The following is a 57,671-nucleotide window of genomic DNA, read 5'->3' on the forward strand; positions in this document are numbered from 1 at the left end:
CCGTTAACCGAAAGGGGACCCAACATATTGGGTCCCCTTTCGTGCGTTGTATGAGAGGAATGACTGTGTCGGAGAATGGCGACGAGCGTCGGTCCTTCCGTGGGGGAGGAGCGCCTCGATCAGGTGGCCCCCGTCGTGACAACGACGGGCGTGGATCACGCGGCGCTGCAGGCGGAGACCGCCGCGGTGGTGCCGGAGACAACAACCGTGGCGGTGCTGGAAACAGTAACCGCGGCGGCGGATTCAACGGCGGACAGCGTCGCGGCGGCGAGGGTGGGTTCACCCCTCGTGGACGCGACGGCGACCGCAACCGTCAGCAAGCACGACCTGACGAACCGGATTTGCCCGACAACGTAGAGCCCACGGAGTTGGACCCGGCCGTTCGTCGGGATCTGCTCAGCCTCGACAAGGACAACGCCAACACGGTTGCGCGTCACCTCGTCATGGCGGGCAAGCTCGTCGACGAAGATCCGGAACTCGCACTGCTCCACGCTCGCGCTGCCCGTCAGCGCGCCGGCCGAATTGCGGTCGTTCGTGAAGCCGCCGGAATCACCGCGTACCACGCCGGTGAATGGGCTGAAGCTCTCTCCGAGCTTCGTGCTGCCCGTCGAATGGCTGGCGGACCGGGTCTGATCGCTGTCATGGCCGACTGCGAACGCGGTTTGGGTCGACCCGAACGCGCGATCGAGCTCGGCCGTAGCGACGAGGCTGCCCTGCTTTCGGGCGACGAGGCGTCTGAGTTGAGGATCGTCGTCGCGGGCGCCCGCATGGATCTCGGTCAGTTCGACCAGGCAGTTGTCACACTGCAGACCAAGGATCTGGACGCAGCGCGTACCGGTGAAGCTGCGGCTCGGCTGTTCTACGCCTACGCCGATGCCCTCGTTGCAGCTGGTCGTGTCGAAGACGGACTGAAATGGTTCCTCAACGCTGCAGCTGCTGACCTCGAGGGTGACACGGATGCTGAAGAACGGGTGGCCGAGTTGACCGGAGAAGATCAGTGACCGTGCTTCGTACTCAGTACGACGTACTTTTGCTCGATCTCGATGGCACTCTGTACGCCGGAGCTCATGCGATTCCCGGCACCCAGGCCGCTCTCGGTCAGGGCACGCAGGCCTTGTACTACGTGACCAACAATGCGAGTCGCTCGCCTTCGGCAGTGTCGGCGCATCTGACCGAACTCGGTTTCGATTCCGAAGACGATCGTGTCGTCACCAGTTCTCAGACGGCAGTGCGTCTGCTGTCGGAGCGTCTCGAACCCGGTGCCGCTGTGCTCGTCGTCGGTACCGACGCATTGGCCGACGAGGTGACGCGCGTCGGGTTGCTTCCGGTGCGCGAATTCGCGGATTCTCCGGTTGCTGTCGTTCAAGGACATTCGACGGAGACCAACTGGTCGATCCTTGCCGAGGCGTGCTTGGCGATCCGGGCCGGTGCGCTGTGGGTAGCGGCAAACCTGGACACAACACTGCCGTCGGAGCGGGGTTTGGTGCTGGGCAACGGCTCGATGGTGGCAGCTCTACGCGCTGCGACCAAGCAGGAACCGTTGGTGGCAGGTAAGCCTGCTGCACCGCTGATGGAGGACGCGCTCGCTCGCAGCGGGTGCTCGCGTCCACTGGTGGTCGGTGATCGTTTGGACACCGATATCGAAGGCGCACAAGCTGTTTCGATCGACTCGTTGTTGGTTCTCACCGGTGTGAGCACGCCGGGTGACGTACTGCGGGCTCCGGTTGAGCAGCGCCCCACCTACATTGCAGCAACTCTGGATTCGCTCAATCAGCCGGCCGTCGAATCGCTGGTCGGTGCGGACTCCAAGTGGTCTGTCTCCGTGAACGGGTCGGCGCTGGTTGTCGACGGCCCGGTTGTCGGGGACGAGATGTCGCTTCTACGCGCGGTTGCGCCTGTCGCATGGGCTAATCCGTCGTTCCGGACCCTGGAAGCGTCGGATGCCGGCGTGGCGGATCTGTTTGCATCCTGGCTCGTCTGATCTCTCGCAAATGTGTTCGACTCGCGGGGGTGCGGGTGTATGCGTAACCGAGAGTCATGCACTAACGTTGTGCCCGATGAGCACGCCGACACCGCACCCCGGAAACACGAGTAACGGATCTCCGTTGCCCGGGCCACGCCCTTCCGTCGATCCGGAACGCATACGTTCTGACGTCGACGGTTTGCTGGCGCGCCTGGGCGGCATCGAACAGGATCCGAACGATCAGCACGGAGCAGGTGTGATTCCGCAGAAGGCACATATTTTGGAACAGGCACACGAGGTGCTCGTCCAGGCACTCGCCTCTGTGGACAGGGCTTGACGTGGCACGTAGAGCACGGGTGGACGCCGAACTTGTCCGTCGCGGACTCGCACGGTCACGAGATCATGCGCAAGAACTGATTTCCGCCGGGCGAGTTCTCATCTCGGGAGCCGTTGCGACCAAGCCTGCGACGGCGATCGAAGCCGGAACGCCACTTCGGGTCGTCGAGGTGGAGCAGGAAGTTTCGTGGGCGTCGCGAGGTGCTCACAAACTGATCGGCGCACTCGACGCCTTCGGTGCCGAAGGATTGACGGTCGAAGGTCGCCGTTGCCTCGACGCCGGCGCATCCACCGGTGGGTTCACCGATGTTCTGCTGACGCGTGGTGCGAAGGAAGTTGTCGCAGTCGACGTCGGCTACGGACAACTGGTGTGGCGCCTGCAGTCCGATGACCGGGTGCACGTCATCGACCGAACCAATGTTCGTGCAATTGATGCAGAGACCATCGGCGGAACTGTCGATCTCGTTGTCGCGGACTTGTCGTTCATTTCTCTCAAACTTGTACTCGGGGCGTTTGTCGCCTGTACTGCTGACGGCGCGGACCTGGTTCCGATGGTCAAGCCTCAGTTCGAGGTGGGCAAGGACCGCGTCGGTGCCGGTGGCGTCGTACGAGATCCGGAATTGCGAATCTCGGCTGTGCTCGACGTGTCGGAGGCTGCTGCAAAGGTAGGTCTGCGGACGTTAGGTGTCGTGGCCAGCCCATTGCCCGGTCCGTCGGGAAATGTCGAGTATTTCCTGTGGCTTCGAAAGACAGGTTCGCCCGGTGATCACGAGCCGGACACCGAGGGAATTCCTTCGGTGGAGGACATGATTCGCAAGGCTGTAGAGGAAGGGCCCCAGTGAACGCGGTCACGAACGGCGAGTCGCGCGAGATCCTTCTTGTCGCACACCCTGGTCGACGTGACATCACGGAAACCGCCAAACGAGTCGGGAAGATTTTCGAACGGGCGGGAATCGGGCTGCGAGTCCTCGTCGACGAAGCAGACAGCTCGCGCATCGAAGCAATGACGGAACCCGCGGGCTTCTCTGCGCCGGGTCTCGACGTCACGGTTGTTCATCCCGGCCCTGATGCTGCCGTCGGATGCGAGTTAGTTCTGGTTCTCGGTGGTGACGGCACATTTCTGCGCGCCGCCGAACTCGCTCAAGAAGCGTCCATTCCGGTACTGGGCATCAACCTCGGACGGATCGGATTTCTGGCAGAGACCGAGGCCGAGCATCTCGACGAGGCGCTCGCACAGGTAGTTCGCAAGGAATATCGTGTCGAGTCCCGTATGACACTCGACGTCGTGATTCGGGTGGACGACGAGATCATCGATCGCGGGTGGGCGCTCAACGAGGCCAGTATCGAGAATCGTTCGCGTCTGGGAGTTCTCGAAGTTGTCCTCGAAGTCGACGGCCGACCGGTGTCTGCCTTCGGTTGCGACGGTGTTCTCGTGTCCACTCCTACAGGCTCGACCGCTTACGCATTTTCCGCAGGCGGCCCTGTCGTGTGGCCCGAACTCGAAGCTTTGCTCGTCGTACCCAGCAACGCGCATGCGCTGTTCGCGCGGCCGTTGGTCACCAGCCCGAATTCGATCATCGCGGTGGAGACCGTCGCCGGTAGCCACGACGGCCTGGTCTTCTGCGACGGTCGTCGTACGTTGGAACTGCCTGCCGGCGCTCGCGTCGAGATCGTTCGCGGCGCCACTCCCGTCAAGTGGGTCCGGTTGGACTCTGCGCCCTTCGCTGATCGGATGGTTCGCAAGTTCGAGCTTCCGGTTACCGGATGGCGAGGAAGGAAGCCTTAATCGTGCTCGCAGAGATCCGTATCGACAGTCTTGGTGTGATCTCCGAGGCCAGCGCCCAGTTCCACGAGGGCCTGACCGTCCTGACCGGTGAAACCGGCGCAGGTAAAACGATGGTCGTCACCAGCTTGCACCTCCTCAGCGGAGCGCGAGCCGATGCCGGGCGGGTGCGGTTGGGCGCGTCGCGAACCGTCGTCGAAGGACGATTCATCGCCGACGACGTCTCACCGGCCACCGAGCGTGAGATCGTCCGAATCCTGGAATCGTCCGGCGCCGAGCGCGACGAGGACGGGACCATCATCGCCGTCCGGACAGTCGGCAGCGACGGCCGCTCACGGGCTCATCTCGGCGGACGAAGCGTGCCGGCGGGAGTTCTCTCCGAATTCACGGACCCACTTCTGACTGTCCACGGACAGAACGATCAGCTGCGATTGCTTCGTCCCGACCAGCAACGCAATGCGCTGGACCGCTTCGGGGACAAGGCAATCGGAACGCTGCTGACGAGGTACCGCAAACACCGTCGTGAATGGCTCGATGCTCGTTCGGAGTTGATCGAACGCACGTCGAAGGCTCGTGAACTGGCGCAAGAAGCAGATCAGTTGACCTTCGCGCTCAACGAAATCGACGGCGTGGCACCCGAGCCAGGCGAGGACACGGCGATAGTTGCCGAAGTTCGACGACTCAGTGAACTCGATTCGCTCCGCTCGGCTGCGGAAGAGGCGCACGCTGCGCTCGCCGGTAGTGACGACATGGCAAGCGGCGACGTCGGGGTCATGCCGGCGCTAGACCTGATGTCCGAAGCGCGGGCGCGTATCGAGTCGGTCACCGACGCAGATCTGGACGGCCTCGGTTCCCGGTTGGCCGACGCTATTGCCGTCGTCACCGATGTTGCCGGTGACCTGAACACCTATCTGTCCGGGCTGCCCGCAGACCCGGGTGCTCTGGACTCGCTGCTGTCGCGGCAATCGGAACTGAAGACTCTGACTCGCAAGTACGCCGCCGATGTCGACGGTGTTCTCGAATGGGCAGATACCGCTCGCGCTCGTCTGTCCAAACTCGACGTGTCGTCGGATGCGTTGTCGCTGTTGGCCAAGCAGGTCGAGGAGACGGCTGGCCTCACCGCGGAAGCCGCCACAAAGCTGAGCGCCGCGCGAGTCAAGGCAGCGGCAAAGCTCGCCAAAGCCGTCAGCGCGGAACTCGCCGGTCTGGCGATGGGACGTGCGGGTCTCGAGGTGACTGTGCGTTCGCAGCCTGCCGGCCCGCAGGACTCGGCGCCGCTCAGCGTCGGGGGAGTAGACCTTCATGCCGGGTCTGCCGGCGTCGACGAGGTGGAATTCCGTCTGTCTGCGCACAGCGGGGCACCGTCACTTCCGATCAGCAAGAGCGCTTCCGGTGGCGAGCTGTCACGCGTCATGCTGGCGCTCGAGGTTGTTCTCGCTGGTAGCGACACCGGCGCGACGATGGTTTTCGACGAAGTGGACGCGGGGGTCGGTGGTCGCGCTGCTGTCGAGATCGGCCGCCGATTGGCGAAACTTGCTCGTACGCATCAGGTTATCGTCGTCACCCACCTTCCGCAGGTTGCTGCGTTTGCCGACACCCACCTCGTGGTGGACAAGGTCGACGACAAAGGCGGCGTGGTGAGCAGTGGCGTGCGGACCTTGTCGGATTCGGATCGGGTGGTCGAATTGGCTCGTATGTTGGCAGGGCTGGACGACACCGAGACCGGTCGTGCGCACGCCGAAGAACTGCTCGAGATCGCGAATGCGGCCCGCGTCACAGATTGAAGGTTCTGTGGTGTTGGTGTGACTGATGTGGTAGTTGTCGGCGCGCCTCCACCGGTCAACGCGGTTTCAGGTTCATCATCGAAGCCATGAAGATGCCCGGATTGCTCTCACGTAACACCGAATCCTTGCCTGGGATCAGTGGCATCGCCAGGGCCGATCGGAACACGGCGAAGCTTCTACGCCGCGTCGGTCCTGGAGACATCGTGATCCTCGACGAAGTCGACATCGATCGCCGGACCGCCGATGCTCTGGTGAAAGCCGGAGTCATGGCCGTGGTCAACGCGTCGCCGTCGATTTCGGGGCGGTACCCCAACCTCGGACCGGAAGTGATCGTCGCCAACGACATCGTTCTGATCGATGCCGTAGACGGTGACGTCTTCAAGAACGTCAAGGACGGCAGCAAGATCCGCCTGCACGAGGGCGAGATCTTCAACGGCGAGAAGAGCCTCGTCAAGGGCGAAGAGCAGACCGAGGCCGAGATCTCCGATCGGATGATCGAGGCCAAGACCGGCCTGGTCGATCACCTGGAAGCGTTCTCGGGTAACACCATCGAGTTCATCCGCACCGAAAGTCCTTTGCTGATCGACGGAATCGGTGTTCCGGACATCGACATCGACTTGAAGGATCGCCACGTCGTGGTCGTCTCCGACGGACCCGAACACGAGGCCGATCTGAAGAACCTCAAGCCCTTCATCAAGGAGTATTCGCCGATCCTGATCGGTGTCGGTGCAGGTGCGGACGTGTTGAGCAAGGCCGGATACCGCCCCGATCTGATCGTGGGCGACCCGGAAGAGATCACCAGTTCCACCCTCAAGTCCGGCGCGGAAGTTGTTCTGCCCGCAGACCAGGACGGTCATGCGGCGGGGCTTTCCCGAATCCAGGATCTCGGGATCGGGGCGATGACGTTCCCGGCGACCTGCTCACCGACCGACCTTGCGTTGCTGCTCGCCGATCACCACGGAGCTTCACTGATCGTGACGGTCGGCAACGTGGTGTCCTTGGACGAGTTCTTCGACCGTGGGCGTCGTGAAAGCAATCCGTCGGCGTTCATGACACGGCTCAAGGTGGGACCGAAGCTGGTCGACGCCAAGGCTGTGGCAACGCTGTATCGAAGTCGAGTGTCCGGCGGCGCGATCGCGCTCCTGGTGCTCGCCGCCCTGGTGGCAGTGATCGTCGCCCTGGTCGTGTCCAATGCCGGTAGTGAAGTTCTCGACTGGGCAATCGCAACGTGGAACAGCTTCGCGCTGTGGGTTCAGGGGCTCTTCAAGTGATTTCGATGCGTCAACATGCAATTTCCATAGCGGCAATCTTCCTGGCACTCGCGATCGGCGTGGTGCTCGGTTCCGGAATGCTGTCCAGTGGATTGCTTTCGGGTCTGCGCGACGACAAGGCGGACCTGCAGAACGAGATCGAAGACCTCAATCAACAGTCCAATCAGCTTCAGCAGCAACTCAATTCCGCGGACGGCTTCGATGCCGCTGTCGGCGGTCGCGTCGTGCGTGACAGTCTCGCTGGTCGCACCGTCGTCGTCATCACGGCACCGGACGCGGATCCCAGTGATCTCGACGGTGTCAACCGACTCGTCACTGCCGCCGGCGGTGCCGTGACCGGACGCGTCTCGCTCACCGATTCGTTTGTCGACGCCACCGGTGGTGACCGCTTGCGGACCGTCGTCACCAATGTCATCCCTGCGGGGATCACCCTAAAGACCGGTGCGGTCGATCAGGGCAGTCTCGCGGGTGATCTGCTCGGTTCGGTTCTGCTTCTCAACGGGCAGAACAGCGAACCGCAGAGCACTCCGGACGAGATGAATCTCGCGCTCGACTCGCTGCGTAGCGCCGGTTTCATCAGCTACGACGACGGAGCGGTCAAGCCGGCTCAGCTCGCCGTGGTTCTCACCGGCGACAACAAGAGTGAATCCGACGCAGCCACGGGTAACCGCGGCGCCGTCATCGCGCGGTTTGCCGGTGCTCTCGACGGACGCGGCGCAGGAACGATTCTCGCGGGCCGGCCTGGCTCGGCCGAGGGCAGTGGTCCGGTTGCCGTCGCGCGTGCGGACGCGGCGCTCTCAGCGGGCTTGACGACCATCGACAACATCGACCGGGAATCGGGCAAGATCACGACGCCGTTGGCGCTGCAGGAACAGTTGAACGGCGGCGCCGGCCGCTACGGCACGGGACCGGGAGCGGCGGCGGTTACCGTCGGCGCACCCACCAACTGAACACCTCGGTATTGATACGCCGGTCACATCGGGGGCGGAAAGTCGGCGCGTTGTAGGCACCGACCCCCGATAGGTGTTACCGTGAAATCCCGTGGGTCGGCAGGCCCCAGCATGCTTCATCAGACCAAGCCCTGCACAGTCGTCACGGGAGCCCCTTTGCCACAGTCACGCACTAACACGCGTACCGCCACCAAGCACATCTTCGTCAGCGGAGGTGTAGCTTCCTCGCTCGGCAAAGGTTTGACCGCCTCGAGCCTGGGACAGTTGTTGACCGCGCGGGGAATGCGCGTGACCATGCAGAAGCTCGATCCCTATCTCAATGTGGATCCGGGCACCATGAACCCCTTCCAGCACGGCGAGGTCTTCGTCACCGAAGACGGTGCCGAGACCGACCTCGACGTCGGGCACTACGAGCGGTTCCTCGACCGTGACCTCTCCGGTCAGGCGAACGTCACCACCGGCCAGGTGTACTCGACGGTCATCGCCAAGGAACGCCGCGGCGAGTACCTCGGTGACACCGTTCAGGTCATCCCGCACATCACCGACGAGATCAAGCGTCGCATCCTCGAGATGAGCGGTCCGGATCTGCAGGGACACCGCCCGGATGTCGTGATCACCGAAATCGGTGGAACCGTCGGCGACATCGAATCGCAGCCCTTCCTCGAAGCCGCTCGCCAGGTCCGCCACGACGTCGGCCGCGACAACGTCTTCTTCCTGCACGTCTCCCTCGTGCCGTACCTCGGCCCCTCCGGAGAGCTCAAGACCAAGCCCACGCAGCACTCGGTTGCGTCGTTGCGCAGCATCGGTATTCAGCCCGACGCGCTGATCCTTCGTTGCGATCGTGACGTTCCGCAGGGCCTCAAGAACAAGATCGCCCTCATGTGCGACGTGGACGTCGACGCCTGCATCTCGACGCCCGACGCTCCCTCGATCTACGACATCCCGAAGGTTCTGCACCGTGAGGGCCTCGACGCTTACGTCGTTCGCCAGCTCGGTCTCCCGTTCCGCGACGTCGACTGGACCGTGTGGGGCAACCTCCTCGATCGTGTTCACCAGCCGCGTGAGACCGTGCGGGTCGCGTTGGTCGGCAAGTACGTCGACCTGCCCGACGCATACCTCTCCGTCACCGAGGCACTGCGCGCCGGTGGATTCGCGAACCGGTCCAAGGTCGAGATCTCCTGGGTCCCGTCGGACGCCTGTGAGACCGAAGCCGGAGCGCAGGCCGCTCTCGGTGACGTCGACGGTGTTCTGATCCCCGGTGGCTTCGGCATCCGCGGCATCGAAGGCAAGCTCGGCGCGATCCGTTTCGCACGTTCGCGCAAGCTGCCGCTGCTGGGTCTGTGCCTGGGTCTGCAGTGCGTCGTCATCGAAGCTGCTCGTAGCGTCGGCCTCGACGATGCCAACTCGGCCGAGTTCGAGCCGGACACCAAGCACCCGGTCATCTCCACGATGGCTGATCAGGAAGACGTCATTGCCGGTGACGCCGACCTCGGTGGCACCATGCGTCTGGGTGCTTACCCGGCCGTGCTGACCAAGGGTTCCGTCGTCGCTCAGGCCTACGGAACCGAGGACGTCTCCGAGCGTCACCGTCACCGTTACGAGGTCAACAACACCTACCGCGACCGGATTGCCAAGTCCGGCTTGCAGTTCAGCGGAACTTCACCGGACGGCCACCTGGTCGAGTTCGTCGAGTACCCGCGTGAGCAGCATCCGTTCTTCGTTGCCACCCAGGCACACCCGGAGCTCAAGAGTCGCCCGACACGCCCGCACCCGCTGTTCGCCGCCTTCGTCGAAGCAGCGTTGACATACAAGCTCGAAGAGCGCCTGCCCGTCGACGTCCACGGTGACGAGAAGATCGACACCGCTGCCACCGAGACGGCGCTCGACGCTGCAGTCGAGAACGTGGAAAAGGTCTAGCCACAGATGAGCGATCCCGGTCGGCACGAATTCGACACCCTCGGCTCCAAGACGGTCTACACCGGCGCGATCATCGCGTTGCGCGTCGACACCGTTGCGATGCCTGGTGGTCAGCGTGCCGATCGGGAAGTCGTCGAGCATCACGGCGCCGTTGCCGTCGTGGCACTGGACGAGCACGACAACCTGGTGCTGATTCACCAGTACCGTCACCCGCTCGGGCACCGGTTGTGGGAAATTCCTGCCGGTCTGCTCGACGCTCCGGGGGAGAGCCCGGTCGAGGCTGCAGCGCGCGAGCTGGGCGAAGAAACCGGACTCGGCGCCGATCGATGGTCGGTGCTGGTCGATGTCGCTCTCTCACCCGGGTTCACGGACGAGGCGGTTCGCGTCTTCCTCGCCGAGGGGCTGCACGAGGTGGAGCGCGACGATCCCGAACACGAAGAAGCCGATCTCGAGATTTCGCGGGTTCCGCTCGCCGACGCCGTCGACATGGCGCTACGCGGCGACATCGTCAATGCCACAGCGGTATCGGGCATTCTCGCGATCGCCACCGCACGCGCGACGGGAAAGCCGCTACGCCCCGCCGACGCACCGTGGCCCGATCGTCCTCGCGCATTCGGAGAACGCAAGTCGCGAGCCTGAAGTGCTTGCCCGACAGGTGGACTCGTATCTCGACCATCTAGCGGTCGAGCGAGGATCTGCGCGCAATACTCTACTTTCCTATCGCCGCGACCTGAATCGGTACGCGGAGTACCTGCACGGACGCGGCATCGACGACGTCGCGGGCGTGACGGAGAACGACGTCACCGAATTCGTGACACATCTGCGCCTGGGTGACAAAGATTCCGGCGTCGTACCATTGGCGGCCAGTTCGGCAGCACGCACCCTGATCGCGGTTCGCGGATTCCACAAGTTTTCCGCCGCCGAAGGTCTGGTCAGCGTCGACGTGGCCCGAACGGTCAAGCCGCCGACGCCCGGACGCAAGCTGCCCAAGGCCCTGCCTCTCGACGACGTGATCGCCCTGCTCGACGCTTCGGGTGGCGGTGCGGCCGGTGACGGGCCCCGCGACCTGCGGGATCGCGCTCTGCTCGAGCTCCTGTACTCGACCGGAGCGCGAATCACCGAGGCGATCGATCTGGACGTCGACGACATCGATACCGAAACTCGTTCCGTGCTGCTCAAGGGCAAGGGCGGCAAGCAGCGGATCGTCCCCGTCGGCAGGCCGGCGATCGCCGCCGTCGACGCGTATCTCGTCCGCGGGCGCCCCAGCCTGGCGACGCGCGGTGTTCCTGCCCTCTTTCTCAACGCTCGCGGTGGACGCCTCTCGCGTCAGAGTGCATGGCAGATTCTTCAGGACGCGGCGGCGTCCGCCGGGATCAAGGCGGACGTCTCACCCCATACGCTCAGGCACTCGTTTGCCACACACCTGCTCGACGGCGGCGCGGACGTACGCGTCGTGCAGGAACTTCTCGGTCACGCTTCGGTAACCACGACGCAGATCTACACACTGGTCACCGTCACCGCGTTGCGCGAAGTGTGGGCTCAGGCACACCCGCGTGCCCGTTAGGGGTTGGTTGGCTCATGCGTGTCTGCGAGACCATTCGGTGATGTAAGCGGTAGCGTTCAAGGAGCGCGAGCGGCCTCCACCGCAGTTTCGGGGGTTTGCCGGCGCCGAGAGCAACCGCCGAAAGAGTAGGGGAGCATCGGACCGTGTCGACATCGCAGCCACCAGCGGCGGAGTCCGCGCCGCCGCATGTCAATGCCCAACTCTTCGAGCGCGTGAACGAATCAGCACCAGCTGTACCCTCCGAACCAGAGGCGATGTTCGAAATAGATACGACGCCAGTAGCCTCTCCACCTGCGGAAACCCTCACCGTTTCCGCGGAAGAACTCGGCCCGACAGGTCGACCGGTCCGCGAGGTACCCCAACCGACACCGTTGGCGCACCACGGACCCGCGATGATCATCGCGATGTGCAACCAGAAGGGCGGCGTCGGCAAGACGACGTCGACCATCAACCTGGGTGCATCGTTGGCTGAATACGGTCGTCGAGTGCTCCTGGTGGATCTCGATCCGCAAGGCGCGTTGTCTGCCGGACTGGGCGTTCAGCATCACGACCTCGAACTGACCGTCCATAACCTTCTGGTCGAACCACGTGTGTCCATCGACGACGTGCTGATGCGAACCCGGGTCGACGGCCTCGACCTGCTCCCCAGCAATATCGACCTTTCGGCCGCCGAGATCCAATTGGTCACCGAGGTCGGGCGTGAGCAGACCTTGGGACGCGTGTTGCACCCGGTTCTCGATCGGTACGACTACGTGCTCATCGACTGCCAGCCGTCGCTTGGCCTGCTCACCGTGAATGCGTTGGCCTGCGCCGATTCGGTCATCATTCCGATGGAATGCGAGTACTTCAGCCTGCGCGGCCTGGCACTGCTCAACGACACCGTCGAAAAGGTGCACGACCGTCTCAATCCGAAGCTCGAGTTGGCCGGCATCGTCGTCACGATGTTCGACGCTCGGACCCTGCACGCCCGTGAGGTGATGGCACGCGTCGTCGAGGTGTTCGGCGACGTCGTCTACGACACGGTGATCAACCGCACCGTTCGATTCCCCGAAACCAGCGTCGCCGGTGAGCCGATCACGACGTGGGCGCCGAAATCGGCTGGGGCCGAGGCATATAGAGCATTGGCCCGCGAGGTCATTCACCGGTCTGGTCGTTAGTGGAACTGATTGCATCGCAAGAAGATTCGGTCGAAGTCGAGCCGGATTCTATCGACCCGAACGTGCCGACCGACGCTCAGACCGCAGCCAAGGCTGCCGGTTTCCGAGTCACTCTCCGGAACTTCGAAGGCCCGTTCGATCTGCTGTTGAACCTGATCAATCAACGACAGCTCGATGTCACCGAAGTCGCGCTGCACACCGTCACTGACGATTTCATCGCATACACCAAGGAACTCGGCAGTGCGATGGGCCTCGATCAGACAACAGAGTTTCTGGTCGTCGCAGCCACTCTTCTGGACCTGAAAGCGGCAAGGCTGTTGCCCGCCGGGCAGGTCGAGGACGCGGAGGATCTGGCGCTTCTCGAAGCCCGCGACCTTCTCTTCGCGCGACTGCTGCAGTACCGGGCGTACAAACAAGTTGCGGCGCTGTTCGGTGAGTTGGAGGAAGCAGCGCTGCGGCGCTATCCGCGCTCGGTTGCCGTCGAGGATCAGTTCACCGAACTCCTGCCCGAGGTGTTGTTGGGCGTCGATCCTCAGCGTTTTGCGGAGATCGCGGCGACGGTGTTCACACCGCGTCCGGTGCCGACGGTGGGCCTCGATCACCTCCATGTGTCCAATATCTCGATACCCGAGCAGGCTGAGCGAATTCTCGAGTTGCTGCGCGAGCGAGGCATAGGGGAGTGGACACCCTTCGGGGACCTCGTTGCCGAGTGTGAGATCACCGTCGAGATAGTCGCAAGATTTCTCGCGTTGCTCGAGTTGTATCGCAGGCAGGTCATTGTGTTCGAGCAACCCGAAGCACTCGGACCGCTGATGGTGAGTTGGACCGGAGACGACCCGGCCGCGCCGGTCACAGAGGAGGACTACGGATGAACGCCGAGCCGACGGAATCGGAATCTTCGCAGCTAGACGAGATGATCGAGCCTACCGAACACGCCTCGGAGTCCGAAGATTCCGCCCCCGATTTCGAACTCGACGACGATCAACTCGACGCAGTGCTGGAGTCGCTTCTGCTTGTCGTGGATTCGCCGGCCGAAGTGAACCAACTCGCATCTGTCACCGGAACCGCGCCGGAACGAGTCGAAGAACGCCTGACGTCGATGTCGGCCGCATTGACCGCTCGCGGCAGCGGAATGGACCTTCGCTACGCGGGCGACGGATGGCGTCTGTACACGCGACAAGAGTTTGCCCCGTACGTGGAAAAGCTGCTATTGGACGGCGCACGCACCAAATTGACCAGGGCGGCATTGGAAACTTTGGCCGTAGTCGCATACCGTCAACCGTTGACTCGTGCGCGGATCAGTGCGGTACGAGGCGTCAACGTGGACGGGGTGGTACGCACCCTCCTTGCCCGCGGACTGATCGCGGAAGCCGGGCCTGACCCGGACACCAACGCGACACGGTACTCCACGACCGAACTGTTCCTCGAACGGCTCGGCCTGGCCTCGCTGAGCGAGCTCCCGGAGTTGGCCCCGCTCTTGCCTGATGTCGATCTCATCGACGACATCAGCGAAAGCCTGGAATCCGATCCGCGATTTGCGAGAATGAACAAGGCAGACGTGCCCGCTGACGTAGTGGACACCGAAGTCGACGACTGACCGGAATCCCGGCGCTCGTCAGCACCGAGAAAGACCCGACCACGCTCGGGAAACAGTAGAAAACTGACAGGAAAAAAGTGAACAATCCCGCTCGCCGAGATGGCACACCGGACCGTAACAACTCCCGCGACAACCGCGGCGCACGCAGCGATGCACCCCGTGGTGGTCGCAGCGACGCCCCCCGCGGCGCACGTAGCGAAGCGCCCCGTGGTGGACGCAGCAACACTTCCCGCAGTACCTCCGGATACGACCGCAACGCCGGATCCGACCGTCCCCGCACGGACGACCGTCGCGGTGGATTCAATGATGACCGTCGCCCGCCGCGCAGCGATGACCGTCGCCCGCCGCGCAGCGATGACCGTCGCCCCGCACGTACCGACGACCGTCGTGGTGGCTACAACGACGACCGTCGCGGACCGCGCACTGACGACCGCCGCGGACCCCGCAGCGATGACCGCCGTACCCCCCACGTCGACGCCCGTCGCGCACCGCGTGGCGGCGCTGACCGTCGTAGTGACGATCAGCGCGGCGCACGCCCCGACGCTCCTCGCGGCGGCGCATGGTCGAACGCACCTCGTGGGTCCAAGTTCGACGGACCTCCGCGCAAGCGCCCGGCAGCCCCGACACCGCCGGCGACCAACAAGCGTGGCAAGCCGAAGACCGAGAAGCCGCAGCGCGTCGTCTCTCAGAACCCGTTGGTCTCCAACGCCAAGCCGGCGCGTCATCAGCATGCCGAGATCACCAAGCACGACGGCCCGCCGAAGGGCGACGGCGTCCGCTTGCAGAAGGTGCTGGCTCAGGCCGGCGTCGCATCACGCCGCGCTGCTGAAGAACTGATCGATCAGGGTCGCGTCGAGGTCGACGGCCGCATCGTGGTCGAACAGGGTCTGCGTGTCGACCCCGAGAACGCAGTGGTTCGTGTCGACGGCGTCCGCGTCGTCGTGCAGAAGGACCTCGTCTACCTCGCGATGAACAAGCCGCGTGGCTGGCAGTGCACCATGTCCGACGATCTCGGTCGTCCGTGCGTCGGTGACATCGTCTCCGAGCGCGTTCAGTCGGGTCAGCGGCTCTTCCACGTCGGCCGTCTCGACGCCGACACCGAAGGCTTGCTTCTCTTCACCAACGACGGTGACTTGGCTCACCGCCTGATGCACCCGTCGTTCGAGGTTCCGAAGACGTACCTCGCCACGGTTCACGGCGTTGTCGAGCGCAGCACCGGCAAGCAGCTGCGTGACGGTGTCACTCTCGATGACGGTCCGGCCAAGGTGGACGCGTTCACCGTGCTCGAGATCAACGAGGGCAAGACGCTCGTCAAGCTCGTACTGCACGAGGGCCGTAAGCACATCGTGCGTCGCCTCCTCGATGCCGTCGGTCACCCCGTTGTCCGCCTGGTACGCACCAACGTCGGAGTTGTCGCTCTCGGCGATCAGCGTCCGGGAACGCAGCGCGTCCTCGGACGTAGCGAGGTCGGTGGACTGTACGAGGCGGTCGGCCTGTGACCGATTCGTCCATGCCGCTGGTAGTCGCTATGGACGGACCGTCCGGAACCGGCAAGTCCAGCGTCTCTCGCGCGTTGGCGCAGCGTTTGGGTGCTCGCTACCTCGACACCGGAGCCATTTACCGGATCGCGACCCTGCACGTGCTTCGTCAGGGAATCGATCTGGCTGATTCCGCCGCGATCACGGCTGCCGTTGCGGCATTGCCGTGGTCCATCGGTACCGATCCAAGCAGTGAGCAGGTGCATCTCGACGGCGCGGACGTCGGTGAGGAGATCCGCGGCGACGCGGTCACCAAGGCTGTCTCCGCGGTCTCGGCTGTGCCCGAGGTTCGCGACCTGCTGGTCGCCACTCAGCGTGAGCTGGCGGCGGGTGCGGAGCGGATCGTCGTGGAAGGTCGCGACATCGGAACCGTCGTACTCCCCGATGCAGACGTCAAGATCTTCTTGACCGCATCGGCGGAAACCCGTGCGGCACGGCGCAATACGCAGAACATCGGCCAAGGCCGTGAAGACAATTACGAAGCGGTGCTGGCTGATGTGCAGCGCCGTGACCATCTCGATTCGACTCGGGCAGTGTCGCCGTTGCGCCCTGCCGACGACTCCATTCTGGTGGATACGAGCGAATTGGGAATTGAAGATGTGATCGCCAAGTTGCTGTTGGTGGTCAGCGACAGAACTGGAGCAGTGCAGTGAGCGACGATCTGGTAACCGAATATGCCGGTGACGGAACTTGGTCCGAGGAATCGGAGTGGGATTACGCCGATCTCGAAGCGGACGGCGAAGGCGAAGCGCACATTGCCGTCCCGACCTTGGCTGTTGTCGGTCGACCGAACGTCGGCAAGTCGACGCTCGTCAACCGCATCATCGGCCGTCGTGAAGCGGTAGTCGAGGACATCCCCGGCGTTACCCGTGACCGCGTCTCCTACGAGGCGAACTGGGCCGGACGACGCTTCCTCGTCCAGGACACCGGCGGATGGGAGCCCGACGCAAAGGGTCTTCAGCAGGCCGTTGCCCGGCAGGCCGAGTTGGCCATGGGAACGGCTGATGCCATTCTCCTGGTCGTCGACGCTGTTGTCGGCGCTACGGCGACGGACGAAGCTGTGGCTCGCGTGCTTCGCCGCTCGAAGACTCCGGTCATCCTCGTTGCCAACAAGGTGGACGACGGACGCACCGAGTCCGAGGTTGCAGCGCTGTGGTCGTTGGGCCTCGGTCAGCCGTACTCCGTGAGTGCGACCCACGGCCGCGGCACCGGCGACCTGCTCGACGAGGTTCTCGAGAAGCTGCCGGAAACCCCGCGTGAAGGTATCCCCGGCGGCGGTCCGCGTCGTGTTGCTCTCGTCGGAAAGCCGAATGTCGGAAAGTCCAGCTTGCTCAACAAGCTGTCCGGTGACGAGCGGTCCGTCGTGCACAATGTTGCCGGCACCACCGTCGACCCCGTCGACTCCATCGTCGAACTCGGCGGACGCCCTTGGCGTTTCGTTGACACGGCTGGTCTGCGCAAGCGTGTCAGCCATGCCAGCGGTGCCGAGTTCTATGCGTCGCTGCGTACGAAGAGCGCGATCGAGGCCGCTGAGGTCGCGATCCTGCTCATCGACGCACACGAGCCGATCACCGAGCAGGACCTGCGTGTTCTGAGCATGGTGGCCGACACGGGTCGTGCATTGGTGATCGCATTCAACAAGTGGGACCTCGTGGACGAGGACCGTCGACTCATGCTGGACAAGGAAGTGGACCGCGATCTGGTCCGCGTTCCGTGGGCTCAGCGAGTCAACATCTCCGCCCACACCGGTCGCGCCGTGGCGAAGCTCGTGCCGGCTCTCGACACGGCTCTCGAGTCCTGGGACAAGCGCATCCCCACGGGTCGCCTGAACACCTGGCTCAAGGAAGTTGTGGCAGCAACGCCGCCTCCGATGCGTGGTGGTCGCCTTCCTCGCATCATGTTCGCGACGCAGGCAAGCACACGCCCGCCGACATTCGTTCTCTTCACCACGGGCTTCCTCGAGGCCGGCTACCGCCGCTTCATCGAGCGGCGTCTGCGTGAAGAGTTCAACTTCGACGGCAGCCCGATCCGCGTATCCGTCCGAGTGCGCGAGAAGCGTGATCGTAAGGGCCGCTGATTCTGCGTCCAATTCGGTACTGAAACGGCTCTGACCAGCCGATTGGTACTTCGGCCCGTCCCTGATGTAATCTTTCCAAGCGCCCGAAACACGGGCGTGGGACGGGCTGTGGCGCAGCTTGGTAGCGCACTTGACTGGGGGTCAAGTGGTCGCAGGTTCAAATCCTGTCAGCCCGACCGAAGTTAGATCAAAAAGGCAGTTTCTCAGAAATGAGAAACTGCCTTTTTGTTTGTGCCTTCAAAGTTTCGGCAACGGATCATGCGGGAAGTCCTGCGGTGACGTGATCTCCGCGTCGGCAGCGTTCACGACTGCAACATATTCTTCGTCGATCTCGTACGTTATGCCCGCCGCAGTGAAGTGCGGCGTGGACGCAGTATCGACCGGGCCGAGGACGGTCATTCTCGGAAACTGGGTGAGGATCGACCTCGGTACTTTTCTGGACCGAAAGCTCGTCGAGAAGACGGTGATCGCCTTTCGGCTCACCACGACAAACACACTCGGTTTCGCGCTCATCAGAACGTCTGCTGGAAACGCGTAGTGGATCTCGTCGTCTGGATGCAAGTGGGAGCGAAGGCGCGCACGGACACTCGCGGAAACCGGCATGCGCGGAAGGCTAGCTCAGGTTCGCTGACTGAGGCGAATATTGTGAACGGCAACGGTTACTCCGAAGAGCGCGATCAGAATGGCGGTAAAGATTGCTGCCAACCACCACGGCGCCGAACCTGCTGTATTCAGCCAGATGGTCAGTGCACCGAAAATTGTAGTCGGAATGCCGACAGCACGAGACAGGTCGACGTTCCTCGGATTGACCGGCGATGTTCTCCACCAATGAAGGCGATGTCCTCGATTCTCACGCAGCATTCGCAGGATGGACCAGACAGTAAGCGGCAGACCAATCGCGAGGATGACCATCCCGCCAATGATCGCCAAAGTGCACCCGTCTCGGAAGTACGTCACGGCAGCGCCCACAACACCTGCAAAACCGATGGCCGTGAATACTTTCCACGCCGGGGTTATGGACTGGCCATGCGGTTGTGTTGCCATGCAAGCACCCTTCCACAAAACATAATCGAAAACTTCAACCCTGTTGCGGCCGTCGATTGTGCATCATGGTGACAATCAAACTCGGTAGGCCGTTAACTACTCCGAGTACAGCGACTGCGATACCCGCACTCAAGAGAGGTGCTGTCTCCCAATAGTTGTCGACGATGGCAGATGCTCCGATCAAGCTCGATACCCAGCCCGTGAGTTGAGCACGTCGGACATGTTGTGCCGCTCGCGAGGAGGTCGGTCCTACCGAGAGAGGTAATCTCCGCCCCTTTCGAGTCGTAATTGCTTTCTTCTCCGGAGCGCAATTTCGCCTACTGGCATGATCTCTTCGTATGATTGGGATTCGGATCGCGTGGGTTGTATTGGCGGTCGCCACCGGGATTCTGGGATCCGCGACGGCACAGTGGCCGCTGTACGAGATCACCGATTGCGAAATAGGCCTCGGCCCGCTCAGTTCTGCCGATTGTTACCGCTCGATTCACGACTATTTCGGGCGGGAGCTCTTCTTGGTGCTGGCGTTGCCGGTGGCTCTCTGCGTTATTCCAGCCGTGATCCCACGACCATTAGTTTCCTGGATCGTCTCGGCGACAATGCTTTGCGCTGCAGTACTGGGTTTCTTTACCGCTTTCAGCTCTGATATGCCTTCTCTGCTGTCGATGGTGGGGAGCCTCCCTGCTGCAGTGCTGGCATTGGTATTTGCTGCGGTGCATCAGGGGATCGCATTGCGCAACAAGGGCGCCATTGCGCGTGCGCGCAGTGGGGTTCGCGATACGCAGCCGAGTGAGTGATCAGTCGGGGCTGAAGAACAGTTCCATCGAGATCCAGAACCACGCCACCATTGCCGCGACCGGCAGGAACGCGAGCACCAATGGCAATGCAAATTGCCGGCCGGTACGACTGGGAATAGTCATAAGTCCGAGCAAGACGAACACGGCGGCAGGCGCCGCCCAACTTATCCAGTAGGTGAGCGGTGGCGGGTTGGGCCCGAACGACGTGAACGAACGGTTCGGATACAGCTGCGGCTGCGGGACATCTGCGAAATGTTGCCACAGGAGTACCAACGGCAGATAGCCGAACAGCCAGAGCAGAAGGCCGACGACGAGTCCCGCGAAGATTCGCTCGCCCCTCATCTCGATGCGCCCGTCGGAATCAATCGTTCCACCGCCTATGCCACTTCTGGAAAGTCACGAGCCTGCATCCGTAGAGCCCACGCCCGGGCCGCAACGAACGTCACGGCCAATACGAGCACCACCAGCAGTACGACCGCGATCCAGGTGGGAGTGGTGGTGGAAAAGCCCAGCCTCCACGCAGTACCGACACCTACAGTCGTCGCCGCCAACGCCCCGACCGGAAGCATCGCCGCCACCGCTCGCGTCGTGCGAACAGTAAGTCGATCCCCGGCAGTGCGGAGGACTCCGAACACGGCGGCGACCGAAATGCCATACGCCAGGAGACCGCTGACGGCATAGACCAGGAGCGGGGACCATCCGATATCAACCGACCCGGTGAATGCCATGCCGATCAAGACCAACAGGGGCGTCAACCCAAGCGTGACGCCTGCGAGGCCTGCCACCACAGTTGGAACCATTCGATTGTCCTGGCCTCCGGAGATTCGCACGCCCGCGAGGCGGAGCACGAACCCGGTCAGCGCGCCCAGAAGGGCGCCGATCACCGCAGCCTCGATGGGCCAGGTCCATTGCGATTCACCCGCGAAGCCCGAGATTGTGGTGCCACCCGAAAAGAGGGTGATCGTGGCGGACGCCTGTGCCGATCCCTGTGTCAGCGCCGCCGTGACGATGGCAACGGTCGCACCGAACAAAGCAAACCCGAGTGCCTGTTTCCACATCTAGCCATCTTGACCCATCCCGCGGGAGAATTCGGCACAACGGCAGTCTCATCCGGATGCCTTCTCACTGTGCAGATTGGGGCGCAGCCGACTTCGGCGATAATTGTGTGAAGGGGCTGGTGGTGACACCCTCGTCGTATCACCACCAGCCACGTTCGACACTCACGACCTGCTGTCACGCACGCAATCGGCGACGTGCTGCCAGTGCTGCCGGAAATCCGAGATCTGCATCGATCACTTCACCGGAGAGACGTTCCGAGATTTCGATCAGTCGACTGCATCCGGTCTCTCCGATCGCCTCGTACGGGTACGACCCCAGCACATCGGTCTGATGCTCAACCCGCTTTCGGCGATCGCGACCCACCTCGTTCAGGTGAAGCTCGGGGCCGTCTTCGAGCCATCCACGCGCCCGCACACTTTCGACGCCTTCCGCCCACTGATCGTTGTCCCATGCCCGGCTCATTTGCAGAGCAGCAGCAGGAACATCACCGGTTGCGGCGTGGACTACCAACGCTTCGACACCGTTGAGTCCCTCGGCGTGAAGAAGTGCGACATGAGAATCTCCGCGAAACTCCCGGAGCAAGGATTGGGCATGCCACAACACGAGATGAGGCTCCTCAGGCCACGGCAATGATGCGTGCCCACCGAACAGGGGTCGCCCTTGTGGTCTGTTGCAGGCGCGTTCCGCGGCTCGACGTGCGAGTTCGGCAGCTTCGCGAACTTCGGTGCCGTCGACATGTTCTCCCCAGGCCTTGCGCAGCGAACGGTCGACAGCGTCGAGTCGAGCGGTGAGGATCTGTTCGGGGGTGGCGATTGTCCAGGCTTCCGGCAGCACCGCGTGTACCAGTTCGGGGTTGAAGTTGAAGAACGTAGCGATGGTGACTTCAGCCGCTACTGCGCCCATGGGCGCAGACCGCGAAGCGAAGTAGCCCATTCGAGGGTGTGTAAAGCCCAGTGCGGCATATGCTTCCGCGCCGAAAGGGGTGAAGTAGATCATGCCGTGTATTGGTTCGGCTCCACGGAAGACGCGGCGCGCGGTTTCTGGTGCGATCGAGGTCATCGATAGTCCTTCATGCTGGTGGTGTGGTCTTCGAACAGTCGAGTCGGATGGTTGTTCTACGCCGGCTATCTCCCTCTGACATACATGCGGTCCCGGACGGCATCACCCACTCGGTAGACGGCCAGGACGACCAATGAAATCAGAATGCCGGAGGGGAGAATCTGTTGTGGTGCACTCAAGATGTGCAGGTACGCATCGGATAAGTCACCGCCCCAACTCGGAGTGGGGGGCTGTATTCCCAACCCCAGGAATGAGAGTGCCGCCTGCGCGAGAAAGGTCAGGCCGGTGAGCACGGTCACCTGAACGACAACCGGCCCGATTGCGTGCGGAAGAAGATGACGCAGCAGCACTACGTGCGGCGGGCATCCTGAGAGTCGCGCGCTCAGAACGAAGTCTCGGTTCCTCGTTTCGCTGACCCCGGCAGCCAGAATTCTTGCAATTGTGGGTGCATAGACGACTCCGAGCGCTGACATCGACGTGATCAGGCTCGGCCCCAGAACACCGGTAATAGCCACTGCGAGAACCAAACCTGGGAATGCCAGCAATGCGTCCGCCACCCGGAGGAGTGACGCGCCGATCCAGCGTGGCCAATATCCGGCGATCAACCCCCACGGAATTCCCAACAGCAGACTGACGGCGACAGCGATCGCGACGCCGAAGAAGGCGGAGCGTCCTCCCCAGATCAATCGACTGAGCACGTCACGACCGAAGCCGTCAGTGCCAAGCAGGTGCTGTGCACTCGGACCGGCGAACGTGTTGGTCAGGTTCTGATCGGTCGGACTGTGCGGAGCCACGAACGAGGCCAAGACGGACGCCGCTATCAGCGTGCCGAGAAAGCAGTAGCTGAGCCATAATCCGGGGTGCAGTCGAGGGAGAGCCCACTTGGAGCGGGTCTCGCCTGCGGTGGTCAACGCGAGTTGGCTCACGAGATCGTTCCCTTCCTCAATTGTGGGCTGATCATGTTGTTGACGACGTCGACCAGGATGTTCACGAGAAGCACGATCACGACGAACAGCAACACAATGCCTTGAAGCATCGGATAATCTCGCGTGTCGATCGCAATGACGAGAGCGCTCCCGAGGCCCGGCAGCACGAAGATCTGCTCGAGAATGACCGTCGCACCCAGCATCGCCACGGCGAGCAATCCATAGACAGTGACAATCGTGGGAACGATGTTTCGTAGCGCGTAGCGCCACACGATCTTCCGCTCGTCGATACCCATCGCACGCGCAGTTCGTACGTAGTCACTTGACAGTGTCTCGATCATCGCAGCCCTGGTCTGCCGAACCGCAATCGATGCTGCGCCGGCAGCGAGCGCCGTTGCTGGTAGGACCAAATGGCTCAGGTTGTCGATCACACTGTTCTCGAGAGGAACCCAGCCGAGCACCGGTAGAACTCCCAAACCGAGGGCGAAGACATCGACCAGCACGATAGCGAGGAAGAAGTCCGGTACCGCGAGTCCGATCCCCGAAACCGTGCGGGTCAGACCATCGCTGCGTCGTCCCTGCCGCGTCGCGGTCCACACACCGAGCGGTATAGCGACGACGGCGGACAGTAACAGTGCGAGTACAACGAGCTCGGCGCTCGCCGGCAGGCGCGCAAGGATCTGTGGGCCGACGGGGGCGCTGTTCTGTAGCGACGTTCCCAGATCTCCGTGCAGAGCCGACACCACCCAGTTCCAGTACTGGACCAGCAGAGGTTGATTCAATCCGAGGCGCTCGTTGAGTGCGGCGATCGATTCATCGCTGCCGTTCGGACCGAGAAGGGCCTCGGCTGGTCCACCGGGGATTATCCGGATAAGGGCAAAGGTTATGAAACTAGCGATGATCGCGGTAGGAATTATCTGTGCGAACCGGACGCCGATCATCCGTATGTAAGGATTCACCGGCGATCGGTGAGGGTTTCGGGTCGGAACGCTCTCAGGCTCGGGGGCCAACGAATTCTCTTGCGATACAACGGTCGTCGTCATGACTTCGAGAGGTACGTCAGATTGGGGGAGCCGTTCAGTGCAGGAACGGCCCCGTGGACGTTCTTGGTGTAGGCGACCACGTCGGGAGTGAAGTACAACGGTACGTACTCAGCGGACTTGATCACGACTTGATTGATCTGTTTGACGATGTCGAGCTGAGCGGTTTCGTCATACGTGTTGTTCAACAGTGCGATCAACTTCTCCAAATCCTCGTTGGGGACGGAATTCTGCCGGAAGTACGACCGCGAACCCAGCGAGGCTTCGAAATTGAGCGGTGCGGATGCTCGCGTGGGCCATCCCACGCTGAAGACGTCCGCGCTGTTGTGTGCGACGAACTCCGTAATCGCCTGAGGTCCAGTCATTTCGACGAAGTCGACCTTGATGCCGACCTTCTCCCATTGTTCTCCGACAAGGACCGCGTTGGTCGAGTACGGCGGTAGATTGCCTGCTAATCCGCGCACGGTGACCCCGTTCGGATACCCAGCCTCCGCTAGCAGCGATTTGGCCTTCTCCGGGTCGTACGGCCATGCATCTTCGGTTTCCTCGTCGTAGAACTGCGAACCGGGAGGATATTGACCGAACGCCGCAGTTCCTTCCGTGCTGTCCAGTGCGGCTCGCGCAATTGCCTTGCGGTCGAGCGCGTATTGCATCGCCAGACGAACGCGGACATCGTTGACCACGGGGTTCTTGTTGTTGATCACGACGAGCGCAACTCCGAGTCTCGGATCGTGACTGACGTTCAGGTTGGGGTTGCGTTCGAGGATCGGAGCACTCGACGGTGTGAGCCCGTATGCAAAATCCGCAGCGTTCGATGTCAGGGCATTTGTCAGCGCTGTGGGATTGGAGATCACCTGGATCTGGATCTTGGCGAGCTGAGGGCTGGGTGGACCCGCCGGTTTGTAGTCGTCGAATCGACTGAATGTGTATGAACTGTTCGGGACTGCGCTGGTGAATGTGTACGGCCCTGCGCCTACAGGCTTGTTGGCGAAGTCTGCCCCTGCTGCTGCCAGCGCAGTGGGGGAGACCACCATTCCCAATCTGCCGTTGAGCCACCCTGGTAAGCCGGAGGTAGGTGAACTCAACGAGATCGTGATGTGATCTGGGGACGTTGCTTCGATGCTCTTGATCGTCGGGACGGAAACGATTCCGAGACTCAAGCAGTGTTCCATGCTTGCCTTGACTGCTGCTGCATCGAGAGTTGTACCGTCGTGAAAGGTCAAGCCGTTCTGCAACGTCATCTCGAACGTCAGGTTGTCCGGTCCGGAGAAGCCCCACTCGCTGGCGATTCCGGGCCGCAACTTCTGGGTGGCAGGTTCCGCATCGATCAGTGGTGCATACATCAACTGTAAGTAGTCGATGTCGTATCCGATGTTTCCCGCACACGGGTCGAGCGAGGCGGGCACGTGCGATGTCGCGACCTTGAGTTCGGCGTTCGGATCGGCAGGTCCGGTATCGCCGGCGGTACCGGTGGCGCTGCTCGAACAGCCGCTGAGCACAAGAGCAGAAAGTGCAAACGCAGCTACCAGCACACGTGGGCCACTTTTCCCATGATTCTGGAAGCGTGTGATCGGATATCGGGATCGCAAAGACAGACGCGGATTCATATGGTGGACTTTCGCTTTGGTCTTCTCGGAAGGGGGGAGACTGACGCGGCACGCATTTACTGCGGCGGGTTGGAGATTCCGGTCGATGTGGCCGGGGACGATAGATGGCAGGCGGAGCTGTGTGCGGAATTCGAGGCCGCGCGAAGTGACGGCGCTTCCGACGCACAGCGATCCATCGCAAACGGGCAGCGGGTGCGGAATCGACAGCCCGAGGGTGGATTCCGTGGGTCGGGTAACTCGCCCCGCACCAATGCTTTCCGACGACTGCGCCGCTCGAGTTCGATGTGCGGGGCCGCGGCGAGAAGCGCCTGCGTGTAGGGGTGCGATGGAGTCCTCAGGACCGTGGCAACCGGTCCGATCTCGACGATTCGGCCGAGGTACATCACCGCGACGCGATCGGCGATCCGTGCCACCGAACCCAAATCGTGCGAAATGAAGATGTACGTGAGGTCATGTTCTTCTCGGAGATCGGCAAGAAGTTGCAACACCTCTTCCTGAAGCGAAACATCCAGGGAGGCAACAGGTTCGTCGCAGAGAATCAGTGGCGCCTTGGAGGCAAGTGCACGAGCGATGGTCACGCGTTGGCGTTGGCCACCGGAGAGCTGGGTCGGGAGGCGGTCGGCAAGCTCAGCGCCGAGACCGACCCGACGCAACAGCTCGACGGCTTTCGGCCGCAAGGACTGTGGGATGCGCAGACGCCCTGGCGCCATCGGCTCGGCTACGCAAGCCCATGAGGACATCCGATTGTTCAAGGCCGACGTAGGGTTTTGAAAAATGAGATGGGAAGATCCACCCTTGCCGAACGCCGGGTCGTCGAGATTCATAGTGATGGAGCCTGCGGCCGTAGCCACCAGACCCGCGAGAGCGTGAGCCGTCGAGGATTTTCCCGATCCTGATTCACCGATTATCGCAAGGGTTTCGCCCCTCTGTACGGAGAAGCTGACGTCGTCGACCGCGCGAAGAGCTTTGCGTCCGCGTCCGTACTCGACTGCCAGATTCCGAACGTCGACGATGACGTCGGTGTTGCTCATCAGCTCACCAGTCCGAGCAACTCGAGTTCGTCGCTGCGGTGACATCTTGTTGCCGATTCCGGTGATCCGATCAGAAGTGGATGATCGGATATGCAGAGCTCCTCGGAGTAGTTGCACCGGGCGACGTATCGGCAACCCACGCCGTCAGCAGGGGCTTTGCTGGTGAAATCGCCTCGCGCCTTGGGTGATTGGGAGGAGACTTCTTCGAATGTCGAGCGTGCCGCCTCGAGAAGGCTGAACGTGTAGGGATGCGCGGGCCGCCGAAGCAGCACGTCTCGTGGCGCGACGTCGACGATCTCGCCGCGAAACATGGTGATGACTCGATCCGCGACCTCGGCGACAACCGCGAGGTCGTGACTGATCAACAACACGGCAAGATCGCGCTGTTCGGCCAGTTCTCGAAGGAGATCGACAATCTGAGCTTGGATGGTGACGTCGAGCGCTGTTGTCGGTTCGTCCGCGATCAGCAACTTCGGACCGCATGCCAGGGCCATCGCGATCATCACCCGCTGACACATCCCGCCGGAAAGCTCGTACCCGTACGACTTCAAGGTTCTGCTCGGGTCGGCCAGTCCGACCTGGTGGAGAAGATCTGTAGCCACGTCCTCCGCATCGACTTTCGTGATGTCGCGGTGGGCCTTCAACACATCGACGATCTGGCGACCGATGCTGACGGAGGGGTTGAGAGCCGAACTCGGGTCCTGGAAGACCATACTGACGTCGCGACCGCGTATTTTCCTCAACTCGGCGGCGGGCCGACCCACAAGTTCCTGTCCTTCCAAACGGATGCTTCCGCTGGTTGTTGCCGTACGGGGCAAGAGACCGAGCAGAGCGAGTCCGGTCAGTGTCTTTCCGCTCCCGCTCTCTCCTACGAGGCCGGTGATTTCGCCCGACCCCAACTCGAAGCTCACTCGGTCGAGGAGTCTGTTCGAAATCGATTCTGTCCCAATGTCAACCGTGAGGTCTCGTACTTGCAGAAGTGGGCTCATCGTCGGGTCGTCCACGTGTGATCGTTCATCGCATTCCTCCGTAAACAACTGAACTGTTGTGACTGGAATCACGTACCGGGGAACCATAAACACTCACCTGCAACAAAGTCAATGAATGTTGCAACGATTGCCGTCGATGGCGCCGTCTGATCGCCTCCGGCTACCGACCAGCACGTCGTCAGCGATACATTCACTCCATGGCCGAGACACGTGACATCCGCGCGGAAGCGTTGAGTGCCGCCCGACGACAGTTCGCGGCCGGAAAACCGCTCGATGTGAATGCTTTGGCCACCGAGTTGGGGGTGGATCGGACCACCTTGTTCCGGCGTGCAGGGAATCGCGACACAATTACCGGTGACGTGCTCGATTCGCTGGCGCGCCGAACGTGGCGAATGGGCCTCGAGGAGTGCGGTGGAAGCGGAGCGTCAAGGGTTGTCGACGTCCTCACCTACCATGCACGGGCGACAATCGAGACCGAATTCTTCCGGACGTATTTGACTCGGGAACCGCAAAAGGCGTTGTGCATACTCACAACTGGACTGGGGCCGATTCAGGGCACGATGGTCGAATCCGTGCGAAGGCTGATCGAAGCTGAAATACCGGAGCAGATTCGGCCAGACCTGCCCGTCGAGGACATGGCATATCTGCTGGTTCGCGTGGGTGAGTCGTTCATCTACAACGATTTGCTCACTGGTGGCACTCCGGATACGGAGAAGGCTCGCTTGGCGTTCCGGCTCATCCTCTCGCGTGACTAGTGTGCCGAGTTTCCGTTTTCTCAGTTTTCGTGAAAGCGCTTCGAATGCAAGCTATTTCATAGCTATGCCTGGTTGTATGACCCAATCAGGCTGGTGGGATCGGCACAAAGCTCCGCATCTCGTCCCGTCCGGGCCGGATGACGCCTGCGGCGGATTCGGGAACCTCGTTCCAGGCGCCGGGAAGGTCACGTAGAGGCTCGGAGACGACGATTCGGGTCTCCTCACTCAGATGGTGCAGGGCATCCACCTCAGGATGGAGCTTGCGCAACGTGGAAATCTCGGTGGAGAAGAACAACGACCTCGACTGGTGCTCGCTGGAATAGCGAAAGATCCAGGTGGAGATGCCATCCGACGTGGCGACGGTCATCTGAACCGGATTGTCGATTCCCTGCGAGCGGGCCGTGTGCTCGACGAATCCGACGGCCCTCGCGACACCTTCGAACGGATCGTCGGTCAGGCCGAACGTCAGCGCGAGGAAGAACAAGGTTTCCGAGTCCGTCGATCCTTCGAGATCCGGAAAGAGCGACGGATCAATGGCAGTCACCAATTCCCGTTTCATGTCGTGGAATCCGTGTAGTGAACCGTTGTGCATCCACAACCATTGCCGGTGCCGGAACGGGTGACAGTTGCTGCGTTGCACTGCAGTTCCCGTCGAGGCGCGGATGTGAGCGAACAGCAGAGGGGTGCGCAATTGGGAGGTGACTTCGCGCAGGTTCGAGTCGTTCCACGCGGGTTCGATGCTCTTGAAAACTGCCGGTTGGGGGCCTTCCCCGTACCAGCCGATTCCGAAGCCGTCGCCATTTGTCGTCGTGGCCCCGAGTTGAGAATGCAGGCTCTGGTCGATCAGCGAGTGCTGTGGCCTGAACAGCAAGTCATGGGCCAGTATCGGCTCTCCGGAATACGCCATCCACCTACACATACTTTCAACTCAAGCAGATCGAGTCGGCGTTGACGGTGCATGCGCAGCGGCGTGCGTCGTCTGGGTGGGCTTCCATGTCGACACAGCCCAGATCACGACGATGTTCAGCGCGATGATGAGAGTCGACCACCAGGGGTAGTACGGCAGCCACAAGAAGTTCGCGATGATCGAGATCGCGCAGATCACCACTGCCGACACCCGCGCCCAGGCCGCTCCGGTGAACAGTGCAAGCCCGACGAGAGCGACGAGCGCGCCCAGCACGAGATGGATCCAACCCCACGTCGTCAGGTCGAACTGATAGACGTAGTCGATCCCGACTACGAACACTTCGTTTTCGGCGACGGCAGCGAGTCCTTGGAAGAACTGCACGATGCCGACCGTCACCAAGATGACGGCTGCCCCGATCGATGTTCCTACCGCGAAACCCTGCTTGACTGATGTTGTATCCGACATGACGGTTTCCCTTGATTCGGTGGGGGGCGACCGGACACGTGCCCGGCACGCTCGTTGTAGTGATCGTTGTTCCACCGGCTGACCGCTATGAAACGGAAATACCTGTCCAATGCGGTGAGAAATCAGTGCGATCTGCTCCGATGTGCGGGCGAAATGTAACTTCTGACCCCTGTTGATCCGATGTACCCCTTGCCGGAACGCGTGTGCGGAGAAATTGCTCGTAACCGAAGTTCACAGAAAACAAGAGGAATTCGGCACGGAATTCGACCTATTTGTCCAGCTGTACTGGTATTTTGACTGAATTGACCGGAAGCTACGGTCCGCGGAAAAAAGGTAGCGAGAGAATGACGATCTTCGGCAGGCGTACCGCGGGCATCACCGCGACGGCCTTCGTCTTGGCGACCGTTGTGTCGACAGCACTCCCCGCAGTGGGATCGGCTGCCCCCGTTTCGCTCACCCGCGCGTGCAACTCGGAAATCAACGAAAATTCGATGTCACTCGATCCGGCCGTGATCGACGGTTGGTACGACATCTCGACTGGATCGCCTGGAACGAAAATCAACTCGATCGAGGCGTGGCGGACAGTGCCGGGAGACATCCTCGAGTTTCGCGCATCGGTGACGATCAGAGCCCACGGAAGTCCCGTCCGAGGGACCCTTCGGATCGACGGCGCCGGCTTGACCGGAGATCAGGATTTGATCTCCAGAATGACGTTGACCCAAGATCTCGGTCGCTCAGGATCAACGGTCACCGATGCCGACGACGGTTCGGTCATCCCCGTACGTGCCAAGCTCGCATTCGACGTCACAACTCCTGGACAAGTCGCGCAGAACCAGACGGTCAACCTCTCGGCAGTCAAGATTGTCTTGGCAGGCGACACCACCGATCCGGGAGGTGAGTGCCCCGGCCCCGGCCCCGGCGGCGGGGGGAATGGAAGCGGTGGCGGAAACGGCAGCGGTGGTGACGGTTCCGGTGGCAACGGTGGGGATTCCGGTGACGCACTTCCCGGTCGTGACGTAGGAAACCGAGTACCAATTTCCCAGATTCCGTCCGGCCCGACTTCTCGTCCGTGACAGCGGCACCTGGATCCACGGCCAGCCGAACGTGGGCCGCTGCAGTAGTGGCGACAATGCTCTTGATCGGCGGATGTTCCGACGACGGTGACTCGCCGACCCGCGTCCTCGCGACCGGCCAACAAGATTTGCCGCCAGAGATTCGCGCGGTGGTCGACGGTCCGGATGTCCCGACCACGCTTCGCATAGTCGACAGCACCGCTGACGTTCTGCCGATCAAGACGACGGCAGACGGCTCGCTCATTCCGCCCGAGGATGTCAGTGAGATCGGATGGTGGGCAGATTCGGCATTTCCCGGCTCCGGCGCGGGCACCGTGGTGATCACCGGACACATCAACGACATCTATCAGGGTGACGGTTTCGGAAAGAAGTTCTCGACACTGGAAATCGGCTCGGTCGTGACCGTGGCGGGCGCCGGGGGACAGACCTGGAACTACCGTATCGATGCGGTCGATCACTACGGCAAGGACGGCGAGCTGCCGGTCGAGCGATTGAACAGCCTCGACGGACCCGAAACCCTCGCGCTGATCACCTGCGGCGGCGAGTTCGTCGGTCCGCCGTTCGGATACGAGGACAACGACGTCGCGTGGGGAACTCCGGTGCCCGCATAGCCGAAAACCAGACGTCGGAACGGTTGATAAACTGGGCCCCGCGTTCGTGGCCATCCACGCACGTTTCGAAAGTCCGAAGAAGGAGATTGTGCTGTGGTTGACCTCGCCTATGTCATCGCTGGGTCCGAAGCGACTGGCGGTGCCGGCCTGCAGGTCGACCTGAAGACGTTCCAGGCATTGGACGTCTACGGCGTAGCGACCACCACGTGCATCGTCTCCTTCGATCCCAAGAACAACTGGGGTCATCGCTTCGTGCCGATCGCTCCTGACGTGATCGCCGATCAGATCGAGGCTGCCACTGCGGCTCACGATCTGGACGTCGTCAAGATCGGCATGTTGGGCACGCCCGCCACCATCGAGGTTGTGGCAGAGGGCCTGCGTCGGCAGTCCTGGCGCCACGTCGTCCTCGACCCGGTCCTGATCTGCAAGGGCCAGGAGCCCGGCGCGGCTCTCGATACTGATACAGCACTTCGTGATTCGATTCTTCCGCTCGCCACCGTCGTCACACCCAACCTGTTCGAGGCACGCACCCTTGCCGGAATGGACAGCATCGAAAGCATCGACGACCTCATCGAGGCCGCACGTCGTATCCATGACCTCGGACCCAAGTACGTGCTCGCAAAGGGCGGTGTCGAACTCGCCGGTGGCGACGCCGTCGACGTGTTGTTCGACGGGACCGACGTGACTGTTCTCTCCGCCCCCAAGGTCGGCGAAGAGCGCGTCTCGGGCGCCGGTTGCACGCTGGCCGCCGCAGTGACCGCGGAGCTGGCAAAAGGCGCCGACGTGGGAGAAGCCGTCGCTCTGGCAAAGAAGTTCGTCACGGCGGGCATCGAAGGCCGCGTCTCGGCACACACGCCGTTCGACACCGTCTGGCAGGGCGCGTTCAAGGGATAGGCGCACGGCGGCTCACATCGCCGAGCGCGGCCTGGCAGGATCGAGTGCGTGAGTACTGCGAACCTGAATCGAAGCGAAGTCGCCGAACGATCTCGAGCCATCTCCGTCGCCGGTTACCGGGTGGAGTTGGATCTGCGATCGGCGGTCGACTCCGCCGTGAAGACCTTTTCGACCGTCACGACAATTGATCTGACGTCCTCGGTGGAGTCCACGTGGCTCGATTTCATCGGTGCTGCAGTCGATTCCGTGGACGTCGACGGTGCGTCGATTCCGGTGGAGTACGACGGATCCCGGATCGTGCTGCGCGGACTCGGCGGATCGAACGTCGTTCGGGTGGAAGCTCACGGCAACTACAGCCGTTCCGGTGAAGGGCTGCACCGATTTGTCGACGACGCTGACGATCAGACGTATCTGTACACGCAATACGAGCCGGCCGATGCCAGGCGTGTTTTCGCCTGCTTCGAGCAGCCGGACCTCAAGGCGCCCTTCACATTCGAGGTGACAGCACCTGACGGCTGGGAAGTCCTGTCGAATCAGCCCGCGACCCAGACTCTCTCCGTGGACGGTGCACAACGCGTCACTTTCGCCCCGACGCTGCCGATCTCGACCTACATCACCGCGATCGCGGCCGGGCCGTATCACCGCGTGGCGTCGTCGTGGAGTCGCGGCGAACTCACTGTCGAGTTGGGTGCGCTGTGCCGGGCGTCGTTGGCTCCACACCTTGATGCAGACAACGTTTTCGACATCACCCGTCAGGGGCTGGACTTCTACGCCGAGTACTTCGACTATCCGTATCCGTTCGGCAAGTACGACCAGATCTTTGTCCCCGAGTACAACCTCGGCGCCATGGAGAACCCGGGACTGGTGACCTTCACCGAGGCATACGTGTTCCGCGGCACCGCAACCGACGAGCAGCATCAGCGCCGCGCCAACACGATCCTGCACGAAATGGCGCACATGTGGTTCGGCGATCTCGTGACCATGGTCTGGTGGGATGACTTGTGGCTCAAGGAATCCTTCGCCGACTTCATGGGATCGCTGGTCAGCGCCGAAGCTACTCGCTTCACCGATGCCTGGGTGGCATTTGCCATCAAGCGGAAGGCGTGGGCGTACCTCCAAGATCAGCTGCCGACCACGCATCCTATCGTCGCCGACATCGTCGATCTCGAAGCTGCGAAGCTGAACTTCGACGGAATCACCTATGCCAAGGGCGCCAGTGTCCTCAAACAACTTGTGGCGTTCGTCGGGCGTGACGCGTTCTTCGAAGCGGCACGCCGGTACTTCAAGGCCCACGCCTTCGGGAACACCACGCTGGTTGATCTGCTCGACGTGCTCGCGGAGACTTCCGGACGTGATGTGCGCGAATGGGCCCGAATCTGGTTGCAGACCACCGGGGTGTCCACGCTGTCGCTCGACGGAACACACCTGGTCCAGACGGACCCGAGGCCGCATCGGCTCGCAGTCGGAATCTACGACTACAACGAGTCCGGAGATCTTGTTCGCACCGAACGCGTCGAACTCGACATCACCGAATCACGCACGTCGGTCGACCTTCCGCCCGGAGCACTCACACTGCTCAACGACGAAGACCTCACCTACGCCAAGGTGCGATTGGACGCGGAATCTCTGTCCACTGTCGAGGCATCCCTGGACCGCGTGAGCGATCCGCTTGCGCGCGGGGTGATCTGGTCGTCGCTGTGGAACTCGGTGCGTGATGCGCAGCTCTCGGTGTTCCGGTACCTCGACATGGTGGAACGATTCGCTCCCGCGGAGACAGATCTTGCGATTCTCAGCTCGATCATGACCGATGCCCAATACGCGGTTCTTCACTACGTTCCGAAAAGCTTGCGGCCCAATGTAAGTGCAGGCTGGTTGGAAACGACCTGGAAGGCGGTGTTCGAAGCCGAACCGGAGTCCGGAAGACAGCTGGCATGGGCACGGGCTCTGTCGGCCGCTGCAGCGGTCAACGATGCTCGCGCCGACGAGGTGCGGTCGATACTCGACGGCACCTGCCCGGGGCCGGTCGGACTGGCTCTCGATCCTGATCTGCGGTGGGCATTGTGGATCGCCCTGTCGGCGACCGGCCATGCGAGTGTGAGCGACTTCGATGGTGAGCTGAGCAAGGACAGCACGTCAGCGGGTCGAACGGCGTACGTCCGCGCTGTGGCGTCGATTCCCGATGCCGAGACCAAGGCGGCTGCCTGGGCGTCGGCGACCACTGACGGCTCACTCTCGAACGACCGCCTGGATGCGACGATCGCCGGATTCCGTTCGGGCACGGACCCGTCGTTGATCGAGGGATATGCGGCAGAGTACTTCTCGTCCCTGGGGAAGTGGTGGTCCGAACGCAGCATCGAGATCGCCCGACGGTTGGTGAACGGACTCTTCCCGGCAGCTGAAGACACCTCTGCTGTCGATTCCTGGATCCAGGCCAATGCTGAGGCGCCCGCGTCGCTGCGGAGGCTTGTTCTCGAGCGTCGGGATCACCTGGCCCGAGACCTACGTGCCCAGGCGTCGAACGCGGTGATCTGACGCCATCAGCTCCGAAATGTCCTGTTCTTGGATATTGTCTAAACAGGGCTGCGACAGGAGACGACGTGCACACGATCACGGATCTGTCGCTGGTCACGGGCCCGGTTCCGCCCGTGGTGACGGTGCTCGGAATTCTGGCACTTCTCTGGCTGATCTTCTCGAGATCGAGGCGTCACGTGCTGATCTCGATTCCGGTCTGCATCGTCGCGGCAATCGCGATCACTCTCGTGCTGTACTGGCTGATCGAGAAGGTGTGGCACCCGTTCCCCGATCCGATTGCCCGTCCGGTCTACGTGTGGATCGGGTTGGGCATTCTCGGCGTGCTGCTGGGTGTTTCGCGGGTATTTGCGGCGACGCGGATCGACGGTCGCGTGCTCACCGTGGTCTCGGTGCTCCTGGTGGTCGTGTCGAGCGCGGCTCACGTGAATCTGCAGTTCCAGTCGTATCCGACGTTGGGAACAGCGCTGGGACTCTCGGACGCGGAGAAGGTTTCACTCGCCGACCTGGACGACGGCAAGGACGGGGCGGTACCGGTTTCGCAATGGAAGGCTCCCGCGGACATGCCGTCGGCGGGCAAGGTCAGCACGGTCACGATTGCGGGGACGGTCTCCGGATTCAGCGCCCGCGACGCCGAGATCTACCTACCGCCCGCGTATTTCACCAACCCGCGACCGGAGTTGCCCGTGTTGGTCCTGCTTGCCGGCCAACCAGGCGCGCCCGAGGACTGGCTACAGGGCGGACGTCTCGTCCAGACCATGGACACCTACGCCGCTGCGCATTCGGGCTTGGCTCCCGTTGTCGTCGTTGCTGACGGGACCGGGTCGGAACTGGCGAATCCGCTCTGCGTCGATTCTCAACTCGGGAACGTCGCAACGTACCTTTCGCGCGATGTTCCCGACTGGGTGCGCGGGAACCTCCAGGTGGATCCCGACCCGAGGAAGTGGGCGATCGGGGGACTTTCCTACGGCGGTACCTGCGCGTTCCAGATGGCAACGAACTTCCCCGCGGTGTATCCGACGTTCCTGGATCTGTCCGGTCAGATCGAACCCACACTCGGCGATCGCAAGCAGACGGTCGATGCAGCGTTCGGCGGCAATGACGCCGCGTTCGTGGCAGTGAATCCGCAGGATCTGCTCCGGGAGAAGAAGTTCCCCGACAGCGCCGGGGTGTTCGTGGTCGGCAAACAGGACAACGACTACCGCCCAGGTCTTCAAACGCTCTACGAAGCCGCAAAGGCCGCAGGGATGGACGTCCAGTACGCCGAGGTCGACGGTGGACACAGCTTCCAGGTGTGGTCGGCTGGATTGGCGAGTCAATTAGGTTGGCTGGGAACGCGACTCGGTCTGCCCGGATGAACGATCGTCCGGAAGTTCCGAAGACCCGATGATCAGCGGGTGAATTCTTCCGGTCGCCCCGGCTTCGGAGCCCAATCCCTGCGGATCCGCCACACTCGCGAGCCGAAGGTCGAGTGCGCCGGTCCATTCTCGGGTCAATTGCGCATCGAGTGCGTCGACGCGCTCGAGTAGCGGAGGGTGCTGGTCCGGCGGGCAGGCTTCGAGCAAGGTCGCGAATACCGCGCGTAGACGGCGCTGGACCTGCGCGGAATTGGTACTGAAGTGCCGGATCTCGTCGGTGGCGACGGACACGTAATCGGTCCAGGTGCGTTGCTGCCCTCTGATCAGCGTGAGATCCGAGGTTGATGTGTCGAAGCGGACCCGCGGGGCGAGAAGTACCAGAAGATCTTCGATGTGGTCGAGAGCCTGGACGGCTCGGCCCGGGTCGTTGATGGCGGGTGACAGTGCCTTGAGCGCGATGTCCACGATCGACTGAAGCGCTGCACCGGGGCTGACGACCGGGCTGTGCGTGTCACCGAAGATCAAGCACGACATCAAGGTGTCCGGGCGTACCTTCAGCGACGGTCCGCGTACCTCGAAGAGGGGCGCGTTCTGGGCGACGAACTCGCCGATGCTGGGGACGACTTCGACCGAGACGTCCCAGCGGCCGGCCAACCGCTGCAGTCGTGCGAGATCGATCGCCAGCAGAATCCGGCCGTCGGGTGAGAGGTGGCGCAGGCGAATCACCAGTGCGTCGGCGCTCTCGGAGTTCTCGGACTCGCGCGGTTGGGGTAGGGGGAGCGGCTGACTGGGTTTCGGTGCGCCAGAGGGCAGGTCCTCGTACAGCGGATAGGCACGAATCGTCGCGCTCCGGCCCTGGGCCGCTATCCAACGCAGCAACCGACTGGAATTGAGAATCGACCCGACCTTCGCCACCAACGCGATGAACAGGATCGCACTGGCCAATGCCAGAAGCAGTGCGATCGCCGTGGAGATGGTCGGTGAGGAATTCTCCGAATCGAGCGCCAGATCGAGCGCAATGATCAAGGAGAAGACGAACGTGGCCAGAAACATGCCGATCGACCACCGCATCACTCGCTGTTGCGCAAGCATCGGGACCACCCGCACCGAAATCTGCGATGCGCCGAACTGCATTGCGAGGGTGATGGCGGTGAACACCAGACCGGTGAGAGTGATCATCCCGCCGGCGATGACGCTGAGCAGCGTCGCGGTGGCCCCGGCGTCCACGCCCTCGGAAATGGTACCGACGTCGCCGTCGCTGACGAGATCTCCGTCGATCCCGACGAGGATGTTCGCGGTGACGACGGACAGGACGACGAGGATCACGGGGAGACGCCAGACGGGGACTGTTCGTAGTCGTCGGCGAGTTCGACGCCAGCGAATTCTGTCCGAGAGCCGCCGCGACAATCCGACCTTCGACGTGGGGGTTGCGGTGCCGACGACGGGGAGCGGTGGTGGGGGCGGGGGAGTGGAACCGAAACTTCCCGACACCGTTTCCTGAACGTAGATCTTCGCGTGGATCATCGGCTCGCGATAACGCTGTTCACGGGCCACTGCCCGGCTCATCTTGGCGGGCTTGTCGCGGTAACGCGAGCGCGCCCACGGGGCACCCGGGCGACTCAACCGAATTGCTCCGATCAACAGAAGTGGGGTGAAGAACAGCCCGATCAAGCCGGTCCAGAGTTTGCCCTTCATCAACGTGATCACGGCGAGTCCGAGTTGGATCACGATCGCGACGACAACGCCGATCAACGTCGCCAGGCTGCGGTCCTGCTCGTACGGGTCGAACTCTCCCGCGAACCCGATCGGGTGGACCCCGAGAAGGAAAAGGAACGAGATCGCGATGGCAACGAACACTGCGTCGATGGACGAGCGACCTTCCTCGGCCCAGTAGACATCGCGCAGATGCAACACGAGCGCGTACTCGTCGAGGACCAACGCGCTGCCGATACCGAACACCGACGCGAGAACACAATTGGCGATCGGGGTGTGATAGTCGGCCAGAGCGATGAAGGCGAAGCCGGACACGAGCATCATCATCAAACCGAAAACCATGTGGTGGATGTGCATTCCACCGGGCGTGACATTGCCTGGCCACCACGAGACCTCGGCCCGGATCATCCGGACGCTGAAGCGGATGAACAGGAACGTCAGGACAAAGGCGAGTAGGAGGAAGAACAGCGGGAGCCTGCCGGTGTCGACGACCGTGTGCTCGAACCAGGACCGCACGGCGTCAACTCTTGCTGGTGGCGAGCTTGATCAGCTGAGGAGCCGTTGCGTCGGGCAGGTAGGCACGCGTCAGTGCGATTCCGATCCGAGGCAGGTCGGCCTCGTCGCGGAAACACAGGAAAACGGGTTCGTACCTCGGCTTGAACTTCTTCTTGAACGCGTGAAGAGACCGGAAGCCGTAGAGCGGTTCCATCGCGGCTCCGAGCATGTCGAGCAGGCGGTCCATCGATGCGGCGTCGGCGCCGTCGTCGCTGCGTGCGAGCGGTGCTCCGGACAGTGAGACGAATTGGGCACCTTGTTCTTTGAACTCGAGGGCCGACGATGCGATGAGGAACTCGACCACCGGACGGAACCCGTCGGGACGTCGACGCATGACGTCGAGTGTCCAACCCTGAACCACGCCGCCTTCGCCGTACACCGGCAACCACGAGGTGACGCCGTGAATGCTTCCGGTCGGGTCGACGGCCAAGCCGACCCGGACGTCGCGGTCGAGCGCCTCCTCGACGCTTCCGAGGGTGAACCCCATCTCGGGTAGCCCCTTGTCGCCCACCCATTCCTCGGAGATGGCGCGCACCTGAGCCAATACGGAGAACGGCTCGTCGGCCAATGTTGTCATCCGGAAGGTGATGTCGTCCTTCTTGGCCTTGTTGAGCGCCGAGCGGATGTCCTGCCAGGATTTACCGGTGAACTGCAGTTCTGGTAGGTCGACGATCGTGTCTTCGGCGACCTGAACGGTGCGCCAGCCACGCCGGGCGGCGGCATCGGCTGTCTCCTTCCCCACGGAGAACAAGCAGGGAGTGAGGCCATTGGCTTCGGACATCGTCGTGAATTCGTCGACCGCTGCGGCAAGTCGGTCGGGGCTCGCTATCGGATCCGCCAGGACCACGACGACACCGACATGCCGTTGGAATGCAACGACGCTCTCACCCGACTCGCCGAAGTAGTAACTGTTGCCGTCCCACGTCGTCATCCACGACATGGTTCCGCCGCCGTGTCGTTTGAGCAGTTCCCGAGCGGCGGCGCGCGGATCGTTCCCGGACAACGGCCCGCCTCGAATCTTGCGCCGCATCGGTACGTGAAAAGCGTGGCGGCCCTTGATCAACAAGATGAGTTCGAGAAGCCAGAGCAGCGCGGTACCGACCGTGACGGCGCCGGCGCTCTCGTAGTCGAAGAAGATGACCGAGACGAGGACGAGGGCGGTGGCCAAAACCGTCAGTGAACCGAACACCACGGCAACCCACCAGGCCCAGCGGCGACCTCGTCGCAACTGGTCCGCGATCAGGGCAACGATGACCACGTCGATCAATGCCGTCCAGCCCGAACCGGTTTCGGCTTCCGTCGGCCCGAACGGTCCGCTTCCGGGGAACAGCCAGACGGCGATCTCGACCACGCCGATCAGGAGCAGGCCGATGAATCCGAGCAGGCGGATCTCGCGTCGCGTTCGGGGGATGAACCCGCGCTCTCCGTCGCCGAAGAACTTCTCGCCCACCGGCAGGAATATCGCGACCGCGATGAGGTGCTGCACGTCGGCGAGGCGGCCTTCGAAGAGGAACGCGATCGCAATGTACGCGCACAGAATGGCGCGCACTCGCATTCGCCAGGGCGAGCGGAGTGTTGCCGTGGTCGCGGCGAGAGCGGCGATGATTGCGGTGGTCACGCCGACGTCGCGGTGGGTGGCGAGGTTGCGAGCCCAATCCCAGTCGGTGTGGCTGCCCGCCCAGAGGAGGAGCGATGCACCGAGTTCGCCCGCCAACTGACCGCTGATCGTGACGATGGCCGCGTTCTTGGTTCCCAGGCGCCATTCGCACCAGCCGACCGCCAAGGCAAAAACGACGATGATCGAAACATACTGACCCGGTGTCAATCCGAAGAACCACCCCGTGACGAGAGTCCACCACTTGCCTTCCTGCAAGGCAGGAACTCCGTAGGCGATGTCGTCGAACCACGAGTAGGTACGGACGTGATTCCACAGGGCGCCGGTCGCGATCCCGACGACGGTGATGGTGAGCACGACGCTCGCGGTGAACGGCACACGCCGCAGGACGCTCAGCGTGTCGGAGGCGAAGCGGGAGGCCCGATTCGACGCGCCCGGCGCGCTCTGGTCGGTCTGCGGGGTGGGGGTCTGGGACTGCTCAGCCATCGAGGTTCTCTTCTCGCCATGCCGCACGGTGGATTCTGCCTGTTCAGCATGACAGGAATACAGACCGATAATCAGGCGAAGCGGCCAAAATGGACCAGACTGGCTGAGGGTCTCAGTCTCGTGGCGCTACTGTCGAGCCATGGTGAACGGAGATTTACTGAATCGGGACCACGTGGTCGCCTCACTTGCCGCTTTCGAACCTCGGTCGGTCGAATTGGACGGAAGGCGCTCGGCGTCGGTGGTCATCGTCGTCATGCGGACTGCGGACGGAACACCAGTGTTCCCGGTGACGAAGCGGCCGAGCAAGATGCGCGCCCACCCCGGTCAATTCGCGTTGCCGGGCGGAAGCGTCGACCCGGGCGAGTCGTCCGAACAGGCAGCGGTTCGGGAACTTTCCGAGGAGCTGGGTGTCGACGTTCCCGAGTCGAAGATCATCGGCCGGCTCGACGACTACGTCACTCGTTCGGGATTCGTGATCCGGCCGTTCGTCATGTGGTCGGGCGAGGACATCGGGGGACTGGTACCCAATCCCGACGAGGTGGCCCAGGTGTATGCCGTCACTTCGGAGGAGCTCGACGTGGACTCGCGCTTCGTCACCATCGAGGAGTCACCGAACCCGGTGATCCAATGGCCGTTCCGAACGAGCCTGATCCATGCGCCGACCGGAGCCGTCATCTATCAGTTCCGCGAAGTGCTGAACGGACGGCACACGCGCATCGACAAGCTCGAGCAGCCGGTGTTCGCCTGGAGATAGGGGGCAGCTCGACACGCTCGGGACAGTTCAGGCTACGGCGCCTCGGCGAATAGTCCGTCGTGCTGTGGAAAGCTGGCCGCACGGCAATCGAACGACGCGAGGTGTGTGCAGTGAACTCTGGCGAACAAGAACCGATCCCCACGGATCGGATTCTCACTGTTCCCAACGTGCTCAGTATCGTGCGTCTACTCGCCCTTCCGCTGTTCGCCTACCTGCTGCTCGTCACGCACTCGGACGGCTGGGCATTGGCGCTGCTGATGCTCAGCGGGTTCACCGACTGGCTCGACGGCAAGCTGGCCAGAGTGCTCGGACAGACCTCGCGTCTGGGAGCGCTTCTCGACCCGTTGGTCGATCGTCTGTACGTCGTGACGACACTGGTCACCTTCGTCGCCCGCGATTTCATTCCCTGGTGGGTCGCAGCGATACTCATCGGCCGTGATCTTCTGCTTGCGTTGACGCTGCCGATCTACCGCAGGCGTGGCCTGCCACCGCCCGAGGTGGTTTATCTCGGCAAGGCTGCGACCTTCCTACTGATGTTCGCTCTGCCGTTGATTCTTGCCGGGCACGGAGACTGGGCCATCGGACCGTTCACCCATGCCTTCGGTTTCGCTTTCCTGATCTGGGGAACCGTCCTGTACGTGTGGACTGCCGCGATCTACGTGCTCAAGGCCGTTGACGTTGCGCGAACCCACGAGGTCGTGCCCCGATGAAGTCGACCGGGGAGGACGTCCGTCGTAACCCGGTACCGTCGCTGCTTCGGTCACTCATGACCGAACATCTCGACCCGGGCTACGAGGCAACTGCATTCGAACGCCAGCACGAGCACACCAAGAACAGATCCTCGAAGACGGGGCCGTGGCTGGCCCTCGGCGCACTGTTGATCGGGTTCATCGTCACGGTCTCGGCTGTTCAGGCGACGAAGCAGGTGACCGGCACCGAAGAGGTTCGAAGCGAGTTGGTGGCGAAGGTCCGTGATGCGGAGGATCGAATCGATTCGCTGGCCGCGTCCCGCGATTCACTCGGCGGAGCCGTCGACGCCGCGCGCGGCGTGGCGCTCGAAGGCGATGCACGCGGCAGCGCCGTCCTCGACCAACTGCGAGCGGTCGAATCCGGCGCAGGAGCCGAAGCTGTTCACGGGGAGGGACTGGTGGTGACGTTGACCGACCCGGCCGGACGCCCGAACCTCTCGGATGCGTCGCAACGGAGTGTCGGCGGTAAGACAGTTGTCCTCGATCGCGATCTGCAGACCGTCGTAAACGCCCTGTGGGCTGGGGGAGCGGAGGCGATCGCCGTCGGCGGCGTGCGAATCGGGCCGACGGTGACCATTCGTCAGGCGGGCGGCGCGATGCTCGTCGACAACCAACCTGTTTTCTCCCCGTACCTCGTCGAGGCGATCGGAGACACGCGAGCACTGCAGCGGAAATTCGTCGTCAGCGACGCCTACGTGAGAATGTCTAGCGTCTCGCAACTGTACGGAGTCGGTTTCGCGGTGGCCGAAGACGATTCGTTGACTCTGCCGCCTGCGGCGCCTCGCGCCGTCCGAGTGGCAACAGAACCCACAGAACCCAAGTGACAGAAGGAGTTCGATGAAGGCCGGTTCCGCCCTGTACGGACTCGCAGCACTGGTCGTCGGCATCGTCCTGGGCGTAGTTTTCAGCCCGCAGGTGCCCGACGTGATCCAGCCCTATCTTCCGATCGCTGTCGTTGCGGCGCTCGACGCCGTCTTCGGTGGACTACGCGCGTATCTGGACGAAATCTTCGACGCGAAGGTGTTCGTGGTTTCCTTCGTCTTCAACGTGCTCGTCGCGTCGTTGATCGTCTGGCTCGGTGATCAGTTGGGTGTCGGTACTCAACTCTCGACGGCGATCGTCGTCGTGTTGGGTATCCGGATCTTCGGCAACGCAGCGGCATTGCGACGCCGACTGTTCGGAGCGTGAGTCATGGCGGAACATTCCACGACCGAACCGGAAGAAGAACCTCCCGTCACCACTGCGGGTGAAGGTCGTCACGAGTTGCGTTCACCGTCCAAACACCGCACCAACGTCGTCTTCGCAATCCTCGCTGCTGTGCTGTTGGGCGTGCTCGGCGTTGCGATTGCCACACAGGTACGCAGCACAGTGGCCGGAGATTCACTCGACGCCGCGCGCCCTGCCGACCTCCTGGTGGTTCTCGACAATTTGAATCGGCGCGAAGCCGCGCTGAGGCAGGAAGTCGCGAATCTTCAGGAATCGCTTGCCACTTTGGAAGCCGGTGGCAACACGGGAGCAGCGCTGGACGAGGCGCGGGCGCGGCTGACCTCACTCTCCATTCAAGTGGGGACCGCTCCGGCCACTGGACCGGGTGTGACGATGACCCTGACAGATCCGGCGGGCGGGGTCGGATCGGAAGTGATTCTCGATCTCATCCAGGAACTGCGTGCTGCCGGTGCCGAAGCCATCTCGATCGCAGGTGCGAACGGCGAACCCATTCGTATCGGCGTGAACTCGTGGGTGAGTGGGCGCGGCGGCGAGATCGAATTGGACGGAACCCGGATCGAGCAGCCGTACACTGTGACCGCGATCGGAGATCCGCCGACATTGGCGGCAGCGTTGAACATTCCCGGAGGCGTCTTCGACAATGTCGCACGCAATGGCGGAACGTCGTCCGTCGAGCAATCGCAGCAGGTCACGATCTCCGTCTTGCGACAATTGAATCCGCGCCAATACGCTCAACCCGGAAATTGATCTTTTTGCGTCCGACTTTCGGACGGCCTGTGAAAGGAAGCCACTGTGAGTGAGCTCGATACACCTACCGATCTGCGCTACACCGCGGAGCACGAGTGGGTGAAGCGAACCGGCCCGACCTCAGTTCGAGTCGGTATCACCGACTTTGCTCAGTCGCAGCTCGGTGACGTCGTGTTCGTCCAGCTTCCCGCTGTCGACGAAGACGTGACCGCCGGTGAATCGCTCGGTGAGGTCGAGTCGACCAAGAGCGTCTCCGACATCTTTGCTCCGTTCACTGCGAAAGTTCTTGCAGCGAACGGTGAATTGGACGGACAGCCCGACCTCGTCAACACCGACCCGTACGACACGGGTTGGTTGGTCGAACTCGAGGTTGCCGACGAGGCCACACTCGACGCCGCACTCGCGGCAACTCTGGACGCGGAGGCATACAAGGGACTCACGTCCGAGTAGAAAACCTGCGCGTGGACCGGCCAACTCGTGTTGTGTCGCGGCCTGTCTCGCTGCACACGGCGGTCTGCGCAGGGTACGGTCGTTAGGTACGCATGTGCCGAGTCGGGGCGCAGGGCCGTATCGAACGTGACTGTGAAAGATGCTCGTGAAGAAAGTGCACTGCGTAGTCCAGTGATTCATGATCTGGATGATTGACCCAGGAGGAGAAACAGTGAGCGAGAACGGTAACGACGCGGGCTATGGGGAGTCGCCGGCGGAGACCACTTCGGTTTTCCGCGCGGACTTCCTCAATGAGCTCGACAACACCTCCTCTGCAGCACCGGCCGCCGAGCAGCCGGTTTCGGGCGTGGAAGGCCTTCCCGCCGGAGCCGCACTTCTGGTGGTCAAGCGGGGACCGAATGCAGGATCCCGCTTCTTGCTCGATCAGCCGACGACGTCGGCAGGTCGGCACCCGGACAGCGACATCTTCCTCGACGACGTGACCGTCAGCCGTCGTCACGCCGAGTTCCGTCAGGAAGATGCAGATTTCCACGTCGTCGACGTCGGAAGCCTCAACGGCACCTACGTCAACCGTGAGCCTGTCGATTCGGCAGTTCTCGCGAACGGTGACGAGGTTCAGATCGGCAAGTTCCGTCTGGTGTTCCTCACCGGCCCTCGTGCCGGCGGTTCGCAGGTCGGCGAGTCGTCAGCAGGTGCGGGTAGCTAATGACGGCAGTGCGGCAGCAGAGCCAGCCCGGAATGTCGATTGGTTCCGTGCTGGATCGGTTGCGTCCAGATTTTCCCGACGTGACGATTTCGAAGATCCGTTTCCTCGAGTCCGAGGGCTTGATCAGCCCGCAACGGACACCGTCGGGATACCGCAGATTCTCTGTCGAGGACTGCGAGCGTCTTCGCTTCGTGCTGACCGCTCAACGCGATCAGTACCTGCCGCTCAAAGTGATCAAAGAACAACTCGAAGCGATCGACAGTGGCGCAGCGACGGTGAGTGCAGAAGTTCCTGCGCCTCGTCGTGCTCGCGTCCTGTCGATCGCTACGGGCGATGTCTCACCCGAGGCGTTCCGGGTCGATCGCGAAGTTCGAGTCGGTCGTCAGGATCTTCTCGCGCGCGCTGACATCGACGATCGGTTTCTGACCGATCTGATCCGCACCGGTTTGGTCGTTCCCGGCGCGGCGGGCTTCTTCGACGAGGATGCCGTGACGTTGGCGCGCACCGCTAAGGCGATGTCCGAGTACGGCTTGGAGGTTCGCCATCTGCGCGCGTTCAAGTTGGCTGCTGATCGCGAAGCGGGACTGGTGACTCAGATCGCCGGACCGGTTGCCAAGGGTCGTGACGCCGGAGCACGTGATCGTGCCGAGGAAATGGTGCGGGAGCTGGCCGCTCTGTCACTGACTTTGCACACGTGTCTGGTCAAATCGGCAGTTCGGGGAAGTCTCGATCGCTGAGTTCCTCGATCAGCGGGGCACACTCGAATAGAATTTCAGTACGACCGCATCGGAGTCGGTCGGCTGGATCACGTCAGGTTGGAGGCAAGCTCGATGGGCGAAATGCGTGTGATCGGAGTTCGTGTCGAGCAGCCTCAGAATCAGCCGGTCCTGTTGCTGCGAGAGTCCGACGGCGATCGGTACCTGCCGATCTGGATCGGGCAAACCGAAGCTACCGCGATTGTTCTCGAACAACAGGGAGTCGAGCCGGCGCGGCCGCTGACTCACGACCTGATCAAGATCTTGATCGAATCTTTCGGTCGGAGCCTCAAGGAAGTTCGGATCGTGGACCTGCAAGAGGGCACTTTCTACGCGGATCTCGTCTTCGACGAGCAGACCACTGTCTCGGCACGTCCGTCGGACTCGATTGCATTGGCCCTGCGCATCGGCGTTCCGATCTTCGCGTCGGAGGCTGTTCTCGCCGAGGCCGGTCTGGTCATTCCCGACGAGCGCGAAGACGAGGTCGAGAAGTTCAAGGAATTCCTCGACACCATCTCGCCGGACGATTTCAAAGCCACTGATGGTTAGCCTGAATTGACTGGTTGCGGACTTTAGTCTTCAACTCTCAAGTAGAGGTTGAGTCTCGGTCGGCGTGTTGCGTTGACCATGCACCCTCCTGGACTTACCGTTGCGTGCGGTGGAGATCTTCTCGCCTTGTCGATCGAGGCGTACTCTGGGTAAGTCCACTCATGGAATTACCTGCCTTGGATTCACATCTGAAAGTTCGGTCGGCACGGGATTCTCGTGACTGCTGATAGCACAGGTTGGTTACATGATGGCGAAGCGAGAGGGAGACGGCAGTGGAAGAACAGTCGAATGAGCGCGGGACGGGCATAGCCGGTAGTGCCGCGACTGCAGAAATGTCTTCCGAAGAGCTGCAGCCGGGCTTGTTCCCGGACGATTCCATCCCCGACGACCTCGTCGGATATCGAGTACCCAGTGCGTGCCAGATCGCCGGGATCACGTACCGCCAACTCGACTACTGGGCACGGACGTCGTTGGTTGTTCCGTCGATCCGTGGCGCTGCCGGATCCGGAAGCCAACGTCTGTACTCCTTCAAGGACATTCTCGTTCTGAAGATCGTGAAGCGTCTGCTCGATACCGGCATCTCACTGCAGAACATCCGCGTTGCCGTCGATCACCTCCGTAAGCGTGGCGTCCGCGATCTTGCCAACATCACTCTGTTCTCCGACGGCACCACCGTGTACGAATGCACGTCCCCCGAAGAGGTCGTCGACCTCCTCCAGGGTGGGCAGGGCGTATTCGGCATCGCAGTCAGTGGCGCGATGCGTGAACTCACCGGAACGATCGCCGACTTCCCCGCCGAGCGGGCCGACGGCGGCGAAAGTGATCCCAACCCGGAAGACGAGTTGGCTTCGCGACGCAAGAATCGCGCCAGCCGCAAAACCGGATAACGTACGTCACATCTCTTTGGAGGATGCCACGGTGCAGGTAGGCGTTTCGGTCAACTAGACTGAGCCTGCGTCGCCGGCGTACGGGAGAGCCTCGGATACCGATTCACCGAACTTGTCTTTGTTTCAGTCTTTGTCTCAAAGGTCAGTCGTGAGCGGGATCAGGGCGCCGAAGGAGCAATACCTCCCCGTCAATCTCTCAGGCACCAAGGACCGTACGGGCTCCGACGCCTCTGGAAAGCGGTGGGACAACCCACCCGCCGACGGGGAAAGGCTGTGGCTTCCGCCTTCGGCGGATCACTACCGAATCTCTCAGGCGCTCGGGAATCGAGCATGCGACAGAGGGGGAGGAACACACCGCAGTTCGGTGTGTGTCCTGATCCTCCGATCTGTCTGGGAGTTGTCGTGATCGACGCTGCAAGCCGTATATTTGCCGACCGCCATGTCGGTCCGAACGCCGCGGAACTCGCGCGCATCCTCGAACTCGTCGGGGTCGATTCACTCGACGAACTGGCAACCAAGGCCGTTCCCTCCGTCATCCTCGACGCTGCCCCGAACGGCATCGCTGCCGGACTCGACGCTCTGCCGCTTCCGGTCGGAGAGCACGAGGCACTTGCCGAACTGACTGCACTCGCAGCCCAGAACACCGTCGCGACGTCGATGATCGGCCTCGGCTACTTCGACACGTTGACGCCGCCGGTGTTGTTGCGCAACATCATCGAGAACCCGGCCTGGTACACCGCGTACACCCCGTATCAGCCGGAGATCAGCCAGGGCCGTCTCGAAGCCCTCCTCAACTTCCAGACCATGGTCGCCGATCTCTCCGGCATGGAACTGGCAAACTCGTCGATGCTCGACGAGGCCACCGCCGCTGCCGAAGCCATGACGCTCCTGCGCCGCGCGAACCGCAGCAAGTCCCCACGATTTGTCGTCGACGCCGATCTCTACCCGCAGACCCTCGCCGTCATCGAGACTCGCGCCGAGCCGCTCGGCATCGAGATCGTCTCCGCGGACCTCACCGCTGGTCTTCCGGAAGGTGACTTCTTCGGCGTCATCGCCCAGATCCCAGGTGCCTCGGGACGAGTCGTCGATTACACCTCGATCATCGCGGAAGCTCACGAGCGCGGCGCACTGGTTGCCGTCGGCGCCGACCTCCTCGCGATGACGCTCATCACCTCACCCGGTGAGCTCGGCGCGGATGCGTGCTTCGGAACCACCCAGCGTTTCGGTGTTCCCATGGGATACGGCGGACCGCACGCCGGTTACCTGGCCGTGCACTCCAAGCATGCGCGTCAGCTGCCCGGCCGCTTGGTCGGCGTCTCCATCGACGCAGACGGAGACAAGGCGTACCGCCTGGCGCTGCAGACACGTGAGCAGCACATTCGCCGCGAGAAGGCGACGTCCAACATCTGTACCGCTCAGGTGCTCCTCGCCATCCTCGCTGCGATGTACGCGAGCTACCACGGCGCCGAGGGACTCAAGGCGATTGCGTTGCGCGTCGCTGCCCGCGCACACGCGTTGGCAAACGGCCTGCGCGAAGGCGGCGTGACCGTCGTCCACGATTCGTTCTTCGACACCGTGCTCGCTCAGGTTCCGGGCAAGGCGGCCGACGTCGTCGCTGCGGCCAAGGAATCCGGGATCAACCTGCGTCTGGTCGATGCCGATCATGTCGGTATCTCCTGCGACGAGGCCACGACCGCCGACCACGTCCTTGCCGTGCTCGACGCGTTCGGGATCGAGGATGCTGTTGTCGCCATCGAAGCCGAGGGCAATTCGGTTCCGGCTGCTCAGGAGCGCACCTCCGACTACCTGCAGCACGAAGCCTTCACCCGTTACCGTACGGAAACGGCAATGCTTCGCTACCTGCGCGCGCTGTCCGACAAGGACATCGCCCTCGATCGCAGCATGATCCCGCTGGGTTCGTGCACCATGAAGCTCAATGCGACCGCCGAGATGGAATCCATCACCTGGCCCGCGTTCAACGCGATCCATCCGTTCGCGCCGACATCGGATGCGCCCGGTCTGCTGAAGATCATCAAGGATCTCGAAGACTGGCTGGTCGCGGTCACCGGCTACGACAACGTCAGCCTGCAACCCAACGCCGGCAGCCAGGGGGAATACGCGGGCCTGCTCGCGATCCGCAACTACCACCTCAGCCGGGGCGACGACCACCGCGACACCTGCCTCATTCCGTCGAGTGCTCACGGCACCAACGCGGCTTCTGCCGTCATGGCCGGGATGCGCGTCGAGGTTGTCGCCTGCCGTCCCAACGGTGACGTCGACGTCGACGATCTGCGCGCGAAGATCGCCGATCACGCCGAGCGTCTCGCCGCGATCATGATCACCTACCCTTCAACACACGGTGTCTACGAGCACGAGATCTCCGACATCTGTGCAGCGGTACACGACGCCGGTGGCCAGGTGTACGTCGACGGCGCCAACCTCAATGCGCTTGTCGGCCTTGCCCGTCCGGGCCGATTCGGCGGCGACGTCAGCCACCTGAATCTGCACAAGACCTTCTGCATCCCGCACGGCGGCGGCGGACCCGGCGTCGGCCCGATCGGTGTGCGCTCACACTTGACGCCGTTTTTGCCCGGACACCCGATGGCCCCCGAACTCGGTGGTAGAGGAACGATCTCGGCAGCGCCGTACGGCAGTGCGTCCATTCTGCCCATCACCTGGACCTACATCCGGATGATGGGTGCTGCGGGCCTGCGCCGCGCCAGCCTGACCGCCATCGCGTCGGCCAACTACATCGCGCGTCGACTCGACGAGTACTTCCCGGTTCTTTACACCGGCGAGAACGGCATGGTCGCGCACGAGTGCATCCTCGACCTCCGTGGGTTGACCAAGGACACCGGCGTCACCGTCGACGACGTGGCAAAGCGTCTGGCCGACTACGGTTTCCATGCTCCGACCATGAGCTTCCCCGTGGTCGGCACACTGATGGTCGAGCCCACCGAGAGCGAGAACCTCGAAGAGATCGACGAGTTCTGCGAGGCGATGATCGCCATTCGCGGCGAAATCGATCGCGTCGGAGCGGGCGAGTGGACGGTCGAGGACAACCCGCTACGCGGTGCTCCCCACACTGCGGGAAGCATTGCAGCGCAGTGGGATCACCCGTACTCGCGTGAGATCGCCGTCTTCCCGCGTGGCCAGGCTCGCCCGAAGGTGTGGCCGTCCGTGCGTCGTATCGACGGTGCACATGGCGACCGCAACCTGGTCTGCTCCTGCCCGCCGATCGAAGCGTTCGCAGGCAACTAAGGCGTGTGCCCGCCGGAGATCATCACCTCTCGTGTACGAGTTCGAGAACGGTGATCTCCGGCGGGGCGCCGACGCGTACCGGCGGACCCCAAGCCCCGGCGCCACGCGTCGTGTACAGCACTGTGTTTCCGACCCTGTCCAAGCCTTGCACCGAAGGCTGCTGCAGCGGAACGAGATACCGCAGCGGCCACATCTGACCGCCGTGAGTGTGCCCGGACAGTTGCAGATCGATACCCATCTCGGATGCCTCGATCGCTTGACGCGGTTCGTGCGCGAGAAGCAAGGCGAAAGTATTCGGATCGCGACCTGCGAGCGCGGCAGTCAGGTTCGGCTCGTACGGGGCCGGCGACGTGTAGTCGTGGATGCCCACGATGTCGATGGTATCGCCGCCATGCTGGATCGAGGTGCGGCTGTTGCGAAGTGTGGTGATCCCCAATGTCTCCCACACGTCGAGCCATTTGCCGCCGTCGTCGGCGTAGAACTCGTGGTTTCCGCTGACTCCGAAGATTCCGTCGGGCGCCCGAAGATCGGCGAGCGGAGCAAGATCGGGAGCAACTTTCGCGATGGTTCCGTCCACGAGGTCGCCGCCGATCGCGATCAGATCGACACTCTGCGAGTTCACGATATCGACCACCTTGCGGGTGAAGTCGACCCCGCGGGCCGGTCCCACGTGCAGGTCGGTGATCAAGGCGATCCGGTATCCGTTGAAGCCCTCAGGTAGGCGAGCGAGCGGCACGCGGACGCGGGAAATCTTGGGGCCCGACGCCTCGTAGACGCCGTAGCCGGCGGTGCTGATCGCCGCGAGAGTGACTGCTGCTGTAGCCAACTGCAACGTACGACGCTTGGCTGGGTCGACTTCGGTCGTGGTATCCGTGTGGCGTGCACGTAGTCGACCGATCCCGGCGAACAGGCCGATCACGAGCAGTCCGGGAATCAGATACAGCCACGAAGCCAGCCAGACCCATCCGACAAATCCGATCGGTCGCGCCCACGATGTCGGAAAGACTTCGCCGCTGCCGACCCCGATGAGCGTCGAGACCGCCAAGACGACAAGCGCAGTGTCGGCGAGACGAGCCCATCGCCTCGGGATGCCGGTGGCGCGAACGAGTCGGCGATGCAGGAACCAGGTCAGAAGGGCGAGAAGGACTGCAAAAACCGCGACGCGCCCCATCAGGACAGCATCTTGGTCACTGCGGCCGCGAGAGCGGGGTCGGACGTCGAATCGACCCGAACCAATGTGCCGCCCGTCCGATCCGAGACGTCTTGGAGTGTGGAGACGTCGTCGCCCGCACCGACGACGATCACGTCGACCTGTACCGGACGCGACGGATTGCCCGCAGCGGCGATCGCGCTGAGCAGTTCGGCTCGCGTCGTGGTGGATTCGTCAGGCGTACTCGAGGTGATCAGCAGCACCGAGTTGACTCGCCCCGCGTCGAAACCGTCCACGGCGGCTTTGTAGGAGCTGGCAAGCGCCGGGTATTTGGAGGTCTTTCCGCCGGCCCGAAGCCCGTTGAGGAAATCGGTGATCGTGGCACGCCGATTCGGCTCGGACAGTGAACCGCCCGGAACCAGGATGCGCTCGGACGGTTTTCCGTCGGTGCCCGTGCTGAACTCGCGAAGGCCGATGTCCGAAGCGTCAGGGCTGCGACCCAATTGGGTATTCACCGCCGAGGCAATGTTCGCCAAGCGGGTAGTGCCACCGTCGTCGGTACCCATCGACGCCGACGTGTCCATCAGGATGGTGGCACTACGCGGCGAGACCGGGTTGGCGACTATGTCACCGAGCGCCGCTGCGGTCTCCGCCGAAGCCGGTTTCAACGTGGACGAGATCTTGGCCGGGGACACCGCCCCGAGATCGGGAAGGTCTTGGCCCTCGACCCGGAAACCGGCGCCGACGAACAACTGTGACTGATTCGGCTCACGCATGAAATCGGCAAACTGTGCCGCTGCGCGCGACGCGGTTTCGTCGATCCCGCTGCCCGAGACGATGACCGCCGGATAGTCCGCGACTGGCGTTGCGCCGGCGGGGGAGTACGTCGTCATCGCCGCGTTCGCGCTCTGCGCTATCGACTGTTCCGTGGCCGGAACGGCTTTCACCGAATCCGGTGTTCCGGCGCTCAGTGCTCCGAGGGCTTCGGCGGTGGACGAGGGGGGAGTCGGCAAGGATTGGAACTGCAACGCCCGTGCACTGAGCGCAGCGTTGACCTGAGCGGACTTCGCCTGATCCGTCGTGACCGGTCCGGCACCCGCATCGGCGACGTCGGCAGCGATCGCCTGTGCAGCCATCGAGGTTTCGGTACTTCCGACCGGCAGGGCGACCGTCAGATCGGAAGGCAAAGACTTCCAACTCGATGCTGCGCCGGCCAATGCTGCCGCGGTCTCGGGACCGGCTGCCAGAACGATCGGGGAACTCGCGAGCGAGCGAGGATCACCGTTGATCACGGCCTTGCCCGACAGTGGCGCGAGTTCGAACGAACTCGTCGGGATCCACAGGGAGGGACGTGGTCCCAATGCTGCGTCGTCCCAGGGGGCCGCCGGACCGGCTTCGAGTGCCGTCGAGACCGACGCGGACGGCGCACCGTGCACCACGACGGCGATGCAGTGATCACGCACCACCGGCGAGGTCTGGGTGTACCGCTTCGCCAGTTCCTCGACCTGTGGGGCTATGGACGGATCCGCGGTGACGTCGAGTGTCTTGTTGCCCTCGACGCACGTACCGGCTGCCTGCTGTCCCTGATCGTCGATCCGGTTGCTGAGGGCCTTCCATCCGAAGAAGCCTGCCACGATCAAGACGATCAGCACGACGACGAGAATCGGCCCCTTACTGATACCTCTGGCGCCTGACCCGCCGCGATGTTCGCCCACGTACCTTGCCCTACCTTGGTCACTCGAAGAATGTCTGTTGAACGGACTGTGTCCTCGGCCAGTCTAGTGACGAAACTTCGGGGCCTACGCGAACAGCCTCGACACCGGGAGCGGTGCCGAGGCTGTTCGGGTTCAGCTTCGAGTTCGAAGAAGGTGAAATCAGGCGTTGGCGGCCTTGTACTCGCGGCGGCGGCGATGCAGGATCGGCTCCGTGTATCCGCTGGGCTGCTTCGCGCCTTCGAGGATGAGTTCCTTGGCAGCCTGGAACGCGATGTTGGAATCGAAATCAGGTGCCATGTTGCGGTACTCGGCGTCGCCCTCGTTCTGACGGTCGACAACCGGGGCCATGCGCTCGAGTGCACTGACAACGTCGCTCTCGCTGACGATGCCGTGACGCAGCCAGTTGGCGAGTAGCTGGCTCGAGATGCGCAGCGTGGCGCGATCCTCCATGAGCGCGACATCGTGGATGTCGGGAACCTTGGAGCAGCCGACGCCCGCGTCGATCCAACGGACCACGTAGCCGAGGATGGACTGGCAGTTGTTGTCGAGCTCTTCCTTCTTCTCCGCGTCCGTCCAGTCGGTGCTGGGAGCGAGCGGGATGGTCAGGATGTCGTCGACGCTCGCACGCGGCTTTCCCTTCAGGCTGTCCTGAACAGCGAACACGTCGACGCGGTGGTAGTGCGTCGCGTGCAGCGTTGCGCCGGTCGGCGAAGGTACCCACGCGGTGTTGGCGCCGGCCTTGGGGTGACCGATCTTCTGCTCGAGCATGTCCGCCATCAACTCGGTCATGGCCCACATGCCCTTGCCGATCTGAGCCTTGCCCTGCAGACCGCAGGCCAGACCGGTGTCGACGTTCCAGTCCTCGTAGGCGCCGATCCACTTCTGCTTCTTCATCTCGGCCTTGCGCACCATCGCGCCGGCTTCCATGGAGGTGTGGATCTCGTCGCCGGTGCGGTCGAGGAAGCCGGTGTTGATGAACACCACGCGGTCGACGGCTTCCTTGATGCAGGCGGCGAGGTTGACCGTCGTACGACGCTCCTCGTCCATGATGCCGACCTTGAGCGTGTTCTCCGGAAGCCCGAGGACCTGCTCGACACGGCCGAACAGTTCGGTGGTGAAGGCAACCTCCTCGGGACCGTGCTGCTTGGGCTTGACGATGTAGATCGAGCCGGTGCGGCTGTTGTCGAGCGGTCCGTTGGCGTCACTGATCGAGAGGCCGTGCACTGCACAGGCACTGGTGATCAAGGCGTCGAGGATGCCCTCGGGGACCTCGTTGCCGTCGGCGTCGAGGATCGCGGGGTTGGTCATGAGGTGACCGACGTTGCGGACGAACAGGAGCGAACGACCGTGCAGGCTGAGTTCGCTGCCGTCGACTGCGGTGTACTTACGGTCGCCGTTGAGCGTGCGGGTGAAGGACTTGGCGCCCTTCTTGATCTCCTCGGACAGGTCACCACGGTTGAGACCCAACCAGTTTCGGTAGCCGACAACCTTGTCGTCGGCGTCGACAGCGGCGACAGAGTCCTCGAAGTCCATGATCGTGGTGACGGCGGATTCGAGAACGACGTCCTTGACGCCGGCGGCGTCGGTGCTGCCGATCGGGGACGAGGCGTCGATCTGGATCTCGGCGTGCAATCCGTTGTTGAGCAGCAGGATGCTCGTCGGTGCGTCCTTCTCGCCGAGGTAGCCGACGAACTTCTCCGGCTGGGCGAGCGTGGTGACAGTACCGTCTGCCAACGTGATCTTCAGTTCACTGCCGTCGACAACGTACTTGGTTGAATCTGCATGCGATCCCGACGCGAGAGGTGCTGCCGCATCGAGGAATTCACGCGCCCAGGCGATGACCTTGTCGCCGCGGACCTTGTTGTAGCCGGAACCCTTCTCGGCGCCGTTCTCCTCGGAGATGGCGTTGGTGCCGTACAGCGCGTCGTACAACGAACCCCAGCGGGCGTTGGACGCGTTGAGTGCGAAGCGCGCGTTGAGGATCGGCACGACCAACTGCGGGCCGGCCGTCGAGGTGATCTCGGTGTCGACGTTCGCGGTGGTGACCGAGAACTCGGCAGGCGTCGGCAGGAGGTAGCCGATTTCCTGCAGGAACGCCTTGTACGCGGCGGCGTCGATGGGAGCGCCAGCGTGATCGCGATGCCACTGATCGATCTGAGCCTGCAGATCGTCACGCTTGGCAAGCAAGTCGCGGTTCTTCGGTGCGAGCTCGGTGATGACCTTGTCGGCGCCGGCCCAGAACGTTTCGGCGTCTACACCGGTGCCGGGAAGAGCCTCCTCGACCACGAAGTCGTAGAGAACCTTGGCAACCTGAAGACTGCCGACCTGAACGCGCTCAGTCATGAATAGCCTCACTTTTCCGAAAGCGGAGCATCACATATGGATGCCATGAACCAACATCAATGTTACCTGGGAGTATTCCCACCGCTGTCCGCGCCCTGAGCTGCGATAATCGGGCGCGAAGAGCTGAAACGATCAAGTGAAATTCGTTCTGTCTAGAGTTTGCGCGCGGAAATCTCGAAACCAGCCGCGCGTAGACGCTCGACCAGGACGTCGCCGAGCGCTGTCGCTGGAGTCAAAACGCCGGTGGCCGGGGGAAGAGCCTTTTGGTCCTTCGCCAACGACAACGCAGATTCGCCGAGCATTACCGCCGTCGCGCTGTATCCCGGGTCGCCCTTCGCCTTCACTCGTGATGTGTATCGGGCGCCGGTCGTGGTCGTGGTGAACACGTCGAGCGTGAAGTGGCCCTTCTTCTGGGTGCTCTCGCTCGGACCTTCACCGGGAGCCGGCAATACCTTGTCGAGAAGGAAACGTGTCGGAGGTAGAGCGAGTCCGGCGACCAGCGCGCCGAGGCCGACCGCCACGCCGCCCGCAATCACCGGTGACACCACCGATGAGCCGACGCTCATCACCTCGCTGTACTTGAACTTCTTGCCGTACGCCCACTCTCGGAGCGCATTGCTGCGACGGACGACTCGTGTGTTGTACGACGCCATCACGAACGGCGCTTTCCACCCCTTCAACGACGGATCGATCTTCTTGCCGTCGACCACGCTCACGTCGCTCTGGCGTCCGAGTTCGGGCTCCCGATCACGATCGGGGCTCAGCGAGTACGGCGAGGCAGCAAGTTTCCGCAGTCGCGCATCGTCTTTCGACACGTCGATTTGGTTGCGAAGCGAATCGATGGTGCCACCGCTCACGCCGCCGCGCAGGGCCGTGACCACCAGGGTGGTGTCGGTGAGCTCGCCGGCGCCGTCGGCGGCGACTTTCTCGTGCAGGACGTGAACTCCGAGATCGGAAGGGATGGAATCGAATCCGCAGGAATGGACGATCTTGGCACCGGTCGAGACCGCCAGCTCATGGTTGTCGTCGATGCTCTCGCGGTGGAACAGCACCTCACCGGTCAGGTCGACGTAATGAGTTCCGGCGGAGGCGCATTCGTGAACAAGGGCGTGGCCGTACTTGGCATACGGGCCGACCGTGGTGGCGACGACCCGGGTTCGCTGGGCGAGTGCCTTCAGTGCGGTTGCGTCGTCGGCGTCGGCGATGATCAAGGGGAGATCGGCAGCGGCAGTACCCAGATCGGCGCGAGTGGCTGCCAACTTTTCGAGGGAGCGGCCACCGAGGCCGATCTTCGTGCCTTCGGGAGCATGTTTGACGAGGTAGTCGGCGAGAAGCTTACCGACGAAGCCGCTCGCTCCGTAGACGATGATGTCGAGTTCTCGGGCGGGCGAGGTTCCAGTCATGGAGCCAGCCTACAAACGAGTAGTCGAAAGTGATGTGACCGCGGTCACTCGGCGGGGAGGGGCTCCTTGACGACGAGGATCGGAGCCTCGACTTCGAGCAACAGGCGTTGCAGCGGGCGTTCGAGGAGGAACTTGCCGATGGGGGACATCCGGCGTGTTCCGACGATCAGGAGATCGACACCCGCGTCGTGGACCAGGTCGACGAGCGCGGTAACCGGATCGCCGTCGTGCTCGGTGGTGCGCAGATCCCACTTCGTCTCCGAGAATCCACCGGCGTCGAGCGCTGACTGGATCTCGCCGCGAAGAGCGGCCCGATCGTCCTCGGTGTCTCCGAGGTTGACCGTGCCTCCGATGTTGACGTCGTCCAGGACGTGCAGAACCAGCAGTTCCTCGCTTCGACCCACGGATTCCCGTGCAGCGGCCACGATTGCGGCACGGCCTTCCGGGCTGTCCTTGTGTACGACGGCGATCGTCATGGTTCCTCCGAGTCGGTGAGCAGTGTCGGCTCCATTATCGCCTGCAATGCTG

The 57,671-nt window shown here is 62.6% G+C and carries 54 protein-coding genes, 1 tRNA gene and 1 riboswitch; of the genes, 36 read left to right on the top strand and 19 right to left on the bottom strand.

The features are described 5' to 3' along the window. Positions 1 to 59: 59 nt before the first annotated feature. The 18 genes from ACN50D_RS28775 (at position 60) to ACN50D_RS28860 (ending at position 18,113) form a co-directional block, all read left to right on the top strand. Entirely contained in the window at positions 60 to 1,001 is a 942-nt protein-coding gene (locus ACN50D_RS28775; RefSeq protein ID WP_073513327.1) for a hypothetical protein, read from the top strand. Beyond that, positions 998 to 1,981 carry an HAD-IIA family hydrolase gene (locus ACN50D_RS28780; RefSeq protein WP_007731903.1) on the top strand — a complete coding sequence of 328 codons (984 nt, stop codon included), beginning with the start codon at positions 998 to 1,000 and terminating at the stop codon, positions 1,979 to 1,981. Before ACN50D_RS28775 ends, ACN50D_RS28780 begins: the two co-directional genes overlap by 4 nt. Before the next feature lie 76 nt (positions 1,982 to 2,057). Beyond that, complete coding sequence (locus ACN50D_RS28785) at positions 2,058 to 2,300, top strand: hypothetical protein (RefSeq protein ID WP_003946140.1); 243 nt, start codon at positions 2,058 to 2,060, stop codon at positions 2,298 to 2,300. A 1-nt stretch (position 2,301) separates the two neighbouring features. Then, positions 2,302 to 3,141 (top strand): TlyA family RNA methyltransferase, encoded by an 840-nt coding sequence (locus ACN50D_RS28790; RefSeq protein WP_003946142.1) that lies wholly within the window; start codon positions 2,302 to 2,304, stop codon positions 3,139 to 3,141. Next, complete coding sequence (locus ACN50D_RS28795; RefSeq protein WP_003946132.1) at positions 3,138 to 4,085, top strand: NAD kinase; 948 nt, start codon at positions 3,138 to 3,140, stop codon at positions 4,083 to 4,085. The genes ACN50D_RS28790 and ACN50D_RS28795 overlap by 4 nt, the downstream gene beginning before the upstream one ends. 2 nt (positions 4,086 to 4,087) lie before the next feature. Next, positions 4,088 to 5,866: a DNA repair protein RecN gene (gene recN, locus ACN50D_RS28800; RefSeq protein WP_211920116.1), complete on the top strand. Its 1,779-nt coding sequence runs from the start codon at positions 4,088 to 4,090 to the stop codon at positions 5,864 to 5,866. Positions 5,867 to 5,952: 86 nt separating this feature from the next. Next, the gene (gene steA / locus ACN50D_RS28805) at positions 5,953 to 7,137 is read left to right on the top strand and encodes a putative cytokinetic ring protein SteA (RefSeq protein ID WP_007731902.1); all 1,185 of its coding nucleotides are present in this window, start codon (positions 5,953 to 5,955) and stop codon (positions 7,135 to 7,137) included. Continuing rightward, on the top strand, positions 7,134 to 8,087 hold the full coding sequence (locus ACN50D_RS28810) for a copper transporter (RefSeq protein WP_019748590.1): 954 nt from the start codon (positions 7,134 to 7,136) through the stop codon (positions 8,085 to 8,087). Before steA ends, ACN50D_RS28810 begins: the two co-directional genes overlap by 4 nt. Positions 8,088 to 8,243: 156 nt before the next feature. After that, the gene (locus ACN50D_RS28815) at positions 8,244 to 10,004 is read left to right on the top strand and encodes a CTP synthase (RefSeq protein WP_003946139.1); all 1,761 of its coding nucleotides are present in this window, start codon (positions 8,244 to 8,246) and stop codon (positions 10,002 to 10,004) included. Between the two features lie 6 nt (positions 10,005 to 10,010). Then, positions 10,011 to 10,643 carry an NUDIX domain-containing protein gene (locus ACN50D_RS28820; protein ID WP_047270484.1) on the top strand — a complete coding sequence of 211 codons (633 nt, stop codon included), beginning with the start codon at positions 10,011 to 10,013 and terminating at the stop codon, positions 10,641 to 10,643. Between the two features lies 1 nt (position 10,644). Further along, entirely contained in the window at positions 10,645 to 11,568 is a 924-nt protein-coding gene (xerD, locus tag ACN50D_RS28825) for a site-specific tyrosine recombinase XerD (RefSeq protein ID WP_007731892.1), read from the top strand. Between the two features lie 143 nt (positions 11,569 to 11,711). Beyond that, entirely contained in the window at positions 11,712 to 12,725 is a 1,014-nt protein-coding gene (locus ACN50D_RS28830; RefSeq protein ID WP_003946138.1) for a ParA family protein, read from the top strand. Positions 12,726 to 12,775: 50 nt separating this feature from the next. Next, positions 12,776 to 13,597, top strand: coding sequence for a segregation and condensation protein A (locus ACN50D_RS28835; protein WP_046379919.1), 822 nt, complete (start codon positions 12,776 to 12,778; stop codon positions 13,595 to 13,597). A gap of 41 nt (positions 13,598 to 13,638) precedes the next feature. After that, positions 13,639 to 14,322: an SMC-Scp complex subunit ScpB gene (scpB, locus tag ACN50D_RS28840; RefSeq protein WP_037127047.1), complete on the top strand. Its 684-nt coding sequence runs from the start codon at positions 13,639 to 13,641 to the stop codon at positions 14,320 to 14,322. A gap of 77 nt (positions 14,323 to 14,399) precedes the next feature. Further along, positions 14,400 to 15,821 carry a pseudouridine synthase gene (locus tag ACN50D_RS28845; RefSeq protein ID WP_019748584.1) on the top strand — a complete coding sequence of 474 codons (1,422 nt, stop codon included), beginning with the start codon at positions 14,400 to 14,402 and terminating at the stop codon, positions 15,819 to 15,821. 11 nt (positions 15,822 to 15,832) lie between these two features. Further along, positions 15,833 to 16,513, top strand: coding sequence for a (d)CMP kinase (cmk, locus tag ACN50D_RS28850; RefSeq protein WP_175280110.1), 681 nt, complete (start codon positions 15,833 to 15,835; stop codon positions 16,511 to 16,513). Next, positions 16,510 to 17,937 carry a ribosome biogenesis GTPase Der gene (der, locus tag ACN50D_RS28855; protein ID WP_003946199.1) on the top strand — a complete coding sequence of 476 codons (1,428 nt, stop codon included), beginning with the start codon at positions 16,510 to 16,512 and terminating at the stop codon, positions 17,935 to 17,937. Before cmk ends, der begins: the two co-directional genes overlap by 4 nt. 102 nt (positions 17,938 to 18,039) lie before the next feature. After that, positions 18,040 to 18,113: transfer RNA gene (locus ACN50D_RS28860), tRNA-Pro, on the top strand. 61 nt (positions 18,114 to 18,174) lie between these two features. Here the strand turns inward: ACN50D_RS28860 and ACN50D_RS28865 are convergent. Further along, positions 18,175 to 18,540 (bottom strand): hypothetical protein, encoded by a 366-nt coding sequence (locus ACN50D_RS28865; protein WP_058038830.1) that lies wholly within the window; start codon positions 18,538 to 18,540, stop codon positions 18,175 to 18,177. Between the two features lie 15 nt (positions 18,541 to 18,555). Next, on the bottom strand, positions 18,556 to 18,981 hold the full coding sequence (locus ACN50D_RS28870) for a hypothetical protein (RefSeq protein ID WP_211920118.1): 426 nt from the start codon (positions 18,979 to 18,981) through the stop codon (positions 18,556 to 18,558). 368 nt (positions 18,982 to 19,349) lie between these two features. Here ACN50D_RS28870 and ACN50D_RS28875 point away from each other — a divergent pair, with 368 nt between their 5' ends. After that, positions 19,350 to 19,775, top strand: coding sequence for a hypothetical protein (locus ACN50D_RS28875; protein ID WP_249342655.1), 426 nt, complete (start codon positions 19,350 to 19,352; stop codon positions 19,773 to 19,775). On the opposite strand, the gene ACN50D_RS28880 is transcribed toward ACN50D_RS28875, so the two are convergent. The 8 genes from ACN50D_RS28880 to ACN50D_RS28915 all read right to left on the bottom strand — a co-directional run bounded on the left by ACN50D_RS28880 (position 19,776) and on the right by ACN50D_RS28915 (position 27,408). Further along, a complete protein-coding gene (locus tag ACN50D_RS28880) occupies positions 19,776 to 20,117 on the bottom strand; it encodes a hypothetical protein (protein ID WP_030537504.1) in 342 nt (113 codons plus the stop codon). Positions 20,118 to 20,152: 35 nt separating this feature from the next. After that, entirely contained in the window at positions 20,153 to 20,833 is a 681-nt protein-coding gene (locus ACN50D_RS28885; RefSeq protein ID WP_211920122.1) for a hypothetical protein, read from the bottom strand. A 175-nt stretch (positions 20,834 to 21,008) separates the two neighbouring features. Continuing rightward, on the bottom strand, positions 21,009 to 21,893 hold the full coding sequence (locus ACN50D_RS28890; protein ID WP_030537506.1) for an SCO6745 family protein: 885 nt from the start codon (positions 21,891 to 21,893) through the stop codon (positions 21,009 to 21,011). A gap of 65 nt (positions 21,894 to 21,958) precedes the next feature. Further along, complete coding sequence (locus ACN50D_RS28895; RefSeq protein ID WP_020969703.1) at positions 21,959 to 22,819, bottom strand: ABC transporter permease; 861 nt, start codon at positions 22,817 to 22,819, stop codon at positions 21,959 to 21,961. Continuing rightward, entirely contained in the window at positions 22,816 to 23,778 is a 963-nt protein-coding gene (locus ACN50D_RS28900; RefSeq protein WP_158171306.1) for an ABC transporter permease, read from the bottom strand. Before ACN50D_RS28900 ends, ACN50D_RS28895 begins: the two co-directional genes overlap by 4 nt. 80 nt (positions 23,779 to 23,858) lie before the next feature. Continuing rightward, positions 23,859 to 25,391, bottom strand: a complete 1,533-nt coding sequence (locus tag ACN50D_RS28905) for an ABC transporter substrate-binding protein (protein ID WP_058038827.1) — start codon at positions 25,389 to 25,391, stop codon at positions 23,859 to 23,861. Positions 25,392 to 25,522: 131 nt separating this feature from the next. After that, positions 25,523 to 26,497 (bottom strand): oligopeptide/dipeptide ABC transporter ATP-binding protein, encoded by a 975-nt coding sequence (locus ACN50D_RS28910; RefSeq protein WP_064688167.1) that lies wholly within the window; start codon positions 26,495 to 26,497, stop codon positions 25,523 to 25,525. Next, positions 26,497 to 27,408, bottom strand: a complete 912-nt coding sequence (locus ACN50D_RS28915) for an ABC transporter ATP-binding protein (RefSeq protein WP_238592730.1) — start codon at positions 27,406 to 27,408, stop codon at positions 26,497 to 26,499. The genes ACN50D_RS28910 and ACN50D_RS28915 overlap by 1 nt, the downstream gene beginning before the upstream one ends. Positions 27,409 to 27,683: 275 nt before the next feature. Between ACN50D_RS28915 and ACN50D_RS28920 the strand changes: the two genes are divergently transcribed. Further along, entirely contained in the window at positions 27,684 to 28,241 is a 558-nt protein-coding gene (locus ACN50D_RS28920; RefSeq protein ID WP_021333511.1) for a QsdR family transcriptional regulator, read from the top strand. A gap of 85 nt (positions 28,242 to 28,326) precedes the next feature. Here ACN50D_RS28920 and ACN50D_RS28925 read toward each other — a convergent pair whose 3' ends face one another. Beyond that, positions 28,327 to 29,148, bottom strand: coding sequence for a class II glutamine amidotransferase (locus tag ACN50D_RS28925; RefSeq protein ID WP_031331541.1), 822 nt, complete (start codon positions 29,146 to 29,148; stop codon positions 28,327 to 28,329). Between the two features lie 21 nt (positions 29,149 to 29,169). After that, a complete protein-coding gene (locus tag ACN50D_RS28930; RefSeq protein ID WP_030537512.1) occupies positions 29,170 to 29,613 on the bottom strand; it encodes a DUF7144 family membrane protein in 444 nt (147 codons plus the stop codon). Between the two features lie 344 nt (positions 29,614 to 29,957). Here ACN50D_RS28930 and ACN50D_RS28935 point away from each other — a divergent pair, with 344 nt between their 5' ends. The 5 genes from ACN50D_RS28935 to ACN50D_RS28955 all read left to right on the top strand — a co-directional run bounded on the left by ACN50D_RS28935 (position 29,958) and on the right by ACN50D_RS28955 (position 36,078). Next, a complete protein-coding gene (locus ACN50D_RS28935; RefSeq protein ID WP_050656165.1) occupies positions 29,958 to 30,686 on the top strand; it encodes a hypothetical protein in 729 nt (242 codons plus the stop codon). Further along, positions 30,683 to 31,297, top strand: coding sequence for a class F sortase (locus ACN50D_RS28940; protein ID WP_307850396.1), 615 nt, complete (start codon positions 30,683 to 30,685; stop codon positions 31,295 to 31,297). The genes ACN50D_RS28935 and ACN50D_RS28940 overlap by 4 nt, the downstream gene beginning before the upstream one ends. Before the next feature lie 93 nt (positions 31,298 to 31,390). Continuing rightward, entirely contained in the window at positions 31,391 to 32,191 is an 801-nt protein-coding gene (gene thiD, locus ACN50D_RS28945; protein WP_211920124.1) for a bifunctional hydroxymethylpyrimidine kinase/phosphomethylpyrimidine kinase, read from the top strand. A gap of 48 nt (positions 32,192 to 32,239) precedes the next feature. Further along, a complete protein-coding gene (gene pepN, locus ACN50D_RS28950) occupies positions 32,240 to 34,723 on the top strand; it encodes an aminopeptidase N (RefSeq protein ID WP_211920126.1) in 2,484 nt (827 codons plus the stop codon). Positions 34,724 to 34,788: 65 nt separating this feature from the next. Next, positions 34,789 to 36,078, top strand: coding sequence for an alpha/beta hydrolase (locus ACN50D_RS28955; RefSeq protein ID WP_003946153.1), 1,290 nt, complete (start codon positions 34,789 to 34,791; stop codon positions 36,076 to 36,078). Here ACN50D_RS28955 and ACN50D_RS28960 read toward each other — a convergent pair. Together ACN50D_RS28960 and ACN50D_RS28965 are read right to left on the bottom strand one after the other, a co-directional pair. Continuing rightward, positions 36,040 to 38,307: a DUF2254 family protein gene (locus ACN50D_RS28960; RefSeq protein ID WP_211920128.1), complete on the bottom strand. Its 2,268-nt coding sequence runs from the start codon at positions 38,305 to 38,307 to the stop codon at positions 36,040 to 36,042. The two genes, ACN50D_RS28955 and ACN50D_RS28960, sit on opposite strands and share 39 nt — an antisense overlap. Before the next feature lie 4 nt (positions 38,308 to 38,311). Then, positions 38,312 to 40,447 (bottom strand): bifunctional lysylphosphatidylglycerol flippase/synthetase MprF, encoded by a 2,136-nt coding sequence (locus tag ACN50D_RS28965; RefSeq protein ID WP_081557908.1) that lies wholly within the window; start codon positions 40,445 to 40,447, stop codon positions 38,312 to 38,314. Between the two features lie 139 nt (positions 40,448 to 40,586). Between ACN50D_RS28965 and ACN50D_RS28970 the strand changes: the two genes are divergently transcribed. The 11 genes from ACN50D_RS28970 to gcvP all read left to right on the top strand — a co-directional run bounded on the left by ACN50D_RS28970 (position 40,587) and on the right by gcvP (position 50,532). Then, positions 40,587 to 41,201 carry an NUDIX hydrolase gene (locus ACN50D_RS28970; protein WP_003946186.1) on the top strand — a complete coding sequence of 205 codons (615 nt, stop codon included), beginning with the start codon at positions 40,587 to 40,589 and terminating at the stop codon, positions 41,199 to 41,201. Between the two features lie 110 nt (positions 41,202 to 41,311). Beyond that, complete coding sequence (locus ACN50D_RS28975) at positions 41,312 to 41,911, top strand: CDP-alcohol phosphatidyltransferase family protein (RefSeq protein ID WP_030537518.1); 600 nt, start codon at positions 41,312 to 41,314, stop codon at positions 41,909 to 41,911. Then, positions 41,908 to 42,774, top strand: a complete 867-nt coding sequence (locus ACN50D_RS28980) for a DUF881 domain-containing protein (protein WP_003946177.1) — start codon at positions 41,908 to 41,910, stop codon at positions 42,772 to 42,774. Before ACN50D_RS28975 ends, ACN50D_RS28980 begins: the two co-directional genes overlap by 4 nt. Positions 42,775 to 42,787: 13 nt before the next feature. Continuing rightward, on the top strand, positions 42,788 to 43,138 hold the full coding sequence (locus tag ACN50D_RS28985; RefSeq protein WP_003946178.1) for a small basic family protein: 351 nt from the start codon (positions 42,788 to 42,790) through the stop codon (positions 43,136 to 43,138). A 3-nt stretch (positions 43,139 to 43,141) separates the two neighbouring features. After that, positions 43,142 to 43,924, top strand: a complete 783-nt coding sequence (locus ACN50D_RS28990; protein WP_007731994.1) for a DUF881 domain-containing protein — start codon at positions 43,142 to 43,144, stop codon at positions 43,922 to 43,924. 45 nt (positions 43,925 to 43,969) lie between these two features. After that, complete coding sequence (gene gcvH / locus ACN50D_RS28995; RefSeq protein ID WP_003946160.1) at positions 43,970 to 44,374, top strand: glycine cleavage system protein GcvH; 405 nt, start codon at positions 43,970 to 43,972, stop codon at positions 44,372 to 44,374. Between the two features lie 211 nt (positions 44,375 to 44,585). Beyond that, positions 44,586 to 45,080, top strand: a complete 495-nt coding sequence (gene garA / locus ACN50D_RS29000; RefSeq protein WP_003946166.1) for a glycogen accumulation regulator GarA — start codon at positions 44,586 to 44,588, stop codon at positions 45,078 to 45,080. After that, the gene (locus ACN50D_RS29005; protein WP_003946161.1) at positions 45,080 to 45,817 is read left to right on the top strand and encodes a MerR family transcriptional regulator; all 738 of its coding nucleotides are present in this window, start codon (positions 45,080 to 45,082) and stop codon (positions 45,815 to 45,817) included. The genes garA and ACN50D_RS29005 overlap by 1 nt, the downstream gene beginning before the upstream one ends. A gap of 93 nt (positions 45,818 to 45,910) precedes the next feature. Further along, a complete protein-coding gene (locus tag ACN50D_RS29010) occupies positions 45,911 to 46,384 on the top strand; it encodes a bifunctional nuclease family protein (RefSeq protein WP_003946194.1) in 474 nt (157 codons plus the stop codon). A gap of 332 nt (positions 46,385 to 46,716) precedes the next feature. Next, positions 46,717 to 47,271, top strand: a complete 555-nt coding sequence (locus tag ACN50D_RS29015; RefSeq protein WP_021344354.1) for a MerR family transcriptional regulator — start codon at positions 46,717 to 46,719, stop codon at positions 47,269 to 47,271. Between the two features lie 220 nt (positions 47,272 to 47,491). Then, positions 47,492 to 47,620: riboswitch (glycine riboswitch) on the top strand. A gap of 53 nt (positions 47,621 to 47,673) precedes the next feature. After that, positions 47,674 to 50,532 carry an aminomethyl-transferring glycine dehydrogenase gene (gene gcvP / locus ACN50D_RS29020; protein WP_211920130.1) on the top strand — a complete coding sequence of 953 codons (2,859 nt, stop codon included), beginning with the start codon at positions 47,674 to 47,676 and terminating at the stop codon, positions 50,530 to 50,532. Positions 50,533 to 50,554: 22 nt separating this feature from the next. Here gcvP and ACN50D_RS29025 read toward each other — a convergent pair whose 3' ends face one another. The 5 genes from ACN50D_RS29025 to ACN50D_RS29045 all read right to left on the bottom strand — a co-directional run bounded on the left by ACN50D_RS29025 (position 50,555) and on the right by ACN50D_RS29045 (position 57,619). Continuing rightward, complete coding sequence (locus tag ACN50D_RS29025) at positions 50,555 to 51,703, bottom strand: metallophosphoesterase (RefSeq protein WP_211920132.1); 1,149 nt, start codon at positions 51,701 to 51,703, stop codon at positions 50,555 to 50,557. Continuing rightward, complete coding sequence (locus tag ACN50D_RS29030; RefSeq protein WP_058226701.1) at positions 51,703 to 53,397, bottom strand: VWA domain-containing protein; 1,695 nt, start codon at positions 53,395 to 53,397, stop codon at positions 51,703 to 51,705. The genes ACN50D_RS29025 and ACN50D_RS29030 overlap by 1 nt, the downstream gene beginning before the upstream one ends. 159 nt (positions 53,398 to 53,556) lie before the next feature. Then, positions 53,557 to 55,740, bottom strand: a complete 2,184-nt coding sequence (locus ACN50D_RS29035) for a malate synthase G (RefSeq protein WP_064074336.1) — start codon at positions 55,738 to 55,740, stop codon at positions 53,557 to 53,559. Between the two features lie 152 nt (positions 55,741 to 55,892). Beyond that, the gene (locus tag ACN50D_RS29040; RefSeq protein WP_042924714.1) at positions 55,893 to 57,143 is read right to left on the bottom strand and encodes a saccharopine dehydrogenase family protein; all 1,251 of its coding nucleotides are present in this window, start codon (positions 57,141 to 57,143) and stop codon (positions 55,893 to 55,895) included. A 44-nt stretch (positions 57,144 to 57,187) separates the two neighbouring features. Then, positions 57,188 to 57,619 carry a universal stress protein gene (locus tag ACN50D_RS29045; protein WP_003946198.1) on the bottom strand — a complete coding sequence of 144 codons (432 nt, stop codon included), beginning with the start codon at positions 57,617 to 57,619 and terminating at the stop codon, positions 57,188 to 57,190. Positions 57,620 to 57,671 lie beyond the last annotated feature (52 nt).

The sequence above is a fragment of the Rhodococcus sp. SB1D genome (assembly GCF_048573875.1).
Lineage (GTDB): Bacteria > Actinomycetota > Actinomycetes > Mycobacteriales > Mycobacteriaceae > Rhodococcus_F > Rhodococcus_F qingshengii.

Excerpts from the sequence above, each read along its gene's own strand:
- ACN50D_RS28775 (WP_073513327.1), top strand. The coding sequence starts at position 60 with ATGACTGTGTCGGAGAATGGCGACGAGCGTCGGTCCTTCCGTGGGGGA.
- ACN50D_RS28785 (WP_003946140.1), top strand. The coding sequence starts at position 2,058 with ATGAGCACGCCGACACCGCACCCCGGAAACACGAGTAACGGATCTCCG.
- steA (WP_007731902.1), top strand. The coding sequence starts at position 5,953 with ATGAAGATGCCCGGATTGCTCTCACGTAACACCGAATCCTTGCCTGGG.
- ACN50D_RS28820 (WP_047270484.1), top strand. The coding sequence starts at position 10,011 with ATGAGCGATCCCGGTCGGCACGAATTCGACACCCTCGGCTCCAAGACG.
- scpB (WP_037127047.1), top strand. The coding sequence starts at position 13,639 with ATGATCGAGCCTACCGAACACGCCTCGGAGTCCGAAGATTCCGCCCCC.
- cmk (WP_175280110.1), top strand. The coding sequence starts at position 15,833 with ATGCCGCTGGTAGTCGCTATGGACGGACCGTCCGGAACCGGCAAGTCC.
- ACN50D_RS28865 (WP_058038830.1), bottom strand. The coding sequence starts at position 18,540 with ATGCCGGTTTCCGCGAGTGTCCGTGCGCGCCTTCGCTCCCACTTGCAT.
- ACN50D_RS28870 (WP_211920118.1), bottom strand. The coding sequence starts at position 18,981 with ATGGCAACACAACCGCATGGCCAGTCCATAACCCCGGCGTGGAAAGTA.
- ACN50D_RS28880 (WP_030537504.1), bottom strand. The coding sequence starts at position 20,117 with ATGAGGGGCGAGCGAATCTTCGCGGGACTCGTCGTCGGCCTTCTGCTC.
- ACN50D_RS28885 (WP_211920122.1), bottom strand. The coding sequence starts at position 20,833 with ATGTGGAAACAGGCACTCGGGTTTGCTTTGTTCGGTGCGACCGTTGCC.
- ACN50D_RS28890 (WP_030537506.1), bottom strand. The coding sequence starts at position 21,893 with ATGACCTCGATCGCACCAGAAACCGCGCGCCGCGTCTTCCGTGGAGCC.
- ACN50D_RS28910 (WP_064688167.1), bottom strand. The coding sequence starts at position 26,497 with ATGAGCAACACCGACGTCATCGTCGACGTTCGGAATCTGGCAGTCGAG.
- ACN50D_RS28920 (WP_021333511.1), top strand. The coding sequence starts at position 27,684 with ATGGCCGAGACACGTGACATCCGCGCGGAAGCGTTGAGTGCCGCCCGA.
- ACN50D_RS28925 (WP_031331541.1), bottom strand. The coding sequence starts at position 29,148 with ATGGCGTATTCCGGAGAGCCGATACTGGCCCATGACTTGCTGTTCAGG.
- ACN50D_RS28930 (WP_030537512.1), bottom strand. The coding sequence starts at position 29,613 with ATGTCGGATACAACATCAGTCAAGCAGGGTTTCGCGGTAGGAACATCG.
- ACN50D_RS28935 (WP_050656165.1), top strand. The coding sequence starts at position 29,958 with ATGACGATCTTCGGCAGGCGTACCGCGGGCATCACCGCGACGGCCTTC.
- ACN50D_RS28965 (WP_081557908.1), bottom strand. The coding sequence starts at position 40,447 with ATGGCTGAGCAGTCCCAGACCCCCACCCCGCAGACCGACCAGAGCGCG.
- ACN50D_RS28970 (WP_003946186.1), top strand. The coding sequence starts at position 40,587 with ATGGTGAACGGAGATTTACTGAATCGGGACCACGTGGTCGCCTCACTT.
- ACN50D_RS28980 (WP_003946177.1), top strand. The coding sequence starts at position 41,908 with ATGAAGTCGACCGGGGAGGACGTCCGTCGTAACCCGGTACCGTCGCTG.
- ACN50D_RS28985 (WP_003946178.1), top strand. The coding sequence starts at position 42,788 with ATGAAGGCCGGTTCCGCCCTGTACGGACTCGCAGCACTGGTCGTCGGC.
- ACN50D_RS28990 (WP_007731994.1), top strand. The coding sequence starts at position 43,142 with ATGGCGGAACATTCCACGACCGAACCGGAAGAAGAACCTCCCGTCACC.
- ACN50D_RS29005 (WP_003946161.1), top strand. The coding sequence starts at position 45,080 with ATGACGGCAGTGCGGCAGCAGAGCCAGCCCGGAATGTCGATTGGTTCC.
- ACN50D_RS29010 (WP_003946194.1), top strand. The coding sequence starts at position 45,911 with ATGGGCGAAATGCGTGTGATCGGAGTTCGTGTCGAGCAGCCTCAGAAT.
- ACN50D_RS29015 (WP_021344354.1), top strand. The coding sequence starts at position 46,717 with ATGTCTTCCGAAGAGCTGCAGCCGGGCTTGTTCCCGGACGATTCCATC.
- ACN50D_RS29025 (WP_211920132.1), bottom strand. The coding sequence starts at position 51,703 with ATGGGGCGCGTCGCGGTTTTTGCAGTCCTTCTCGCCCTTCTGACCTGG.
- ACN50D_RS29035 (WP_064074336.1), bottom strand. The coding sequence starts at position 55,740 with ATGACTGAGCGCGTTCAGGTCGGCAGTCTTCAGGTTGCCAAGGTTCTC.
- ACN50D_RS29040 (WP_042924714.1), bottom strand. The coding sequence starts at position 57,143 with ATGACTGGAACCTCGCCCGCCCGAGAACTCGACATCATCGTCTACGGA.
- ACN50D_RS29045 (WP_003946198.1), bottom strand. The coding sequence starts at position 57,619 with ATGACGATCGCCGTCGTACACAAGGACAGCCCGGAAGGCCGTGCCGCA.